The sequence below is a fragment of the Fictibacillus sp. EA-CB0309 genome (genome assembly GCF_055814265.1).
On the sequence record NZ_CP169271.1, the window covers coordinates 1,564,153 to 1,621,823 of the forward strand.

The 57,671-nt window shown below is 38.0% G+C and carries 54 protein-coding genes, 14 pseudogenes and 1 riboswitch (2 of these 69 only partly in view); of the genes and pseudogenes, 51 read left to right on the top strand and 17 right to left on the bottom strand.

The features are described 5' to 3' along the window. From alaS to ACEWFH_RS08670, 12 genes and pseudogenes are all read left to right on the top strand, one after another. Positions 1 to 1,308 (top strand): annotated as a pseudogene (gene alaS / locus ACEWFH_RS08615) (alanine--tRNA ligase); it begins 1,327 nt to the left of the window's first position. A gap of 78 nt (positions 1,309 to 1,386) precedes the next feature. Then, a complete protein-coding gene (locus tag ACEWFH_RS08620) occupies positions 1,387 to 1,662 on the top strand; it encodes an IreB family regulatory phosphoprotein (protein WP_066240205.1) in 276 nt (91 codons plus the stop codon). Next, the gene (gene ruvX, locus ACEWFH_RS08625; protein WP_473726864.1) at positions 1,662 to 2,081 is read left to right on the top strand and encodes a Holliday junction resolvase RuvX; all 420 of its coding nucleotides are present in this window, start codon (positions 1,662 to 1,664) and stop codon (positions 2,079 to 2,081) included. Before ACEWFH_RS08620 ends, ruvX begins: the two co-directional genes overlap by 1 nt. A 22-nt stretch (positions 2,082 to 2,103) precedes the next feature. Further along, positions 2,104 to 2,406 carry a DUF1292 domain-containing protein gene (locus ACEWFH_RS08630; protein ID WP_473726865.1) on the top strand — a complete coding sequence of 101 codons (303 nt, stop codon included), beginning with the start codon at positions 2,104 to 2,106 and terminating at the stop codon, positions 2,404 to 2,406. Between the two features lie 118 nt (positions 2,407 to 2,524). Next, entirely contained in the window at positions 2,525 to 3,256 is a 732-nt protein-coding gene (gene mltG, locus ACEWFH_RS08635; RefSeq protein WP_473726866.1) for an endolytic transglycosylase MltG, read from the top strand. Between the two features lie 55 nt (positions 3,257 to 3,311). Further along, on the top strand, positions 3,312 to 3,659 hold the full coding sequence (gene mltG, locus ACEWFH_RS08640; protein ID WP_473727251.1) for an endolytic transglycosylase MltG: 348 nt from the start codon (positions 3,312 to 3,314) through the stop codon (positions 3,657 to 3,659). Positions 3,660 to 3,864: 205 nt separating this feature from the next. After that, on the top strand, positions 3,865 to 4,509 hold the full coding sequence (locus ACEWFH_RS08645) for an O-methyltransferase (protein WP_473726867.1): 645 nt from the start codon (positions 3,865 to 3,867) through the stop codon (positions 4,507 to 4,509). A gap of 29 nt (positions 4,510 to 4,538) precedes the next feature. Next, positions 4,539 to 5,180 carry a uridine kinase gene (udk, locus tag ACEWFH_RS08650; protein ID WP_473726868.1) on the top strand — a complete coding sequence of 214 codons (642 nt, stop codon included), beginning with the start codon at positions 4,539 to 4,541 and terminating at the stop codon, positions 5,178 to 5,180. A 151-nt stretch (positions 5,181 to 5,331) separates the two neighbouring features. Beyond that, on the top strand, positions 5,332 to 5,808 hold the full coding sequence (gene greA / locus ACEWFH_RS08655) for a transcription elongation factor GreA (protein WP_066291237.1): 477 nt from the start codon (positions 5,332 to 5,334) through the stop codon (positions 5,806 to 5,808). 298 nt (positions 5,809 to 6,106) lie between these two features. Beyond that, positions 6,107 to 6,526, top strand: a complete 420-nt coding sequence (locus tag ACEWFH_RS08660; RefSeq protein WP_473726869.1) for a hypothetical protein — start codon at positions 6,107 to 6,109, stop codon at positions 6,524 to 6,526. A 127-nt stretch (positions 6,527 to 6,653) separates the two neighbouring features. After that, the gene (locus ACEWFH_RS08665; protein WP_473726870.1) at positions 6,654 to 7,676 is read left to right on the top strand and encodes a penicillin-binding transpeptidase domain-containing protein; all 1,023 of its coding nucleotides are present in this window, start codon (positions 6,654 to 6,656) and stop codon (positions 7,674 to 7,676) included. A 78-nt stretch (positions 7,677 to 7,754) separates the two neighbouring features. Beyond that, complete coding sequence (locus ACEWFH_RS08670; RefSeq protein ID WP_473726871.1) at positions 7,755 to 8,354, top strand: YrrS family protein; 600 nt, start codon at positions 7,755 to 7,757, stop codon at positions 8,352 to 8,354. Here the strand turns inward: ACEWFH_RS08670 and ACEWFH_RS08675 are convergent. Beyond that, a complete protein-coding gene (locus tag ACEWFH_RS08675; protein WP_473726872.1) occupies positions 8,281 to 8,532 on the bottom strand; it encodes a hypothetical protein in 252 nt (83 codons plus the stop codon). The genes ACEWFH_RS08670 and ACEWFH_RS08675 overlap by 74 nt on opposite strands. Positions 8,533 to 8,938: 406 nt before the next feature. Between ACEWFH_RS08675 and ACEWFH_RS08680 the strand changes: the two genes are divergently transcribed. From ACEWFH_RS08680 to ACEWFH_RS08715, 8 genes and pseudogenes are all read left to right on the top strand, one after another. Next, positions 8,939 to 9,577 carry a class I SAM-dependent DNA methyltransferase gene (locus ACEWFH_RS08680; RefSeq protein ID WP_473726873.1) on the top strand — a complete coding sequence of 213 codons (639 nt, stop codon included), beginning with the start codon at positions 8,939 to 8,941 and terminating at the stop codon, positions 9,575 to 9,577. 15 nt (positions 9,578 to 9,592) lie between these two features. Beyond that, positions 9,593 to 10,297 carry a 5'-methylthioadenosine/S-adenosylhomocysteine nucleosidase gene (gene mtnN, locus ACEWFH_RS08685; protein ID WP_473726874.1) on the top strand — a complete coding sequence of 235 codons (705 nt, stop codon included), beginning with the start codon at positions 9,593 to 9,595 and terminating at the stop codon, positions 10,295 to 10,297. Beyond that, the gene (locus tag ACEWFH_RS08690) at positions 10,294 to 10,761 is read left to right on the top strand and encodes an S-ribosylhomocysteine lyase (protein ID WP_066237801.1); all 468 of its coding nucleotides are present in this window, start codon (positions 10,294 to 10,296) and stop codon (positions 10,759 to 10,761) included. Before mtnN ends, ACEWFH_RS08690 begins: the two co-directional genes overlap by 4 nt. Before the next feature lie 12 nt (positions 10,762 to 10,773). Continuing rightward, positions 10,774 to 11,697 (top strand): PLP-dependent cysteine synthase family protein, encoded by a 924-nt coding sequence (locus ACEWFH_RS08695; protein WP_473726875.1) that lies wholly within the window; start codon positions 10,774 to 10,776, stop codon positions 11,695 to 11,697. A 1-nt stretch (position 11,698) separates the two neighbouring features. After that, the gene (locus ACEWFH_RS08700; protein WP_473726876.1) at positions 11,699 to 12,832 is read left to right on the top strand and encodes a bifunctional cystathionine gamma-lyase/homocysteine desulfhydrase; all 1,134 of its coding nucleotides are present in this window, start codon (positions 11,699 to 11,701) and stop codon (positions 12,830 to 12,832) included. A gap of 456 nt (positions 12,833 to 13,288) precedes the next feature. Further along, complete coding sequence (locus ACEWFH_RS08705; RefSeq protein WP_473726877.1) at positions 13,289 to 13,525, top strand: YrhC family protein; 237 nt, start codon at positions 13,289 to 13,291, stop codon at positions 13,523 to 13,525. Positions 13,526 to 13,670: 145 nt separating this feature from the next. After that, positions 13,671 to 14,524, top strand: a pseudogene (locus ACEWFH_RS08710) (GRP family sugar transporter). A 15-nt stretch (positions 14,525 to 14,539) separates the two neighbouring features. Further along, positions 14,540 to 15,330: pseudogene (locus ACEWFH_RS08715) on the top strand (glucose-1-dehydrogenase). A 41-nt stretch (positions 15,331 to 15,371) separates the two neighbouring features. Here ACEWFH_RS08715 and menA read toward each other — a convergent pair. Both menA and ACEWFH_RS08725 read right to left on the bottom strand, forming a co-directional pair. Next, positions 15,372 to 16,262, bottom strand: a complete 891-nt coding sequence (gene menA / locus ACEWFH_RS08720; protein ID WP_473726878.1) for a 1,4-dihydroxy-2-naphthoate octaprenyltransferase — start codon at positions 16,260 to 16,262, stop codon at positions 15,372 to 15,374. A 707-nt stretch (positions 16,263 to 16,969) separates the two neighbouring features. Beyond that, on the bottom strand, positions 16,970 to 18,211 hold the full coding sequence (locus ACEWFH_RS08725) for a glutathionylspermidine synthase family protein (protein ID WP_473726879.1): 1,242 nt from the start codon (positions 18,209 to 18,211) through the stop codon (positions 16,970 to 16,972). An 82-nt stretch (positions 18,212 to 18,293) separates the two neighbouring features. Here ACEWFH_RS08725 and ACEWFH_RS08730 point away from each other — a divergent pair, with 82 nt between their 5' ends. Then, on the top strand, positions 18,294 to 18,740 hold the full coding sequence (locus tag ACEWFH_RS08730) for an RNA helicase (protein ID WP_473726880.1): 447 nt from the start codon (positions 18,294 to 18,296) through the stop codon (positions 18,738 to 18,740). A 26-nt stretch (positions 18,741 to 18,766) separates the two neighbouring features. Here ACEWFH_RS08730 and ACEWFH_RS08735 read toward each other — a convergent pair whose 3' ends face one another. Further along, positions 18,767 to 19,165, bottom strand: a complete 399-nt coding sequence (locus ACEWFH_RS08735; RefSeq protein WP_473726881.1) for a DUF350 domain-containing protein — start codon at positions 19,163 to 19,165, stop codon at positions 18,767 to 18,769. 19 nt (positions 19,166 to 19,184) lie between these two features. Then, complete coding sequence (locus tag ACEWFH_RS08740) at positions 19,185 to 19,508, bottom strand: aminotransferase yhxA (protein ID WP_473726882.1); 324 nt, start codon at positions 19,506 to 19,508, stop codon at positions 19,185 to 19,187. 175 nt (positions 19,509 to 19,683) lie between these two features. Between ACEWFH_RS08740 and sigK the strand changes: the two are divergent. The 5 genes and pseudogenes from sigK (at position 19,684) to ACEWFH_RS08765 (ending at position 28,536) form a co-directional block, all read left to right on the top strand. Beyond that, a pseudogene (gene sigK, locus ACEWFH_RS08745) lies at positions 19,684 to 20,389 on the top strand (RNA polymerase sporulation sigma factor SigK). Positions 20,390 to 20,842: 453 nt separating this feature from the next. Further along, on the top strand, positions 20,843 to 25,537 hold the full coding sequence (locus tag ACEWFH_RS08750; RefSeq protein ID WP_473726883.1) for an AAA domain-containing protein: 4,695 nt from the start codon (positions 20,843 to 20,845) through the stop codon (positions 25,535 to 25,537). A gap of 87 nt (positions 25,538 to 25,624) precedes the next feature. Then, positions 25,625 to 25,755: pseudogene (locus ACEWFH_RS08755) on the top strand (sigma factor-like helix-turn-helix DNA-binding protein); the annotation flags it as partial. Positions 25,756 to 25,839: 84 nt separating this feature from the next. After that, complete coding sequence (locus ACEWFH_RS08760; protein ID WP_066237769.1) at positions 25,840 to 26,121, top strand: alpha/beta-type small acid-soluble spore protein; 282 nt, start codon at positions 25,840 to 25,842, stop codon at positions 26,119 to 26,121. A 635-nt stretch (positions 26,122 to 26,756) separates the two neighbouring features. Then, positions 26,757 to 28,536 (top strand): annotated as a pseudogene (locus tag ACEWFH_RS08765) (M3 family oligoendopeptidase). 134 nt (positions 28,537 to 28,670) lie between these two features. On the opposite strand, the gene pssA reads toward ACEWFH_RS08765, so the two are convergent. The 7 genes and pseudogenes from pssA to ACEWFH_RS08800 all read right to left on the bottom strand — a co-directional run bounded on the left by pssA (position 28,671) and on the right by ACEWFH_RS08800 (position 34,679). Next, entirely contained in the window at positions 28,671 to 29,216 is a 546-nt protein-coding gene (pssA, locus tag ACEWFH_RS08770) for a CDP-diacylglycerol--serine O-phosphatidyltransferase (protein WP_473726884.1), read from the bottom strand. Positions 29,217 to 29,387: 171 nt separating this feature from the next. Next, positions 29,388 to 29,741 (bottom strand): monovalent cation/H(+) antiporter subunit G, encoded by a 354-nt coding sequence (mnhG, locus tag ACEWFH_RS08775; RefSeq protein ID WP_473726885.1) that lies wholly within the window; start codon positions 29,739 to 29,741, stop codon positions 29,388 to 29,390. After that, positions 29,713 to 30,003 carry a Na(+)/H(+) antiporter subunit F1 gene (locus ACEWFH_RS08780; protein WP_473726886.1) on the bottom strand — a complete coding sequence of 97 codons (291 nt, stop codon included), beginning with the start codon at positions 30,001 to 30,003 and terminating at the stop codon, positions 29,713 to 29,715. The genes mnhG and ACEWFH_RS08780 overlap by 29 nt, the downstream gene beginning before the upstream one ends. Continuing rightward, entirely contained in the window at positions 30,000 to 30,476 is a 477-nt protein-coding gene (locus ACEWFH_RS08785) for a Na+/H+ antiporter subunit E (protein ID WP_473726887.1), read from the bottom strand. Before ACEWFH_RS08785 ends, ACEWFH_RS08780 begins: the two co-directional genes overlap by 4 nt. Positions 30,477 to 30,480: 4 nt before the next feature. Beyond that, positions 30,481 to 31,956, bottom strand: coding sequence for a Na+/H+ antiporter subunit D (locus ACEWFH_RS08790; protein WP_473727252.1), 1,476 nt, complete (start codon positions 31,954 to 31,956; stop codon positions 30,481 to 30,483). Then, complete coding sequence (locus ACEWFH_RS08795) at positions 31,949 to 32,287, bottom strand: Na(+)/H(+) antiporter subunit C (RefSeq protein WP_379834889.1); 339 nt, start codon at positions 32,285 to 32,287, stop codon at positions 31,949 to 31,951. Before ACEWFH_RS08795 ends, ACEWFH_RS08790 begins: the two co-directional genes overlap by 8 nt. Beyond that, positions 32,287 to 34,679 (bottom strand): annotated as a pseudogene (locus ACEWFH_RS08800) (Na+/H+ antiporter subunit A). The gene ACEWFH_RS08795 and the pseudogene ACEWFH_RS08800 overlap by 1 nt, the downstream one beginning before the upstream one ends. Positions 34,680 to 34,813: 134 nt before the next feature. Here ACEWFH_RS08800 and ACEWFH_RS08805 point away from each other — a divergent pair. After that, entirely contained in the window at positions 34,814 to 35,248 is a 435-nt protein-coding gene (locus ACEWFH_RS08805) for a hypothetical protein (RefSeq protein ID WP_473726888.1), read from the top strand. Here the strand turns inward: ACEWFH_RS08805 and sda are convergent. Further along, positions 35,245 to 35,382 carry a sporulation histidine kinase inhibitor Sda gene (gene sda / locus ACEWFH_RS08810; RefSeq protein ID WP_473727253.1) on the bottom strand — a complete coding sequence of 46 codons (138 nt, stop codon included), beginning with the start codon at positions 35,380 to 35,382 and terminating at the stop codon, positions 35,245 to 35,247. The two genes, ACEWFH_RS08805 and sda, sit on opposite strands and share 4 nt — an antisense overlap. A gap of 331 nt (positions 35,383 to 35,713) precedes the next feature. Next, on the bottom strand, positions 35,714 to 35,839 hold the full coding sequence (locus ACEWFH_RS08815; RefSeq protein WP_473726889.1) for a hypothetical protein: 126 nt from the start codon (positions 35,837 to 35,839) through the stop codon (positions 35,714 to 35,716). Positions 35,840 to 36,128: 289 nt separating this feature from the next. Here ACEWFH_RS08815 and ACEWFH_RS08820 point away from each other — a divergent pair, with 289 nt between their 5' ends. The 15 genes and pseudogenes from ACEWFH_RS08820 (at position 36,129) to ACEWFH_RS08890 (ending at position 49,031) form a co-directional block, all read left to right on the top strand. Beyond that, positions 36,129 to 36,644 carry a YqeG family HAD IIIA-type phosphatase gene (locus tag ACEWFH_RS08820; RefSeq protein WP_473726890.1) on the top strand — a complete coding sequence of 172 codons (516 nt, stop codon included), beginning with the start codon at positions 36,129 to 36,131 and terminating at the stop codon, positions 36,642 to 36,644. Next, a pseudogene (gene yqeH / locus ACEWFH_RS08825) lies at positions 36,641 to 37,743 on the top strand (ribosome biogenesis GTPase YqeH). Before ACEWFH_RS08820 ends, yqeH begins: the two are co-directional and overlap by 4 nt. A 15-nt stretch (positions 37,744 to 37,758) precedes the next feature. Further along, on the top strand, positions 37,759 to 38,079 hold the full coding sequence (locus tag ACEWFH_RS08830) for a shikimate dehydrogenase family protein (RefSeq protein ID WP_473726891.1): 321 nt from the start codon (positions 37,759 to 37,761) through the stop codon (positions 38,077 to 38,079). Positions 38,080 to 38,120: 41 nt separating this feature from the next. After that, on the top strand, positions 38,121 to 38,585 hold the full coding sequence (locus ACEWFH_RS08835) for a shikimate dehydrogenase family protein (protein WP_473726892.1): 465 nt from the start codon (positions 38,121 to 38,123) through the stop codon (positions 38,583 to 38,585). A 2-nt stretch (positions 38,586 to 38,587) separates the two neighbouring features. After that, positions 38,588 to 38,878, top strand: a complete 291-nt coding sequence (gene yhbY, locus ACEWFH_RS08840) for a ribosome assembly RNA-binding protein YhbY (RefSeq protein WP_473726893.1) — start codon at positions 38,588 to 38,590, stop codon at positions 38,876 to 38,878. Between the two features lie 15 nt (positions 38,879 to 38,893). Beyond that, a complete protein-coding gene (locus tag ACEWFH_RS08845; protein WP_473726894.1) occupies positions 38,894 to 39,478 on the top strand; it encodes a nicotinate-nucleotide adenylyltransferase in 585 nt (194 codons plus the stop codon). Beyond that, a pseudogene (gene yqeK / locus ACEWFH_RS08850) lies at positions 39,465 to 40,036 on the top strand (bis(5'-nucleosyl)-tetraphosphatase (symmetrical) YqeK). Before ACEWFH_RS08845 ends, yqeK begins: the two are co-directional and overlap by 14 nt. A 14-nt stretch (positions 40,037 to 40,050) precedes the next feature. Continuing rightward, a complete protein-coding gene (gene rsfS / locus ACEWFH_RS08855; RefSeq protein ID WP_473726895.1) occupies positions 40,051 to 40,419 on the top strand; it encodes a ribosome silencing factor in 369 nt (122 codons plus the stop codon). Beyond that, the gene (locus tag ACEWFH_RS08860; protein WP_473726896.1) at positions 40,420 to 41,160 is read left to right on the top strand and encodes a class I SAM-dependent DNA methyltransferase; all 741 of its coding nucleotides are present in this window, start codon (positions 40,420 to 40,422) and stop codon (positions 41,158 to 41,160) included. A 415-nt stretch (positions 41,161 to 41,575) separates the two neighbouring features. Then, positions 41,576 to 42,615, top strand: a pseudogene (locus tag ACEWFH_RS08865) (sigma 54-interacting transcriptional regulator); the annotation flags it as partial. A gap of 81 nt (positions 42,616 to 42,696) precedes the next feature. Then, the gene (locus ACEWFH_RS08870; RefSeq protein WP_473727254.1) at positions 42,697 to 42,849 is read left to right on the top strand and encodes a helix-turn-helix domain-containing protein; all 153 of its coding nucleotides are present in this window, start codon (positions 42,697 to 42,699) and stop codon (positions 42,847 to 42,849) included. 313 nt (positions 42,850 to 43,162) lie between these two features. Next, positions 43,163 to 44,556 (top strand): annotated as a pseudogene (locus ACEWFH_RS08875) (GntP family permease). 27 nt (positions 44,557 to 44,583) lie between these two features. Then, positions 44,584 to 45,369 carry a 3-hydroxybutyrate dehydrogenase gene (locus tag ACEWFH_RS08880; RefSeq protein ID WP_473726897.1) on the top strand — a complete coding sequence of 262 codons (786 nt, stop codon included), beginning with the start codon at positions 44,584 to 44,586 and terminating at the stop codon, positions 45,367 to 45,369. Positions 45,370 to 45,435: 66 nt separating this feature from the next. Next, positions 45,436 to 45,639, top strand: a riboswitch (cobalamin riboswitch). 126 nt (positions 45,640 to 45,765) lie between these two features. Continuing rightward, positions 45,766 to 47,991: a ribonucleoside-diphosphate reductase subunit alpha gene (locus ACEWFH_RS08885; RefSeq protein ID WP_473726898.1), complete on the top strand. Its 2,226-nt coding sequence runs from the start codon at positions 45,766 to 45,768 to the stop codon at positions 47,989 to 47,991. Next, positions 47,981 to 49,031 (top strand): annotated as a pseudogene (locus ACEWFH_RS08890) (ribonucleotide-diphosphate reductase subunit beta). Before ACEWFH_RS08885 ends, ACEWFH_RS08890 begins: the two are co-directional and overlap by 11 nt. A 58-nt stretch (positions 49,032 to 49,089) precedes the next feature. Here ACEWFH_RS08890 and comER read toward each other — a convergent pair. After that, a complete protein-coding gene (gene comER / locus ACEWFH_RS08895) occupies positions 49,090 to 49,926 on the bottom strand; it encodes a late competence protein ComER (protein ID WP_473726899.1) in 837 nt (278 codons plus the stop codon). Positions 49,927 to 50,019: 93 nt separating this feature from the next. On the opposite strand from comER, the gene ACEWFH_RS08900 reads away from it, so the two are divergent. The 5 genes from ACEWFH_RS08900 (at position 50,020) to ACEWFH_RS08920 (ending at position 53,471) form a co-directional block, all read left to right on the top strand. Beyond that, on the top strand, positions 50,020 to 50,655 hold the full coding sequence (locus ACEWFH_RS08900) for a helix-hairpin-helix domain-containing protein (RefSeq protein ID WP_473726900.1): 636 nt from the start codon (positions 50,020 to 50,022) through the stop codon (positions 50,653 to 50,655). Between the two features lie 71 nt (positions 50,656 to 50,726). Next, complete coding sequence (locus ACEWFH_RS08905; RefSeq protein ID WP_473726901.1) at positions 50,727 to 51,188, top strand: ComE operon protein 2; 462 nt, start codon at positions 50,727 to 50,729, stop codon at positions 51,186 to 51,188. Next, positions 51,185 to 52,186 carry a ComEC/Rec2 family competence protein gene (locus ACEWFH_RS08910; RefSeq protein ID WP_473726902.1) on the top strand — a complete coding sequence of 334 codons (1,002 nt, stop codon included), beginning with the start codon at positions 51,185 to 51,187 and terminating at the stop codon, positions 52,184 to 52,186. The genes ACEWFH_RS08905 and ACEWFH_RS08910 overlap by 4 nt, the downstream gene beginning before the upstream one ends. Further along, positions 52,186 to 52,587 (top strand): ComEC/Rec2 family competence protein, encoded by a 402-nt coding sequence (locus ACEWFH_RS08915; protein WP_473726903.1) that lies wholly within the window; start codon positions 52,186 to 52,188, stop codon positions 52,585 to 52,587. The genes ACEWFH_RS08910 and ACEWFH_RS08915 overlap by 1 nt, the downstream gene beginning before the upstream one ends. Next, the gene (locus ACEWFH_RS08920; RefSeq protein ID WP_473726904.1) at positions 52,530 to 53,471 is read left to right on the top strand and encodes a DNA internalization-related competence protein ComEC/Rec2; all 942 of its coding nucleotides are present in this window, start codon (positions 52,530 to 52,532) and stop codon (positions 53,469 to 53,471) included. Before ACEWFH_RS08915 ends, ACEWFH_RS08920 begins: the two co-directional genes overlap by 58 nt. Before the next feature lie 36 nt (positions 53,472 to 53,507). Here ACEWFH_RS08920 and ACEWFH_RS08925 read toward each other — a convergent pair whose 3' ends face one another. Then, complete coding sequence (locus tag ACEWFH_RS08925) at positions 53,508 to 53,639, bottom strand: YqzM family protein (RefSeq protein WP_473726905.1); 132 nt, start codon at positions 53,637 to 53,639, stop codon at positions 53,508 to 53,510. A gap of 286 nt (positions 53,640 to 53,925) precedes the next feature. On the opposite strand from ACEWFH_RS08925, the pseudogene holA reads away from it, so the two are divergent. After that, positions 53,926 to 54,950, top strand: a pseudogene (gene holA, locus ACEWFH_RS08930) (DNA polymerase III subunit delta). A 448-nt stretch (positions 54,951 to 55,398) separates the two neighbouring features. Here holA and rpsT read toward each other — a convergent pair. Next, a complete protein-coding gene (gene rpsT / locus ACEWFH_RS08935) occupies positions 55,399 to 55,665 on the bottom strand; it encodes a 30S ribosomal protein S20 (RefSeq protein ID WP_066291124.1) in 267 nt (88 codons plus the stop codon). Between the two features lie 158 nt (positions 55,666 to 55,823). On the opposite strand from rpsT, the gene gpr reads away from it, so the two are divergent. From gpr to lepA, 3 genes and pseudogenes are all read left to right on the top strand, one after another. After that, positions 55,824 to 56,933 (top strand): GPR endopeptidase, encoded by a 1,110-nt coding sequence (gpr, locus tag ACEWFH_RS08940; protein ID WP_473726906.1) that lies wholly within the window; start codon positions 55,824 to 55,826, stop codon positions 56,931 to 56,933. A 69-nt stretch (positions 56,934 to 57,002) separates the two neighbouring features. Further along, complete coding sequence (locus ACEWFH_RS08945; RefSeq protein ID WP_473726907.1) at positions 57,003 to 57,350, top strand: DUF3679 domain-containing protein; 348 nt, start codon at positions 57,003 to 57,005, stop codon at positions 57,348 to 57,350. A 163-nt stretch (positions 57,351 to 57,513) separates the two neighbouring features. Then, positions 57,514 to 57,671, top strand: a pseudogene (gene lepA, locus ACEWFH_RS08950) (translation elongation factor 4) (it continues 1,677 nt past the right edge of the window).

Below are 57,671 nucleotides of genomic sequence, written 5' to 3' on the forward strand. Positions count from 1 at the left end.
GCAAGTACAAGGTGGAGTGCTTTCTGACATTACAGTAAAAAGTGAATTCTCAGGTTATGACCACCTATCAGGAGAAGCTAAAATACTTGAAGTTCTTCAAAACGGTGAGCGCGTTGCAATGGTAGCCGCAGGTGAAGAAGCTCAAGTTATCTTGAATGTTACACCTTTTTATGCAGAAAGCGGTGGTCAGATTGCTGACCAAGGTACTATTACAGGTAAAGAGCTGGCACTAAAAGTGAAAGATGTTCAAAAAGCGCCAAACGGACAAAACCTTCACACAGTTGTTGTTGAAAAAGGTGTTCTCGAAAACAATATCGAAGTTTCAGTCGAGGTTGACCCTGAAATTCGTGCAAAAGTAGTGAAGAACCATACTGCTACTCACCTTCTTCATCAAGCATTAAAAGATGTTCTTGGAACGCACGTAAATCAGGCAGGGTCTCTTGTACAAGAAGGTCGTTTGCGTTTTGACTTCACACACTTTGGAAGCATTTCTTCAGAAGAGCTTGAGAAGATCGAGGAGATCGTTAACGAAAAAGTATGGGGCAACATTCCTGTCGAAAAGATGGTTAAGAATATTAACGAAGCAAAAGCAATGGGAGCAATGGCTCTGTTCGGTGAGAAGTACGGTGAAACGGTACGCGTTGTAAAAGTAGGAGATTATAGTCTTGAACTTTGCGGTGGGTGTCATGTAAATAACACTTCAGAGATCGGATTGTTTAAGATCGTTTCAGAATCAGGAATTGGAGCTGGAACTCGCCGTATCGAAGCTGTAACAGGAGAAAATGCATATCGCCTGATGAACGGTCAAGTTCAACTTTTGAAAGACACAGCTTCAAAATTAAAGACGAACCTAAAAGATGTTCCTCAGCGTATTGATGCACTTAACGAACAGATACGTGAACTGCAAAAAGAAAAAGAATCCCTTGCTGCGAAAATCGGGAACATGGAAGCAGGAAGTCTTGTTGATGAAGTTCAGACGATCAATGGTGTTTCTGTTATTGCAAAGAAAGTGAACGGTATGGATATGAACGGCCTTCGCACGATTGTTGATGACTTAAAAAACAAACTTCAAAGCGGAGTTGTTATTTTAGGAGCAGAAAATGCAGGGAAAGTGAACATTGTAGCTGGAGTGACAAAAGATTTAGTATCAAAAGGATACCATGCGGGTAATCTTGTAAAAGAAGTTGCAGTTCGCTGTGGCGGAGGCGGCGGTGGCCGTCCTGATATGGCTCAAGCTGGGGAAAAGATCCTGAAAAGCTGCAAGAAGGAATAGATTCTGCAGTTGAAATGATTAAAACGGTTTCCTAAGCTTTCCTCTTTCATGTACAATAGAGATAGAAACTAATTTGTCCCATAAGGGAGATCTTCAGAAAGAGGTGTTCGCTAGTGAGTTCCATGGACAAAACGATGAAGTTTAACTTCAACGAAGATGATGCTTATAAAACGAATGTTGAAACTGTCCTGTTTTCTGTTTATGACGCCCTGCAGGATAAAGGATACAACCCGATTAATCAAATCGTAGGTTATTTGCTCTCAGGCGATCCGGCTTATATTCCTCGTCATAATGATGCGAGAAGTATGATCAGAAAACTGGAGCGAGACGAGCTTATTGAAGAGCTTGTTAAATCGTATCTCTCAACTCAAAAAGAAGGAAGCCGTTAATGACAAAAACACTTGGATTGGATGTCGGAACGAAGACGATAGGTGTTGCTGTTTCAGATGCTCTGGGATGGACAGCACAAGGAGTCGAAACGATCCGGCGCCGTCCTAATCAACCTGAACAAGATTATGAACGAATTCAAGAGCTGATTAAACTTCATGATATCAGCAAAATCGTGGTCGGCCTTCCTAAAAATATGAATGGTACGATCGGTCCCAGCGGTGAGGCTTGTCAAAACTTTGCCAAAGATATTGAAAATCTTACAGGTCTTTCGGTTATCCTATGGGATGAAAGACTAACAACTATGGCTGCTGAAAGAACTTTGATTTCAGCTGACGTAAGCAGAAAAAAACGAAAACTAGTGATCGATAAGCTGGCTGCTTCGATCATTCTGCAAGGTTATTTGGACAGCCAACAATAAGAAAAGTAGAGGTGAGCCAATCATGGCTAAAGAAGAACGCGAACGCATTATTATTCCTGACGAAAACGGTGACGAAAATCTATTTGAAGTTTTATTCAAATTTGATGTTGATCAAACAGGTAAATCATATATGGTAACAATTCCTGTAGCTGATTCAGAAGATGATGATACAGACGAAGTAGAAGTTTTTCCTTTCCGTTATGAAGAAAAGGGCGAAGAAGAAGATGATCTAGCATTGTTCCCTCTAGAAACTGACGAAGAATGGGACATGATCGAAGAAATGTTAAATACATTTCAAGATGACGAGTTCGAAACTGAAAATTAATGGTTAGAAAATAGGAAGATGGTTATGATACCATCTTCTTTTTTTATTCCATTTTACGGCTATTCTCGACAATTTCTGCTAGCAAACGTATAATTAAACAGGTGGAAGGGGAAATGTAATGTTACATCTCCAGTCATCTGGGAATTACATAAATGAAAATAAAAGTAAAAAACGCACAAAAACCATCATACTATCCATTCTGGTTCTCTTTTTAGCAATCATCATTGCTGCCGCAGCAGGAGCGTATTTTTATTTTAATAAAAATACTAGCCCTCTAGACGCTGATAACAAAAAGAACATGACAGTTGAAATTCCAATCGGCTCATCTTCTGCAGACATTGGTCAAGAACTTGAGGATAAAGGAATCATTAACAGCGGTGATTTTTTCAGGCTCTACACACGAGTTAAAGGAGAAGGCAATTTCCAAGCAGGTATCTATGAACTGTCACCTTCAATGAACCTTTCAGAAATTATTTCAGCTCTTAAAGAAGGAAAGATGTTCAAAAAACCAGAGTTTACTCTAACCATCCCGGAAGGATATAACGTTCCACAGATAGCCGGACTGATCAGCAAGACTACAGGGTACGATCAAGCTGATATACTAAAAAAGATGGCTGATAAAACCTATCTGAAACAGCTGAAGCAAAAATATCCTTTATTACCGGATGATATAACGAAAGAAGGACTTTATTATCCACTTGAAGGCTTCCTTTTCCCTGCAACGTATGATTTTGAAGTTAAAAAACCAGAGATAACAGATATTATTGACAAGATGGTTGAGCAATCATCTATTATCTTAAAAAACATGAAACTGAAATTAAAAATAGCGGTTATTCACTATTTGAAGTGATCACATTGTCCTCCCTTATTGAAGAAGAATCTCAACGTGATGAGGATCGAAAAAAATCGCAGGAGTATTCTATAATCGACTAAGTCAAGATATGAAGCTAGATTCCGATCCAACCGTTAAATATGCAAGAAAAAATTTCGATGTACAAGTTTTATACGAACATCTCGAGTATGATTCTCCTTATAATACTTACAGGTATAAAGGGATTCCAATCGGTCCGATCACATCCCCGGGTGAAAAAGCGATTGAAGCTGCTTTAAAACCAGTTAAAATGGAAGAACTCTTTTTCTATGCAAGGCCGAATGGTGAAGTGATCTACACGAAAACTTTAAGTGAACATAATGCTGTTTATAAAAAATACAGAGATGAATGGAAAGTTTGGCAAGAGAAAGACAAACAATAACTTTTTAGAGAGAACGTTTATACGTACTCTCTTTTTTATGTTTTCTTTTATAAGAGAATGTTTTTTTGGCCTTATTTTATTGCCCTTTGCCAAATCATCTGTAAAGTCCACTCTGCCTAGAAAATATGAAAAAATAATAGGACTCTCGCCTTCAAATAAAGATTATGTTACAATATACCGGTTAGTGTGAAGGAGGCGTGTTACTTTGGTGTCAAATGAAGTAAACCAATACATTGAAAAAATAATTCCAACGCGCTCTGAACAAGTACTAAAAATGGAGCAATACGCCAAAGAGCATAATGTGCCGATCATGGATCTAACAGGGATGGAAACACTTCTTTCATATGTAAGGCTAAAAAAGCCAAAACGTATTCTAGAAGTGGGCACTGCCATTGGGTATTCTGCCATTCGAATGGCCCTTGCTTGTGAAACAGCTGAAATTATTAGTATTGAAAGAGATGAAGAACGGTACAATATAGCAAAAGATAACGTTAAAACTCTTCATCTGGAGAGCAGAATTACCTTGTTATTTGGTGATGCGAATGAATTGCAAAGCCAAGTAGAAGACTATGCCCCATATGACTTTATTTTTATAGATGCAGCTAAAGGACAATATCAAAACTTTTTTGATCACTATTCCTCCATGCTGTCTCCAGACGGCATCATCGTTACAGATAATGTTCTCTTTAGAGGGTATGTCGCGGATGAAAGCGGCCTAGAGAGTAGAAGACTTCGTTCTCTAGTTAAAAAAATTAGAAGTTTTAATGAATACATGATGCAGCATCCTGATTATCAATCTTCAATCTTGCCGGTTGGTGATGGTATGATGGTGAGCATTCGAAATCCTTAAGGGTACAGGAGTTTGGAGGAGTAAAAGCAATGGCACAAAAACCGATTGTAATTGGGGTTGCAGGTGGATCAGGATCAGGTAAAACGACAGTAGCAAAAGAAATTTACAGACAGTTTGCCAATCAATCCATTCTCATTATTGAACAAGATGCTTATTATAGAGACCAATCAGAGAAATCGATGGAAGAGAGATTGAATACTAATTATGATCATCCTCTTGCTTTTGATAATGATCTGTTGATTAAACATATTTCCTCGCTATTAGAGTACGAATCCATTGAAAAACCAGTGTATGACTATACAGCACATACAAGAAGTGATAAAATTATCCCAGTTGATGCTAAAGATGTCATTATATTGGAAGGTATTCTTATTCTAGAAGACGAGCGATTACGTGATTTGATGGACATCAAGTTATTTGTTGACACAGATGCAGATGTGCGAATTATTAGAAGAATGGTTCGTGACATTCGTGATCGTGGCAGAACACTAGAATCTGTAATTGATCAATATACTTCCGTAGTGCGGCCGATGCATAATCAATTTATTGAACCAACGAAAAGATATGCAGATATCATTATTCCAGAAGGCGGTCAAAACCGTGTTGCGATCGACTTAATGGTAACCAAAATAAAGACCATATTGGAAGACAAAGCATTATTGAAAAAATGAGGAACATCATCCTCATTTTTTCGGTATACACGGACAAAACACAGCTCTAAGCTGCTTGGCAATCAACTATTGTCCTATTTTTTATACATACCCTGCCCGAATTATCATATAACGTAACAAGGGTACTGAGATTATTGAAGGAGTGAATATTATGGCAGACGAGAAAAAACACTATATGACCTTAGAGGGTAAGCAGAAGCTAGAAAATGAATTAGAATTTTTAAAAACAGAGCGCAGAAAAGAAGTTGTTGAGCGTATTAAAGTAGCACGCAGCTTCGGAGATCTTTCCGAGAACTCTGAGTATGATGCAGCAAAGGACGAGCAGGCTTTTGTTGAAGCTCGTATCGTTCAATTAGAAAAGATGATTCGTGATTCAGTAATTATTGAAGATAATAAAGACCAATCTGATAACGTTTCCATCGGGAAAACGGTTAAGTTTCAAGAGCTTCCAGATGGAGACGAAGAAACATATGTTATCGTAGGGAGTGCAGAAGCTGATCCGTTTGAAGGGAAAATTTCAAACGATTCTCCAATGGCAAAAAGTTTGTTAGGTAAAAAGCCAGGAGACAAAGTTTCAGTTCAAACGCCAGGCGGAGAAATTAGCGTTGTTATTTTAGAAGTTAAATAAAGTGTAAAGATAAAGAAGGCTTGCAAATTTTTGCGAGTCTTCTTTTTTTGGACATTGATTAAGAACAATAGGAGTCGGTGAAAATGTGGATAAGGTGGTGAAATGTGTATGGTATCTAGAAAAAGAACAATAGGACTAGCTCTTTGTTTTCTTTCACTTATCCTTTTTTAATCTATCGGTTAGCAGATATACAATTGATCTCAACAACATCCTTTTCAAAGAAAAAAGTTAACCTAATACAAGAAAGTGTTAATCAGCGTACACACCGCTTTACAATAAATGATGGCAGGGGTTATTTTTGGATCGAAACGGAGAACTTCTGTCAACAGACGTAAAACCACAAGTAGTCGTTTTTCCTAATCTTTATACAAGAAAATGGCCGTTGGCAACGATTGGAAACATACTCGAGATACCTTCACAAGAAGTTGCGAAAATGATTCATCGACTTAAGAAACCTTCAGCGCTCTCTCTCCAAAAAGAACTCAGTCTGGATCAAATGAATGAGATTAATAAGCTTGAGATATCAGGTCTTTACGCACAGCTCGTTACAAGAAGAAAACCGATTCCGTTTGCAAATCATATCATTGGTGCAGTTGGTCAGGATCCTGATCTAATAAAGAGAAAGTACGGAGATAAATTAAAAAAGGAACGGTTACTACATCCACAAAAACAGGCAAGAACGGGATGCAATATACGTTTGATCCCTTTTAATATCTGAAGGGGAAACACAATATATCTATCACGTTGATCGACAAGGTCATCCTCTCTTAGGTCTTGACGTCAAATATCGTTCTCAAACAAATCCATTGTACCCTCTCTACGTTAAGACGACGATTGATAAAAAGATGCAGGAAACAGTAGAAAAAGCGCTGGATGTTCATGGAATTAAAGATGGCGGTGCTGTTTTGTTGGATATTAAATCAAACGAGCTCTTAGGTATGGCGAGCAGACCATTGTTTACAAGTGAGACGATTTTTAACCACGGAAATAATATGACGTCACAGCAAATTCCGGGGTCTGTCTTTAAGATTGTTACGGCAGCTGCAGCAATTGAAGAGAATAAGGTTCAAAATGATAAAAGATACGATTGTAACCTCAACATATATGGAAAAAAAGATGAGAGACAATTAGGCAATCTTAATGTGGAGGATAGCTTTACACAGAGCTGCAATAAAACGTTCGGTGAACTTGCGAATGAATTAAATGTGACGAATCCTGATTATATAGAGAAGTATGCAGAGAAGATGGGACTTCTTCACTACAATGGCTGGCAAGGAGAAGTGTATCATCTGAATTCCTTTTCACATTTTTATCAAGAGGAAATCGGCCAAATTAAATACAAGAAAAAGAAAAGTACGGACTACCAATCTGCTTTAGCTGTTTCTCAAACAGCGATCGGACAGCTTGATGTGAAAGTCACACCTCTTGCAGTGGCGAATATGATGGCGACGATTGCACGAGGCGGGATGAGGTATGAAGTGAAAGCCGCTAAAAGTGTAAATTTTGCCAACGGAACGGAATTAATTGAATTCGAAGATCATTTAGCAGAAGATCAAAAGCTTTCTTCCTATACGATGATGAGACTTCAATCACTTCTCTTAAACGTCGTGAAAAATGAAAGAGGTACAGGTCATGCTTTGCAAGCACTGCCGTTTCAAGTTGCAGGCAAGTCAGGAACCGCGCAAAAAGGAGAAAGAACTAACTTCAATAACAAATGGTTCGCTGGATATTTTCCATCTGAGCAACCACGTTTTGCTTTAGTAGTCGTTGACCTAAAACACGATAAGACCAACAGAACGATACCTGTTTTTGCGGACATTGCTAATGGAATTATGAACATTGCGAACAGAAGTGAACGTATTAAATAAAAAGAGAGATAGGAAATAGTGTTCGTAGACATCATCCTCGTGGTAAAATAAAAAAGTAATTTTACTGAGGAGGATATTATGAAACGAAACCAACGTTATGAAACAAGACTTGAAAAACGAAAGCAAAATCGTTTTTTAAACATAGCAATCGGATTAGTTGTTTTGCTGATTGTTGTTGTTGCATTTAATCTTTTCTCAGGCGATGATAACGAAACAGCTACAACAAACGAAACGGAACAAACGGCTGATAAAAAAGAATCTAATAATAATTCAATTGAAATGGAAACAGATGATTCTGACAGCAAACAACAAGAAGAAGATTCTGCGAATAAAGAAAATACCGATGAAGAAGCAGAGAAAGAAGAAACAGAATCAGAACAACCTGCTGGCGGAGGCCCAGAAGGTCCATGGGAACCAATCGGAACCTCTCAAACGGAGCCGCACCAAAAATCTTATGACGATGGATCACAAGACTGGAACGAGATGGTTCAAGCCCTTTCTTATGCAACAAATATTCCTCAAGATCAGATGACTATTTTTTGGCTAGGAAATGGTGGAGGTCCAGATCTTTCAAAAGGAACCGTGCAATCCAAAGCTGATGGGACTAAGTATGATGTAATGCTGCAATGGGTTCCTGAAAAAGGATGGCAGCCAACAAGTGTAACACCTGTTCAATAAAATGACAAACAACCTGTTGAAATGGCAGGTTGTTTTTTTTTGGAAAGGGCTGTTGGCTTTGAAAGTTGTTGATTTCCGTTTCAGATGCTCGCTTTCCGCGGGGCAGGCGGTGAGCCACATTCGTACGTTTCACTCTTAAGTGTCTCACCTGCCCGCCTGTCCCGCAGGAGTCTCGCATCTTACACTCCAATCAACTATCATAGAAGACAAAATTTGAGAGTAACAATTTCTTAGGAAAGAGCGTTGTGGTAAAAGCATTGTTGCACTTGTAAGTGGTTGTTTTCCTTTTCAGATTCTCTCTTTTTAAAAGATATTAGGAACGCACCTTACACTCCCATCCATATTCTGAAGAAGGCAACATAAATAAACCGAAAGCAAAAATCTTTTAGCAAAAATATTTTTGGAAATGCAGAACGCCTCTCTTTAACCCTCTTACTATTTCTTCAAAAAATTGTAATATACACCAATCCTCAAAGATATTACATTTGAAAATTTTTAGAAATTGTGCTAATTTGGAACCTGTAAGATTTTAATTCATAGTATATTGATAGGAATTATATAATTTAAAACGTGGAGTGGGAAAAATGGGACGAGAATTTATTGATCTTTTTGATGAGTGGTCTTCTTCTTATGACGAAACAGTTTCAGGAGACGATCAGGAATATAAAGAAGTCTTTCATAAATACGATGAAATATTAGAAACTGTTGTTCAACGATCTGGCAATGTTGTATTAGAATTTGGGGTAGGTACTGGTAACTTGAGCGAGAAACTTCTTAAGAGTGGAAAAACCGTTGTTGGTATTGAGCCTTCAAAAGGAATGCGTGAAAAAGCGATAAAGCGAAATCCAGATCTAACGCTCTACGATGGTGATTTTTTATCTTTTCCGAAACTCAATCAGGGAATTGATACAGTCGTTAGTACTTACGCCTTTCATCATCTAACGGATGATGAAAAAGATACTGCGATCGGACAGTATAGCCAGCTGCTCAAAAAAGATGGTAAAATTGTCTTTGCAGATACCGCTTATCTTCATGAAGACGATAAAAAAGAACGTCATGAAAAAGTTAAATCTCAAGGCTACCTTAACTTATTAAAAGATTTGCAGACAGAATACTATACAACCCTGGGTGTCCTTGAAGATATTTTTAAAAAATATGACTTTGACGTTTCATTTGAAAAGCTGAACGAATATGTCTGGCTGATGGAAGCGGTAAAAAAATAGACATTGGAGAATAACATGAAAAGAATCGGAATTATCGGTGCGATGGAAGAAGAAGTTGTTCTATTACGTGAGCAGCTGACAGAGCTTGAAGAGAAAAAAGTGGCAGGTTGTGAATTTTATAAAGGTTTATTGAACGGTCAAGAAGTGGTCCTTTTAAAATCAGGAATCGGGAAAGTAAATGCGGCAATCGGGACAACGTTATTAATTCAACTGTATAGTCCAGACGTTATCTTAAACACTGGATCTGCCGGCGGATTCCACTCAGATTTAAATGTAGGAGACGTAGTCATCTCAACCGATGTTCGTCATCATGATGTAGATGCTACAATTTTCGGCTATGAGCACGGCCAAGTGCCTCAGATGCCGCCAAACTACCTACCTGATCAAAAGCTTGTAGAGGCGGCTGTAAAGGCTGGTGAGCGTGTACAAAACATCCAAGTTGCAAAAGGTTTGATTGCTTCAGGTGATTCGTTTATGAGTGACCACGCAAGGGTAGAGGACATCAGAGCCAAGTTTCCTGCTCTTTATGCAGCTGAAATGGAAGCTGCTGCGATTGCTCAAACGTGCTATCAATTTTCTGTTCCTTTTGTTATCATCCGTTCTTTATCGGATATTGCCGGAAAAGATGCACGTGTATCTTATGACCAATTCTTAAAAACGGCATCTAAGAACTCAGCAGAACTAGTACAACAAATTGTAGAGGAGCTGAAATCATTATGACAAAGAAAATGAATGTAGAAAGCTTTAACCTTGACCATACAAAAGTTGTGGCACCATATATCCGTTTAGCGGGTACAACGACAGGAGCAAACGGAGATGTGATCCACAAATACGATATCCGATTTTGCCAGCCTAACAAGGACCATATGCCGATGGAAGGACTTCATTCCATCGAACATTTAATGGCAGAAAATATCCGTAACCATCATTCAACAGTCGTTGATATCAGCCCTATGGGTTGTCAGACTGGTTTCTATCTTTCTGTAATCAACCACGATAACTATGATGAGATTTTAGAAGTGCTTGAAAAGACATTGAACGATGTTTTAGAAGCGACAGAAGTACCGGCATGTAATGAAGTACAGTGCGGCTGGGCAGCTAACCATAGTCTTGAAGGTGCGAAAGAAATCGCGCGCAAGATGCTTGCTAAAAAAGATGAGTGGCATATTGTTTTCTCAGAATAGAGGACGATTGAGATGAAATTTTATAAAAACGTGCACGAACTGATCGGCAATACGCCTCTTTTGGAAATCACACAGTTTTCTCTTCCAGAAGGTGTACGTCTATTTGCGAAGTTAGAATTCATGAACCCTGGTGGAAGTGTGAAAGACCGTCTTGGGATGGAACTATTAGATTCTGCTTTAGCAAAAGGACAGCTGGTTAAAGGCGGAACTATTATAGAACCTACAGCAGGGAATACAGGGATTGGTCTTGCCCTTGCTGCGATTAATAAAGGGATTAACGTCACTTTTGTTATTCCAGAAAAATTCAGTATTGAGAAACAAGAGCTTATGAAAGCGTTAGGCGCAAAAATTATTCATACACCTACAGCAGATGGTATAAAAGGTGCAATTAAGAAGACGAAGGAGCTTTTAAGTGAGATTCCAAACTCGTTTTCTCCTTCTCAATTCTCAAATCCCGACAATCCGAACACTTACTATAAAACATTAGGCCCTGAGATTTGGAACGACCTTGATGGAAATGTTGATATTTTTGTGGCAGGTGCGGGTACGGGCGGAACCTTTATGGGAACGGCGCGCTATCTCAAAGAAAAGAATAATAATGTAAAAACCGTTATTGTTGAACCAGAAGGATCGATCCTTAACGGAGGCGAATCTGGTCCGCATAAGACTGAAGGAATAGGGATGGAGTTTCTGCCGGAATATATGGACACAGCCTATTTTAACAGCATTCATACCGTTACAGATGTTGATGCTTTTCAACGGGTAGCAGAACTGGCTAAAAAGGAAGGACTGCTCGTTGGAAGTTCTTCAGGAGCAGCACTCCACGCTGCATTGATCGAAGCACAAACTGCACAGTCAGGGCAAAACATCGTTACGATATTTGCAGACAGTTCAGAGCGTTATTTAAGCAAGAAAATTTATGAAGGGGGCATCTGATATGAAACGTAAAACAAAATTGATCCACGGAGGCATTCCTTCTGATAAAACAACAGGAGCTGTTTCTTTTCCGATCTACCAAGTAAGCACTTATAAACAAGAAGATGTAGGAGTTCACAGCGGTTTTGAGTATTCTCGAACAGGAAATCCTACAAGGCATGCACTTGAAGAGTTGATCAAAGACTTAGAAGGCGGTAAGCGCGGATTTGCGTTTGGCTCAGGTATGGCAGCCATCACTGCTGTCATGATGCTTTTTGATTCTGGTGATCATGTTATTTTAACGGATGATGTTTATGGCGGAACGTATCGTGTGATGTCTAAAGTATTAAATCGTCTCGGCATTGACTCAACTTTTGTAGATACAACCGATATCGATCAGATTGAAGCAGCTCTAAAACCAAATACAAAAGCGGTTTATGTAGAAACGCCGACAAATCCGCTCTTAAAAGTTACAGATATAGAAGCGGTAGCGTTATGGGCGAAATCTAAAAACCTTTTATTCATGGTGGATAACACGTTTAACACGCCATATTGGCAAAATCCAATTGAACTAGGTGCTGATATCGTTCTTCATTCCGCAACGAAGTATATCGGCGGCCACAGTGACGTTGTAGCAGGTTTAGTCGTTGTAAATGACGAGAAGCTAGGGGAAGATCTCCATTTTGTTCAAAATTCTACTGGCGGCGTTTTAGGACCTCAGGATTCATGGCTATTAATACGAGGTATCAAGACACTTGGTCTACGTATGGAAGCTCACGAAAGCAATACAAAGAAAATTGTTGAGTTTTTAAAAGAGCATCCATCTGTTGAGAAGATTTATTACCCAGGACTTGAAGATCATCCGCAGTACAAAATTGCAAAAAAACAAGCTGGCGGATTCGGAGGAATGGTGTCATTTGATGTTGGATCTCTTGAAAATACCAATGCTGTACTGAAAAAAGTAAAGTACTTTACTTTAGCTGAAAGTTTAGGTGCAGTAGAGAGTTTGATCTCAGTTCCTGCTAGAATGACTCACGCGTCTATTCCTGCAGAGCGCAGAGCAGAGCTTGGCATTACAGATGGCTTAATCCGAATCTCTGTAGGTATAGAAGATGCAGACGATTTGATTGAAGATCTTAAAAATGCATTAAGTTAATGACAAATTGGAAGAACAAGTGCCTTAGCAGGTGCTTGTTTTTTATTTGCTTTCTCTAAGAGATTCTTGCTTTCAAATTTTGTCTTCTTTGATGGTTGATTGGAGTGTAAGGTGCGTGCCTACTACTTGAGAATCCTCTCGCAAGGCATGCGACGAGGAAGCCTACTGGGGAAGCATTAACTTGTAGACGCAGGAGCAAGTATAGTTCCTTGAGGGCGGGCAGGTGAGACACTTAAACGTGAAACGTGTAAATGTGGCTCACCGTCTGCCCCGTGGAAAGCGAGCACCTGGAACGGAAAATCAACCACTTCCAATAAATGCTTGCTTTTAAGTCAGATGAATTTCCATGATCACGATTTAGACAAAGTTTCTTCACGTTTTTGTCAAAAAATGCTTGGTAGGTCGCTGTCTTACCTATGTTATCCTTTTAATAGAGGTTAGGAGGTAGAGACTGCTATGAAAAACAAAGCTGAACAATTACAAAAGAAGATGGCTGACTACCAGCGTTTCGGTTTTATTTTGTTGGCTGTTAGCACGTTCTTTTATTTAGGATTAGTACTTCCTGTTGAAGACAAAAACTTTATCCAATCCATCACGTTAGGGATTGCTTCTACCACGTGTTTAGGATTCACTGCACTTATGTACAATGTCGTAAGAAAGTGCAAAACACAATTACAAGAACTGAGCGAATAAACCTTATAATAAATTTCACGTACCGTCCCTTAAAAAGGGGCGGTATTTTTGTTTTTATGGATTAAAAATTAGGGAATGGATACGGAATGGCCTATAAAGGTCATACTAAGACTTAACAATCTATAGAGAGAAAGAAGTGGAGTAATTGGGTATCATTTGGGCACTTATTACAGCAGTTTGCTGGGGAAGCATCGTATTAGTGAGTGAAAAGCTAGGCGGTGACTTTCACAGTCAAACATTTGGGATGACATTAGGAGCCTTATTGTTTTCGATTGTTGCGTTCTTTATCGTACAGCCTGATCTAAACATGTCTGTTATGGCGATAGGAGTCGTTTCAGGTATCTTTTGGGTCATCGGACAGCGTAACCAATTTGCTAGTGTTGATTATTTAGGAGTTTCTAAAATTGTACCTTTATCAACAGGTATGCAGTTATTTGGAACGACTTTGTTTGGCGTCATCGTCTTTCATGAATGGAAAACGACGACGGAAATTATTATTGGGTTAATTGCAATCTCTGCGATTGTGGCAGGAGCTCTGTTAACGTCGAAAAGAAGTGAGCAAGGCGACCAAAAAGACAAACAGAACTTTAAAAAAGGAATCACGTTTCTTTTAATTTCGACAATAGGATACGTTACATATGTGGTCATCATCAGATGGTTTGAAGTGAATGGCTGGCAGGCCATTTTACCACAGGCAGTGGGCATGTTTTTAGGAGCACTTGTCTTATCGCTAAAACATAAACCATTCAATAAATATTCAGTCAGAAATATTCTAACAGGGCTGATTTGGAGCACAGGGAATCTGACACTTCTGCTTTCTCTGCCTCTTATCGGGATCGCCACAAGCTTCTCGCTTTCACAAACCGGTATCATCATCTCAACGCTTGGCGGGATTTTTCTATTAGGCGAAAAAGAAGCAAAAAAGAGATCATATGGGTGATCTCAGGCTGTGTGCTTATCATAGTTGGCGGCGTTATGTTAGGATTCACTAAATCATAGAGGAGCTGAAAAACAATGTATCCAGATTTAAACGGAAAGACGGTTATCATAACGGGAGCGGCCACAGGAATTGGTAAAGCATGTGCGTTGCGATTTGGACAAGAAAAAGCCAACGTCGTTATTAATTATCACTCTGAAAAGCAAGTGAAAGAAACGGATGAAATGATTAGTGAAATTAAGAAAAGCGGCGGAAATGCGATTTCTATTCAAGGTGATGTAACGAAAGAAGAGGATATTCAACAACTCATCAAAAAAGCAACAGAAGAGTTTGGATCCCTTCATGTTATGATCAATAATGCAGGAATAGAGAATGAAGTACCTTCACATGAACTGACATTAGAGGACTGGAATAAAGTGATCTCTACGAATTTGACAGGACAATTTTTAGGGTGCAGAGAAGCCATTGATTACTTTTTGAAAAACAATATTCAAGGTGCTGTTATCAACATGTCAAGTGTTCATGAGATTATCCCTTGGCCGCATTTTGTACATTATGCAGCAAGTAAGGGCGGTATTAAATTAATGACCCAAACCCTGGCACTTGAATATGCTCCTAAAAAATAAGAATTAACAGCATTGCTCCTGGTGCCATTAATACACCGATTAATGCAGAAAAATTTGCTGATCCAAAGCAAAAAGAGGGTGTCCTAAAACTGATTCCGATGGGGTATATTGGCGAACCTGAAGAGATTGCAGCTACGGCTGTATGGCTAGCGTCAAATCAAGCAAGTTATGTAACAGGATTAACATTGATCGCTGACGGCGGTATGACACTATATCCAGGATTCCAAGCAGGAAAAGGTTAAAAAAAGTTGTCCGCCTTTAAAAGGTGGACAACTTTTTTATGTTATAGAAGGATTCCAGTTAGTGTACCAACACATAGGAGAATTCCAAAAGCCATATGAAGCAGTGCGGTTAAACCAAGTGCTTTGTTTAATTCTTTGGCATCCCATGTAGATATCGCGATCTTAAGACCTTTTAACGCAATTGGAAGCGTGATAGCAGCTATAAGACTCCATATTGGTAAAATGTCTATTATAATAAGTGCTGCTAAGCTTACATATGTGCCAAGCATCAAGATATAATACTCAACTCTAGATGCTTTTCTTCCGATTAATCCAGCAACGGTAGTTTTGCCAATCTGTTTATCTGTATCAAAGTCGCGTAAATTGTTAGCATGAAGAATGGCCATTACTAAAAGAGCATTAGGAATTGCAGCTAAGAATATCTCGAGATTTATGTTTAAGGTTTGTGTGTAAAAAGAACCTACAACAGCGAGTATGCCTAACGTGCTTCCAGATGCTATTTCCCCTAAACCGTTATAAGCAAGAGCATATCGAGTAGCTGTATAAAAGTATCCAACCAATAAAGATGGAATACCGATATAAAGAACAACAGGGCCCGTTAAAGCTGTTAAAATAAGTCCAACGATTATGCTGAGACCAAAGAAGATTAGTCCGGTTATATAAACTTGGCGAGGTGTCATCTCTTTCCGATCAATGACGCCTGAAGGACTCAATGAACCTGGTATATCTGCTCCCTTTACATGATCAAAGTAGTCGTTAACAAGGTTTGTTCCACATTGTAAAAATACAGCACCAAGAAGTGTTAATAAAAAAGTAGTCCAATGAATGCTCGTCCATTGCAGCGCTAAAATCGTCCCGAAAATGACGGGTATGACCGAAGCGGTTAGTGAAAAAGGTCGTGTTGAAGCAAAGATGACCTTAGGATGTATCATTTGTGTTTCCCCCTTTACACTACTCATTATAGTAAAAGTATGTGAAAGTGTACACATAAAAATCTTGCACAACAGTTACCTAATTTTACGAAATGGAACATCTTTTTGTAAACTTTTTTCTGTTTCTGCATATCCTTTTAAAGGCTTAAAAATATTTCTTTACAACACTTGGTAATTTGTGTATGATTTGCTAAGTAAAGTAAAAACAAAAAGGAGGTTGAACACAATGATGAAATTGAAAATGATCAATCAACTGAATAGTAGTAAACGTTCGACCGCCCTCTGGAGCATTATGTCTGTTTAATTTTGTTTAAAAGACACCGCGGGTCGAATGCCTGCGGTTTTTTGTGTGCCTATTCAACACCGCAGGATAATTTCCTGCGGTGTTTTTTTATAAATCTAAAGGAGGAGATGGAAATGATAATGGTTGGAATTACACTGCTTACATGGCTTTTAACGGAGAAAGACTCGACCTAAGAAAAAAGATAAATTGAAAATGAGGAGTGAATGAATCATGTTTACACTACATCTGTTTTTTGTAACGATAACCTTTTCTATAAAAGAAACAGCCGATCAAAAGAGCTATACGTTTATGATGAAGAAGTAAAATCTCTATATGATCGAGCCAAAGAAAAGGCTTCCTATAATATATCTTCTTGGCTATAAGATAAATAAAAAAGAGCGCCTGCCATAAAGATGGCATGGCGCTATTCTTTTAAACATGACGGCAAAAAATAAGATAGATTATCTGTTATCGCGTTTCCGATACGATACCCAAAAGCACTTGGCTTTCCGTTAATAATAAATGTGCCAGTCATTCGATGGCCTTCTTGCACACCTTGCTGAGACTCAAATTTCATTTTAGGAAGCGGCACATGCTTTTGATAAATACTTACATAATTGGCGTAAGTCGTATGCTGATCTTGATCAATCAAGCTGCCATTCTCGTCAAATACTCGAACTGTATCTCCCTCGCGCCCAAAAGCCGGTTTTTGCACAAACTTTTCTTTAGTATTTAAGAAAATGTCAGGCTCTAAATAAGTAGGCAGAAAATAATGTCCAATCCATTCATGTTCTTCATTTGTGAAGAATGGTGATTGTTCTTCATGAAGACCCCAGATAACAGCGAGAACAGCTTTGCTTTGTAATAGAAATGCAGAGGGAGGATTAATAATGGCAAGTTTGTTTTGAATAACAAGCTGAGTCAGTTGAATTCCTATTTCTTCATTCGTCTGTTTATCTTTATCTTGAATAAGAATTTCAATTGGAAACGTCTGTCTATATAATACATCGATTTTTTTGCCCTGCTGATCAAACAACCCTATATCCTTTTTAATGACTAATTTATCCAAAGGTACAAATTGTGAAGGAAATCCAGAAAGGTCTTTTAAATAAAGAACAGTCTGTTTGTCTTCTATATTCTCATCATGAGCTGTAAAAACAATGTTAGGTGCATGTGATGTTTTTAACTGCCGATAAGCCGTTAAGATAGCAGAACGAACAGCTTGTTTTAATTGTTTTTCCGTTCCTTTATTCGGGTCTTTGCATCCAAAGTGTTCACTAATTAACCCATTAATTCTAAAACATTCATAGATGAAGGTAGGAGTATCACTGTTGAACTCCATGATCTTATGTCCTGACGGTGTTTCGATAGAATCTATTCTACCGATCACCGTTTTAGGCAACGGTGTATGATAGCGAAGAAAGGGGAAAAGTGATTCAGGAAAGCCTAAAAGTTTTAATGTAGCATCATCAATATTTTCTGATTGTAAAAGTGCAGCTGTCTTAAATAGAATTTGCCCTGCTTTTTCTCCAAGATGTTTTATGGCTTCCGGAACGTCTTCAGAGATTTCATACGGGTTGTATAATGCATATTCTTGTCCGTACATATCCGCCCAGAATTCAGGATACTGCTTATAAAATTTTTTTCTATTTTCTGTGTAACTCATAATGATATATACCTCCGAACATACATTCAAGAACCGTAAACTGGTATTATAAACATAACAAAGAATAAAGAGGATGAGAATAATGGAACTTACTTATTACATAGAAAAACAAGAGAGTTATGAACCTTTCTTAACCTATAAAATACCTGAAAACATGCATAACGATGAAAAGTATGCGAGACAGCTTTGTGAATTTTTTGTTTCAGGACAAAGGGAGTACAAACTGCAATCCAACGAAATGAAGGGCAGCGAAGAGATTTTAATCGTAAAAGAAATCGGTCCTATTAGAGAGTTTTCTGAAGAACCGAATTACAAAGGAAGAGGAATATTTTTAGAATTTAGAAGTTACAATTCATCAGGAGATATGCCACTGCTGCATGTTCAAGCCGTAAACAGCCACTGGGATGTTATCCGCTATTTATTAAAAGATGTCGTTGATATTCCAGGTAAAGGACAGTACCTACGCGATTCCGCTGAAATTGATGAAGACAGAGCTGTTTATGTTATGTACGTAGGAGAAAAAATATAAGCATGCGGCAACTGCCACATGCTTTTTTAATATGTAAGACATTGGGCGATAACCCAGCCAACAGAAACGCTTAGAAACATGACGAGCATTCCTACAGCTTTGTTGTCAGCGTCAATCGCTTTTGAGATACTCGAACGAATGGCTAAGTGTTCTGCAACAAACAATGCTACGATTTGAGCGATAATTCCAACTGATCCCCAGATGAGCAAATCAATAATGCTCAATGAATTTGCAATTGAAGATCCAATCACAAAGGCAAGACCAAAAAGTCTCCCGCCAAGTGATAAAGCAGCCGCACAGTTGCCTTTACTGATTAACTGTAGTTCTTTTGTTTTTGTTGTTAGTTCGAATATGATAAAGCCGACAAATAATAATGCTAGCCCCGTAGCCGCATAAAGGGCAAAATTAAGAAATAAGTTATCCATCTTCACAACTCCTTATGATTTATCCGCCAAATCCCTGGCTTCCTCCGAAGCCAGATCCACCGCCTTTGAAACTTGAACTGTTTTTATAGGACTTATAAGCAGAACTTTTTAATAAACTGCTCTTCCCTTTGTAGTAACTGCCACCATGGTAGTAATGGCCAAAATAGCGAGAATTGGTGTCGTCACATTCATACACCCCGTCGTCTTCATCCCATTCCCAATCTTGGCATTCAGCATCTGTTGGTTCTGGTGGAATCTCTTGTGCTTGGTCGTTACAGCCAGAGAGCATCACAGCAACTGATGCAGAGGATACACCTGCAATAAGCTTTTTTGTTTTATTCACATCTTCACCTCATTCCAAGCTCAATTATAGTATGGTTTATGCTGTTTTAAAACCATTTATTTCTAGTACGTTATAAAAAATAAAAAGGTTCCATGTGATTTTGGATGTACAGACACACCCAAGCCCAGCATCGCATAAAGATAAGGGAGTACAGAATCGTCTTGGAGGTGCTGTTATGTCATTAGTAGGTGTGTTGGCCTATTTTTTTAAAGAAGTCATGCTGTTTGTGTCATACGTTAAGAACAATGCGTTTCCCCAGCCCCTGTCTGAAAATGAAGAGAAGCAGTACTTAAAAGAGATGGCAGAAGGCAATGAACACGCAAGAGCCATGCTGATCGAGCATAACTTACGGCTTGTTGCACATATCGTAAAAAATTCGAAAACACAGGAGAGGACACAGAGGATTTAATATCCATCGGTACCATCGGCCTGATTAAAGCGATCGAGAGCTATTCCAGAGGGAAAGGAACGAAGCTTGCGACCTATGCAGCTCGTTGTATAGAGAATGAAATATTGATGCATCTTCGGGCATTGAAGAAAACAAAAAAGATGTATCACTTCATGACCCAATCGGAACGGATAAAGAAGGAAATGAGATCACATTAATCGATGTATTGAAAGCAGAAACAGAAGATGTCGTGGATGCTATTCAATTAAAAATGCAAAAAAAGAAAATTTACGATTATATTCATGTACTAGATGATCGGGAAAAAGAAGTCATAGTGGGACGTTTTGGATTAGATCTTCAAAAAGAAAAAACACAGCGGGAGATCGCAAAACAGCTTGGTATTTCAAGAAGTTACGTATCAAGGATCGAAAAAAGAGCACTCATGAAGCTGTTTCATGAGTTCTATAGAAGCCGTCAGCAATCAGAACGGTAAAACAAAGTAGGAACTCTTCTTTTTCTTTTAATTAAAATTCTGGTATATGGAAAACGATGCTTTAGCATGAATTCCCAAATACCGAAATCTTATCTTAAGAGTAAGTAAACAGCTCAGTTACTTATCTGAGCTGTTTTCTTTGTTTTATCGGAGGTTCTGATCCAGTAATGAATTGATAAACAGTTCGATTTTTCATCATAATATCGGTTTGGAGGAGTAATTTGAAGAAAGAGTTTGTGTTATACAACACTGTATGCAGCCAACCTAAGGTCATAATGATTAGCTTTTGTGTTGTCAGTTAATAAAATATTGTTCAATTCAGCAACAACATAACGATCTAATAACAAAAATTTTAGCATTTCTCCAATATTATTAAGGGAATATAAAAACTAATATGATAAAATAATGTTTGTTTCCCAATTTATAACAAGTTGGGGAGAGGAGTGATTAGTAATGGATTCATATACACCAAAAGTAAAACAAATATTTGAGTACCTTTTGGCTGTCAAAAAAATGAACGAAAAAATTATACGTTCGGTCAAAGAATATGAAAAAGTATGGTGGCAGTTCGACTTCCCTAATATAGATGGATGCTACTTTAATGGTAATGGTCAGGTAGACAATGCATGGTTAGAAGTCCACAAACAAGTTATACCGCCAACACCAGCATTACCTATTGTCCTACATCAATGGGTTAAAACTTGGAATAATCCTGAGAAGGAGCCACTTGTAGAAGAGAAAATCTTACATAACGAATCAGAAGAAGCATTTGAAGATAATGCTGAACGAGTTGATGTATTTCAAAAGTGGTTAAAAGAAGAATGGAGACCTTGGGCGGCAGAGGCTAAACCAAAAAGGGAAATTCAAAAGATATACATGGACTTATTCACACTTCACCAACGTTTTCAACGTGAGGGTGAAGGGATAGAACTTGTCTGGGGGCATGGAATGCTTTCTTGGAATACCCAGAAGGATTTCATACAGCGTCCCCTTTTAGTGACAAAGCTTGAGTTACAGTTTGATGCTAAACAAGGAATCATAACAATGATTCCAACTAGCAAAGGGACTATTATGGAAACAGATATGTTGAACAACTTAGAAATTCCTAATATTCAACGTATCGAACAAATGGGAAGAGAGTTGTCTGCAACAGATCTCGATATGTGGGATGAAGATTCTATTGCTCCACTTTTAAAGGAATTTGTACATACGATAAGTTCAGAAGGAATCTATAAAGGTGAAGAATTGCCAGATGGAAAGCCGACCAATCCTGTTATTAGTTATTCACCACATATTATTTTAAGAAGTAGTAACGGAAGAATATGGGAAAATGAACTGAAAGATATCCTTGAGAAACTGGATGATGGAATTCCTGTTCCCCAAACGATTAAGCTGTTGACAACGGAAGAACAAGAAATAAAAAAAGATAGCACAAGTGAAAGTTCAGATAGTTCATGGTCCTCTGTGGGAGAAGATCTATTGTTCCCACTACCCTCAAATTTCGAGCAAAAAATGATTGCTCAGAAATTAGCCACAAGTCCAGGTGTAATCGTACAGGGACCGCCAGGCACAGGGAAAAGCCATACTATCGTCAATTTGATAAGTCATCTTTTAGCACATGGAAAAAGAGTTCTTGTTACGAGTGAAAAAGAGAGAGCTCTGCAGGTGCTTCGAGATAAAATTCCCGAAGACATCCGTGCCCTTTGTGTCAGTTTGCTAGGTGGTGATTCAAAATCAGTAAAAGAACTAGAAGACTCTGTAAAATCGATCGCTGAAAACATGGATCGACTGGACCCCAGAGTTTTGAACAAGAAAATCGAATCACGAAAAAATGAACTATATGAAACGAGAAAAGCTATCGCAAAACTGCAGACAGAGATTAATCGAGCCGCTGAAACAGAAAACGAAAGAGTATTAGTTGATGGTGTAGAACAAACACCTTTAGAAATTGGGAAATGGCTTAGTGATAAAATTACCCATAACTGGTTTCCTGATCGGTTATCGTTAGAAAAAGAGTTTCCCATCACTGAAGAAGAATTCAAAATTCTGCTTCTGAAACTTGAAACGTTAGCTAAAGCTGATATCGAACAGTTAGAGTCAGTTAGACCGAAAACTATTGAGATATGGTCTCCTTCTGAACTAGAAGAAATGGTTAAGCAATTTTACCTAACTCAACGTAATGTAAGTGAAAATATTCACTCCATCAAAGATTGGAGTGTTCCTGAAGAATATAAGGATCTTAGCTCACTTACACAACGAATCACAGAAGCCATAAAAAAGCTTGAACAGTTACAGGAACCTTGGCATCAAACAATACTTCAAGAAGTTACCATGAATGAAAATAAGGTTATAGAATGGAATGACTTTATTACAGAATGTAAAGAGAGAACGGAACGGTTAAATCAGCTAGAAAAAGAGCTGATTGAAGTAGAAATTCAGTTTCCTGAAGAATTTAACCTTGTTACCTCAAAAGAAGACTTACAAGAGCTTTTGACAAAACTTCAGAGCAACAAAGGTTTAAACTGGATGTTCAAAAATGTAACGGGAAGAAAGTTTGGATATCTGTTAAATGGAGCTAAGGTTGATGGTTTACCCATCCGTAACAGTAAAGATGTAGAGACATTGTTAAAACATATAGAAATTCAAGAGATTAAAAACAAGTTAACACTCAAATGGAATCGAACGATGCAAGAGATTGATGGTGATACCATTGATCAGAAAATGAACAGATTCTCGCATCAGGTAGTCTCTCAGTTATCTAAAATACAGACTCTTGTGGACTGGAAGACAGATACTGTTCACAGTTTGCAAGAACTTGTAAAATCAATCGGCGTTTCAAATCCATACAAGTGGACGGATTTAGATTGGTTTAATCAAGTATCACTTGGAATAAAGACTCTAGAAGATGTGAAAAAGTTTGAAGAAATACAACAAAAGATAGACCAAACATCATCATTCTTAAATTTTGGAAAAGATGTAAGCAATGCTCATTCATCTTGGCTTCAGTTAAAAGCAGCATGTGATCAAAAAGATGTGGAAAGTTATACCAACCTCTTCTTAGCTTTAAAAAGATTAGAGGGGATGGAAGAAGAATATCAAAATTTTAAAGATACAATCGAGAAACTAGAGGCAGTATCTCCGAAATGGGTCAGTCACCTTCTGGAGCTTGGCGGACATGGAAATCCTGTAATAGTACCTGATGATTGGAAGGATGCATGGAAGTGGAGCCAACTCAACCATTGGTTGGAGATGCATCAAAAGAATACAGATATTGAACAAAAAGAGCGTGACTTAGAACTGGCACGTAAAACAGAATCAAGAAACATTCGGGAATTAGTAGCAGAGTCAACTTGGCTTTCACAAATTGAAAGAACAACCAGAAAACAAAAAGCTAGTTTACATGCATGGCTGAATGCGATTAAGAGGATTGGAAAAGGTACAGGAAAATACGCCAACATGTATCGAAAAGAAGCAAGTGAAGAGATGAATACATGTAGGGGAGCTATTCCTGTTTGGATCATGCCGATTCAAAAGGTGATCGAAAATATACAGTTAAGTGATGATTTATTTGATGTTGTCATAGTGGATGAAAGTAGTCAAAGTAATCTATTTTCACTATCTGCTCTTTTAAGAGGAAAGAAAGTCGTTATTGTGGGAGATGACAACCAGATCAGTCCTGAAAGTGTCGGCCAAGATATCGGAGAAGTCAAGCAACTTATCGATCGATTCTTACACGACATACCGCACAAAAACCGATATGAAATGAAAACAAGCCTTTACGATATCACTTCCCAAGTGTTCGATAGTAAGATTCCATTGAAAGAACATTTCCGATGTGTGCCAGAGATCATCCAATACAGCAATGATTTGATGTATGGCGGACAAATGGATCCATTGCGTTTACCGTTAGGAAATGAAAAAATCACACCACCTGTGAAAGCTGTTCGAGTCGAAGATGGATTCCGAATGGAACACACGACTAAAACAATAAATCGACCAGAAGCAGAATCACTTGTAGAGTATATTTCAGAGCTCTGTATAGATCCTCAATACAATAACAAATCATTTGGTGTAATTTCATTACAAGGGCATGACCAAGCTCGTTTAATCGAGGATCTATTGCGAGAATCAATCGGGGAAGAAGAGATGATTGAGCGAAAGATTGTTTGCGGGGATTCGTACTCCTTCCAAGGAGATGAGCGTGATATCATCTTTTTATCGATGGTGGCAGCTACAAACGTGAGAATTGGACCTCTGATGAAAAGATCTGATATGCAAAGGTTTAATGTCGCGGCGAGTCGTGCAAGAGATCAAATGATTTTATTCCATTCTGTCGATTTAAAAGACTTGAACCCAGGTTGCGTAAGATACAGTTTGCTTCAATATTGTTTAGAACCAAATAGAGTGCAATTGGAGCTTAATGAAGTGGAGCATGAATTCGACTCAGAGTTTGAAAAAGATGTCTTTAAACTTGTTTCTGCACGTGGTTATCGCATAGTACCTCAAGTAAAAGTCGGTACATTAGGGAAAAAGATCGACCTCGTAGTCGAAGGAATGAGAAGCAGGTTAGCGATCGAGTGCGATGGTGACAAGTGGCATGGTCTAGATAAATGGGAAGATGATTTGGAAAGGCAGAGAATCCTTGAAAGAGTAGGTTGGACATTCTGGCGAGTTAGAGGTAGTGCTTTCTATCGCGATCCTGTTGCAGCAATGGAGTCTTTATGGGTGAAACTTGATGAGATGGGGATTAAGCCTGTTGGAGCTACTGAAGAGCAGGAAGAAGAAAAAATAATAAAGTATGATGAGGAAACTGAAAAGTTAGTAACTGTAGAGGTAAGAGAAGAATTGATTTTAAAAGAGACTGATTCCGAACCTTTAAATGATCAAAGTAATAAAACAAGTCATTTATTCCAGCAGTTTTCTATTGAAAACTTAGACAGCCAATTCGAAATCACTTCATTCTTAGTATCAAAAGGTTTACAAATGGTTGATAAAAGGTCTTCTGGAGGGTCACTATGGGTAGTAGGTGGAGAGGAACTTTCTCCTATAATGAAAGATCTATCAGTAAAAGGATACAAATTTACTTTTGCTAAAAATGGTGGAAGAGCAACAAAAAAATCTGCAAGTTGGTATCTAGTAAATAAGTAATATGAGAAGTACAAAAAGAGTAAATAACGTAATACCCATACATTTAATATTGACAAAGCACTGCAAGTTTGCAGTGCTTTGTCTTCAAAAGAAAAAACACAGCGGGAGATCGCAAAACAGCTTGGTATTTTAAGAAGTTACGTATCAAGGATCGAAAAAGAGCACTCATGAAGCTGTTTCATGAGTTCTATAGAAGCCGTCAGCAATCAGAACGGTAAAACAATGGTTATAAAGGCTGGTAACATTTACAGCCTTTTTATTTTGGGCTTCGGGCAAACTAAAGAAAAAAGGAGTTTTTATATATGGCACGCAGAAAAAGACAGCCTATCGTTCCTGAAGCTAGAGAAGGTCTCGATCGGTTAAAAGCGAAAGTGATGAGAGAAGCGGGATATAAAGTGTCTGATCAGTCACCAGATGATGTGAAATATGAAGTCGCAAGAGATATGGGAGTATCGTTAGAAAAAGGATATAACGGTACGATTACGTCTAAAGATGCAGGACGGGTAGGCGGGCAGATTGGTGGAAGAATGGTTAAAGAATTAATACAGCAGGCAAAAGCAAACTTAGGAAAACAAGTGAGGTAAGAAAACACTGTGTTTAAATAAATAAAAGAGGGAATAGAATAGGTAAAAAAACCAGGAGGCGTTTCTATGCAAGAAGCTGTTTTATATGGATCATTCGTCGTCATGTTGGCCTATTTTGTTTATGCTGCAATAGCTGAATAATGTTAGAGAGCTCTCCTTTTTTGGAGAGCTTATTTTTTGTTTGTCTCTTTTCTAAAGGATTGTTGCTTTAAAATTTTTTTGTTTTATTTGCTTCTTTGACAAGTTGGTTGGAGTGTAAGGTGAGAGACTCCTGCGGGACAGGCAGGCAGTTCGAAAAGTGGAAGTGGCTCGTTCAGCCCCGACCAGCAAAAGGTGAATGGACTAGGAAGGCGCATTTTGCCTTCTTGACCATTTAACTTTTGACCTCGAGGGGCTAGTCACTGCAACTAGACAGGTGAGACACTTATACGTGAAACGTAAGAATGTGGCTCACCGCCTGCCCCGCGGAAAGCGAGCACCTGGAACGGAAATCAACTACTTTCAATAGCAACTATGAATAGAAAAACAGCCATATAAAAAAATAAATCAAATAATAAACTTCATGGTCGATTTTTGTTTGAATATTTTTTATAATAAGAAAAGAGTGGAAATATGTACATAATGGGGGAGAAATAATGTTATTACAAGATTTAAGGCAAACATGGGAACTTGATTCCGTTTTTCCTGGTGGTAGTGAATCTAAAGAATTGTTAGCTGAAATAAAGTGGACTGAAGATGAAGCAAAGGAATTAGCTAAAAAAGCAGAAACCTTCACTTTTTCAAACGAAAATTTCTTGAATCTTATTGAAGAACTTCAAAACTTTTCTGAGCGATTATCAACTGCAGGAGCTTTTATTGGTTGTTTAATTGCGCAAGACGTAAAAGATAAGAAGGCGATGGCTCTTCGTGGAAGATTAGAATCGGTTTACGCAGCCTTCTCAAACGTAGGTTCAGTAATCGATCAAAAAATGATGGATATCTCTAAAGATGCATGGAAAGACCTTATGAGTCTTCCTGAGTATGAACATATTGCGTTCTCTTTAAACGAGAGAAGAACGAATGCCAAAGAGAAGCTTGGTATCTCAGAAGAGTCATTAATTAACGATCTAGCAGTTGACGGTTATCATGCTTGGTCTACTCTATACGATCTAGTAGTGGGCAGAATTAACATTAAAGTAGAGATCGATGGCAAAGAAGAAGAACTATCTGTTGGCCAGGCAGAAAACAAATTCTCAAGCCCTGATCGTCAAGTTCGTAAAGATACGTTCGAAAAATTTGTTCAGGCTTGGGATCATGAAGGTGAGTTCTGTGCGGCTTCTCTTAACCACATCGCTGGTTTTAGAAACGAAATTTATAAGCACAGAGGCTGGGAAGAAACGTTAAAAGAACCTCTTGCAATTAATCGTATGAAGAAAGAAACGCTTACAGCAATGTGGGATGCGATTACTTCTAAAAAAGATATTTTTGTAAAGTATCTTGATCGCAAAGCCAAACTGTTAAATCTTGAAAAATTAAGTTGGTATGATGTTGATGCACCCCTATCTTCAGCTAACAGCAAAATGAGCTATGATGAAGCCGCTCAGTTTATTGTTGAACATTTCCGCACATTAGCACCAAAAATGGCAGATTTCTCAGAAAAGGCATTTTTGGATGGCTGAATAGAAGCGGAAGATCGTTCAGGTAAGAGACCTGGCGGATTCTGTACAGGTTTTCCAACGAAAAAGAAACACGTATTTTTATGACATTCTCCGGAACACCTAGCAATGTTTCTACACTTGCACATGAATTAGGTCATGCTTTTCATTCAGATGTATTAAAAGAAATGCCTTACTACGCAACAAATTATGCGATGAATGTAGCAGAAACAGCTTCTACATTCGCTGAGATGATTGTTGCTGATGCAGCAGTTACAAATGCAAAAACGAAAGAGGAAAAAATTGCGCTGCTTGAAGATAAAGCACAAAGATCTGTAGCGTTCTTTATGAACATACATGCACGTTTCTTGTTCGAAACAAGAATGTATGAAGAAAGAAAATCTGGTCAACTGTCAGTCGAGCGATTATGCGAACTAATGGAAGTAGCGCAAAAGAAGCGTTTAATGGTGCGCTTGAAGAATATCACCCATATTTCTGGGCGTCTAAGCTTCATTTCTACATTACAGATGTTCCGTTTTATAACTTCCCATATACGTTCGGATATTTATTCTCTGCTGGTATTTATGCAAAAGCAAAAGAAGAAGGCCCATCGTTCGAAGAAAAATACATCGCGCTTCTTCAAGATACAGGTAAGATGCAAGTGGAGGAGCTCGCACAAAAGCATTTAGGCATTGATGTGACAAAGCAAGATTTCTGGTTAAAAGGAATCGAGTTAGCTGCTGCAGACGTAGAAGAATTTTTGGCGCTAACAGAAGAGTAAAAAATAATAATGGCAGTTCCTTTGAGAGGAGCTGCCGTTTTTTTGTTGTATATAAAAAGGAGACTTGTGGATAAAACAGAATTGAATGAAAAAGCCTGGCATCATGCCAAGCTTTTGATTCTTCCGTATCTTTTTTATCTTTTTTCAATGGAAATGGTACTGATCATGAGAACAGATAATCCGATAGTCAGGAACATATAAAAGAATCCCGGTACTAAATGAACTGTTAGATATCCAGCAGCCATTAAACAGCCGGCTACGGTAATGGGGACACCTACAAAGGAACCGGTAAACTCGGTAATATTGAAGCGGGCAAGACGGATGGCACCGCAAACAATAAAGATGATGGTAAATATCATACCAGGAACGCCAAACTGATGAAGTACAACTTGATAGATTAAAAAGGCTGGTGCAATACCAAATGATATTAAATCACAAAGTGAATCTAATTGTTTTCCAAACTCTGATTCAATATTTAGCATTCTAGCGACCATCCCATCAAATCGGTCGAACAAACCTGCCAAAAAAATTAAGATAAATCCAATTTTTAAGTCTCCTGAAACCATAAATAATAAAGCTAAAGCTCCTAGTGATATATTGATTAACGTTAAGAAATTAGCTGTTTGGCCTTTCACTTTCTTTAACGTTGAATCAATCCTCTCTCTCTCGAGCATGAACATACAATCACTCCTCAAAAGGGTAACGAGCTGGAACGAAAGTGATCAAATTTTAGCGGAGGATGATAAAGTAATTCCTGCAGCCCATTTTACCAACAATGTCCGTTGCTTAAAATTATATACCCAATCCACTCATTATATGTCTGAGAGAAAATGATTCAAAGTTGTACCTGCCTATTGGTCGTTAGACTTATGATTTTTTTCAAGTTCATTGAAGACTGTTTTATCTGATAGTGGAACACCTGTCCGATATGCAGCTCTAGAGATCATGTGACCCGCTACAGGAGCTGTCATAAGTACGAAGAGAATTCCAAGAATTAGTTTTCCGCTAAACAAGTTCATTTCAGCTAACACATAGATAAACGATCCAATTAGTATTCCAGATACACCAAGAGTTGAAGCTTTACTTGCTGCATGAAGTCTTGAATAAACATCTGGAAAACGGAGTACACCAAGTGTTCCTGAAAAAATAAAAAAGGTGCCGATGATAAGGAAAAAGCTAATCACGATCTTGATCAATGATAACACCCTTTTCTAAGAATTTTGCAACAGCGACCGTTGCAATAAACGTCAATATTCCAATCAGCAAGATAATATCGTTAAGCTGAACTGTATCCAATATAATGGCCATAATCCCTGTAATTGCTATTAAGTTAATTCCAATTGTATCAAGTGCTACAACTCGATCTGGATTGGAAGGGCCAGTTACCGCTCTATAAAGAAGAAGCAGAATAGAGATGGTTGTTACGAACAAACAAATGTGGACTACGATCGTGAACCAATCTGTCATCGTGTAACCTCCCTTATTGCTTTTTCAAACGAGTCTTTAATACCTACGATCGTTTCATTAACATCTGGAAGATCGATTGCGTGGATGTATATAAATCGCTGGTCTCTTGAAACGTCTACTGACAGTGTCCCTGGAGTAAGAGTAATCAAGTTAGCAAGCAGTGTAATCTCCCAATTCTTTTTTACATCAATGGGGAGTGCAATTATTCCTGGCTGAAAATCAAGCCTTGGCTTGTATACCCACTTTAAAACTTCTATGTTAGCTAAAATCAGCTCTTTTATAAAAAGAAAGATTAGATACCCAATCGCTCTCACTTGTTTAAAGTAGTATGAATCAGGAATGAATCGGTTTAGTAAAAACAGCAGAGCTGCCCCAATCACAAATCCAACTAAAAAACTTGCAAAAGAGTAGCTCTCAGATAAAAACATCCAAATAACGCCGATCAGCAAATTTAGAATAAGTTGAAATGTCATAGGGTTACTCCTTTAATACATAATCAATATAGATTTGAGGATCAATTAGACTGTCTGCTGCTTCCTGAATATATGGATAAAACCATTCTGCACCAACACCTAAAAGAATGGAGATAGCAATCAGTACAGCAGAAGCCGCAATTCCTGAAGGTTTTACTTTTTGTTTAGGCTCTTCTTTTAGCTCTCCCCAGAAAGCACCTATGAAAATTCGGATTACAGAAAATAAGATCAACAGACTAGATAACAATCCGACGCCAGCAGCAATGTAATGACCTTCGTCCATTGCGCCTCGTAAGAGCAAGTATTTACCTATAAAACCGCTAAAGGGAGGTATTCCTGCCAAAACAAGCGATGCGATAAAGAACATCCAGCCCATAAGTGGTGCAGTTTTAATATATCCGCCCATTTTATGAAGGTTTGAGGTTCCAGCATGCCAAGCCAGTAATCCTACTAAGAAAAATAATGCAGCCTTAATCGCCATGTCATGTACTAAATAATAAATCGTACCTGCAAGCGATTCAGGAGAGAATGTTCCGATTCCTAGAAGCATAAAGCCTATGGCAGGCATAATATTATAGGCGATGATTAGTTTTACATTCGATGTAGACAGTGCTCCAATCACTCCAATCAACATGGTAAGAGTGGCTACCCAGATGAAAAAGGTATGAGTTAGCTCAAGTTTGTGAGAAAAAATGAGTGTAAAGACTCTTAGCATGGAGTAGACTCCGACTTTTGTTAAAAGCGCTCCGAACAGAGCTGAAACGATTGGTGAAGGAACAATGTATGACTTAGGAAGCCAAAAATACAAAGGGAATAATGCGCCTTTCGTTGCAAAAACAATAAATAATAGAATCGCTATGCCTGTCAAGATTCCTTGCTGTTCAACTTCGGCAACCCTTTCTCCCAGTTGTGCCATATTTACTGTGCCAACTACGGAGTATAAAAAAGCGACTGTCGTAACAAATAAGATTGAAGAAAATAAATTTAATAAGATGTATTTGACAGATTCGCGGAATTGATGCTTGGAACCTCCAATAATAATCAATCCATAGGACGCCATTAATAACACTTCAAAGAATACGAATAAGTTGAACAGATCACCTGTTAAGAATGCACCGCTTACTCCTGCGATCAATAAAAGGAATAAAGGATAAAAGTAGTGCTGGATCATCTTATCTGTAACTGATGCTAATGCAAAGATAGCTGCAGATACCGCAATCACATTGACAGCGAGTATCATAATGACCGATAACTTGTCAGCAACAAGAACAATTCCGTATGGTGCTTTCCATCCACCTGTCTCTAGAATAAGAGGGCCATTCGTAAAAACGTAATAACTTAAGAAGATCGATACCCCTAAGTTTAGAAAAACTACAAGAAAAGAAGTATAAATCGTTAGCTTTTGTTTCTTATTAAAGAAAACGAGCAAAGCGCCGAAAAATAATGGTATAAATATTGGCAAAAATACTAAATTACTCATCATCTGTTCCCCTTAGCTGATCCATCATATCCGTCTTATTGCTTTGATAGGTACGGTAAGCTAATACAAGAAGAAAGCTCGTTACCCCAAAACTTATAACAATAGATGTCAGTATTAGCGCTTGAGGAAGAGGATCGGTATAGACTTTGATCCCCTTTTCTAAAATGGGAGGTGCACCTCGGTTCAATTTTCCCATCGTTAAAATAAATAGGTGTGCCCCATGTGATAAAAGCGCTGTGCCTAGTACAATTTTTAAAAGTTGTTTTTGAAGTAAAAGATAAACGCCGGCTGCAAATAAAGTTCCGGCAAGTATAGACATTACAATTTCCATTAGTGATTCATGTCTCCTTTATCCCGGTATTTTATCATGGCGAAAATGCCCAAAGCAGCTAGACCAAGTACTGCTATTTCAAATAAAGTATCCAATCCACGGAAATCAACAAGGATTACGTTTACGATATTATCTCCGCCGCCGAGTTTATAGGAGTTATCAACGAAATATTTTGCAATGCTGTCAAAGTATTGTGAGCTATGTGAAGAAATCGCTACAATCGTAAGCAATGCTCCCGTAGAAGCCGCAATTACAAAATCCACAATTTTTTCAGAACTTTTTTTATCCGACTTTTTTAACTTTGGAAGATGAGCAAAGCATAGCAAGAATAAAGCTACAGTGATTGTTTCGACGATTAGCTGTGTCAAAGCCAGGTCTGGTGCCCGGAAGAATACGAACAGCAAAGAAAGCCCATAGCCAACCACTCCGATTACAATGATCGCAGCAATCCGTTGTGTCATCCAAATGGTTGCAATAGCAGCAACAGCCATTACAAAACCTATTAATACCTCTGGCCACGTAACTGGAGCTAAGTCATCAAACGATATTTTAAATCCGTCTGTAACGAAGATAAATGCTGATGTTGAAATGACCAAAAATACAAGAATGATGGATGTGTATAAACGCAATGAACCTGTCATATAAAATTTCGTAAATTTACTCGAGAAACTCAATAGCTCGTTTACGATAGATTGGTAAATTCGATCTGTTGAGAACTTTCCCGGTACTCTATTGTAGATCGGCTGCCATCTTTTTAGAGTTAGTGCAAGAATGGTTCCAACAGCAACAACAATCAGTGACATATGCAAAGGTGTATTATCAAAACCATGCCAAAATGCTAAGTGAGTTAGAGCAAGGTCACCTGTAACCGATGCAACTGCCGGAGCAAGTAATGGCTCGTTAATTAAGTTTGGCAATAATCCGATCAATACGACAAATCCAATAAGTATGATCGGAGAAATCAGCATGCCAATTGGCGCTTCGTGAGGTTTTTTCTCTAATTGATCTAGCTTGGCTTTACCTGTAAATGCGCCAAATACTAAATACATGGAATAAACAAATGTAAAGATACTCCCAATTACAGCTAATAATGGAACCCACTCAGCAAACATCCCAGCAAAACCGCTTGTTTGCTCTAATTTCAATGAAGAATCAAAGAACATTTCCTTACTCAAGAAACCATTGAAAATCGGAAGCGGAACCCCTGCCATGGAGAAAGCTCCAAAGAATGCTAGAGTGGCGGAGATCGGCATAAACGTATAGAGTCCGCCTAGTCTCCTAATATCTCTTGTTCCAGTCTCATGATCTACAATACCTGCAATCATGAACAGGCTGCCTTTAAAAGTGGCGTGATTAAAGATATGGAAGATCGCTGCAAGCGTTGCTATACCTGTTCCAAATCCGAGCATAGTCATGATCATACCCAACTGGCTGATCGTTGAATAGGCAAGAATTCCTTTTAGATCAGTTTGACGCGATGCAAGAATAGACCCTAAACAGAGGGTAATTAAACCGACGCCTGAAACGATAAGAAAAAATACATCCGTTCCACTGAATATAAGTGAGAATCTGGCGACTAAGTATATTCCTGCTTTAACCATCGTTGCCGAGTGGAGATACGCACTGACAGGTGTTGGTGCTTCCATTGCATCAGGTAGCCAGCTGTGAAACGGAAACTGTGCAGATTTTGTAAAAGCTCCCAACAGTAGCAATAACAATATAGGAATAAAAAGATCACTCTCAATGATAACAGAGCGATTAGCAATCATCTCTCGGATGCTGTTTGTTTCTGCGGTGATAGATAATAGTATGAGAGCACCTAACATGGACAAGCCGCCAAAAACAGTTACGAGCATTGATTTTTGTGCACCATATGTCGAACGTTCACGATAGAACCAAAAGCCGATTAGTAAAAATGATGAAATGCTCGTAAATTCCCAAAAGGTATACAGTACGAATACGTTGTCAGATAGAACGACTCCCAGCATCGATCCCATAAATAAGAGTAAATACACATAAAAATGAACGAGCTGCTCTTTTTTCGATAAGTAAAAAATGGAGTATAAAACAACGAGGGAACCAATCCCCGTAATCAATAAGGAAAAAGCATACTAAGCCCGTCCAAATAAAAACTCAATTGGATATCGAGCGACGGAATCCAATTAGCGACACTTTGAACTATTTTTCCTTCAGCTAATACAGGCAATTTCAAACTAAATAGAATAAACAGCACGGCTGGAACAGGCAAAACAAACCAGCCAGTATGTATCCGGCTTACTTTTTTAGCGGCAAGCCCGATCAACAGTGCTGCTAAAAAGGTACAAGTATGTAAATATGTAACATAAATACCGGCAAACCTCCTTAAAACCCAATAATAATCGTAATAGTCCATTACATTGTAAGCAAAACCTTTCCGTTTTAGCAAATACTTTACTAAGCAGAAACTCTCTCTTTGACATTAGGTTTTTATTAACTCTTGAATATCCTTCCCAAAAAATACCTAACCTATTTGAGAGGTGAATGATAATGAGACTATTTCATATATACGGGTTACTTTTGATTTTGTTTCAATTAACAGGATGTTTAAATGATTCTGTATATAAAAAAGAAGAAGGAAGCCCTGGATTTCAGCCAAGAGAATATTATAGAGAACATATAAGCTTTTCCGATACAGGCGTTTTTAACGCTTCGTCGCTTGCTGAAGAAATGAAAAGGGAAATAACAAAAGACAAACTCATAAAACATGCCATTGTTTTAAAAGATGAGGAAAAGTACGTAGTCGCGATAAAAGTTAGAGCTTATCATCATAAAGAGGCGGAAGCATTGAGTAAGAAGTATAAGCAGTTCTGGGAAGATAAATGGAAGATTCCTGTTGATATTACCTTTACCCCCGGTGATTATAGAAAAGCAGAGAAGCTGTTTGCCACAAAAAATAGAGCGTACGTATACGCTCTACATTAAAACTTGCTGTAATCTAGCATGAAGTGATCTTCTGTCAATCTCTTTTTTATAAGTAAAATAAAATCATTGCTAAGTTTCAGTTCTCTTGCTTTTAAGTAGGATTCAATCAACAGGTCGTCCGAAAGTTTTTCCATAATATAGCCCTTACGAAGCGGCATGGTCACCTCCTGTTTTTTATAAAAAATGGTGAAACAGCTATTCTAAATTCGTATAAAAGTCATAAAATGTTAAGTTGATGTTTTATGTACTTGCTTTATGTACTTTGAAGCTTACCATGTATTGTAAAAAGGAACAACCGTTCGTTTATCCACAGTGTTTGGTGGATAAGTTGTGGGTAAAATGTTAACATCTTAGAGAAAGATAACTGATATCAAGGTGAATAATGTGCATAAGATTATCCACATTGTTTGGTATGGGAACAATTTGTCGAAAACTTTTTTAATTCTTTTAAATAATGCTATTTTCTTAGGGCTGTTTTCGCATACAATGTTGCTTTTGAAAGTAGTTGATTTCCGTTTCAGGTTGCTCCTTTCCACCGCTTCGCGCATTAGGAGTCTGCACCTGACGGCTCGTCCCGTAGGAGTCTCGCAACCTGCGCTTCAATCAACTTTTCAATGAAGAACAAGAAAAAAGAATTTCTTAGAAAAGATCTTTCAGAAGTTGCTCTTGAAAGTAATCCTTTTAGGTGTGGTGTGCCATATACAAAACATTCATCTTGTCCAGGGAGCGAATGAACAAAAATAATGTATTTGAATTCTTACTAATAGCAAACGTCACGAAAATACACTGAAATGACGGGAATTGTAGAAAAATCGTTTGTACTTCCTTTCATTACTGGTAAAATAGAAACGTTCATAAGGAAATGTGAAGAGGTGCTAGAATGTTAAAACATTTTTTACCGGATCAGCATGTTCAAAATATATTGGACATTACACCGGAAATGTTAGTTGAACGAGGAGTTAAGGGGATTATCACAGATTTAGATAATACGCTTGTGGAATGGGATAGACCTGAAGCAACTCCAGAATTGATCGAGTGGTTTACTTCTATTAAAGAAAAAGGTATTTTGATCACAATCGTATCAAACAATACACAACATAGAGTAAAGAGTTTCTCAGACCCTGTTGGTATTCCATTTATCTATAGTGCGAGAAAACCAATGACTAAAGCTTTCAAACGTGCTTTAAAAGATATGAAACTGAAAAATGAGCAAGTTGTTGTAATCGGTGATCAGCTTCTTACAGATGTACTTGGTGGAAACCGATTAGGTTTGCACACTATACTCGTTGTACCAGTGGCTAGCAGTGACGGTACTTGGACAAAGTTCAACAGAAAGATCGAACGCGTTATCTTGTCTTGGATGAAAAGAAAAGGCATGTTGCATTGGGAGGAATAAATTTGGAACAAATCAAATGTGTGGGCTGTGGAGTCTCCATACAAACAGAGGACAAAGAAGCGCTCGGATACGCACCTCTTTCAGCACTAACGAAAGAGCTGCCTATTTGTCAGCGCTGTTTTCGTTTAAAACACTATAATGAGATTCATGACGTTAGTTTAACGGATGATGATTATCGCAAAATTGTCTCTAGTATTGGTGATGAAGATGCGCTTGTTGTAAAGATTGTAGATATCTTTGATTTTAGTGGAAGCTGGCTGCCTGGTTTGCATCGATATGCAGGCAAAAATCCAATACTTCTTGTAGGGAACAAGCTTGATCTGCTGCCAAAATCGGTAAACCCAAACAAAGTCATTCATTGGATGAAGAAAGAAGCAAAAGAACTGGGATTAAAACCGATTGATGTTCAGTTGATTTCAGCAGAAAAAGGGTACGGAATCGAAGAATTAGCAGAAGCCATCGATCATTATCGTAAAGGAAAAGATGTGTATGTTGTAGGTTGTACGAATACAGGGAAATCTACATTTATTAACCGATTGATTAAGCAGTATGGAGAAGATGCAGCTGATTTTATTACAACTTCTCATTTCCGGGTACAACTCTCGATCTTATTGACATTCCTCTTGATGGAAGAAGTCACATGTATGATACTCCAGGAATCATAAACCACCACCAGATGGCACATTATGTTTCTAAAAAAGAACTGAATATCATCATGCCGAAAAAAGAAATAAAGCCGATGGTGTTTCAACTAAACGAAATGCAGACATTGTTCTTTGGCGGCTTAGCGAGAATGGATTATATTAAAGGCGGAAAACAATCCTTTGTCTGTCATTTCTCTAACCATCTAAACATCCATCGAACAAAAACGGAAAAAGCAGACGAGCTTTATGAAAACCACTTGGGTGATATGCTAGCTCCACCAGAAGATGTTACAAACTTTCCTAAGCTTAAACGCTATGAATTCATGATCAAAGAAAGTAAAACTGACGTTGTGATTTCAGGACTCGGTTGGGTTACGTTTCCGGAAGCTGGGGCAAAAGTCGTCATCCATGCTCCTGAAGGTGTAGCGGTCACTGTTCGAAAATCCTTAATATAAGGAGGATCTTTCAAAATGATAAAAGCACTTGTAATCGGGGATCCGATTGAACATTCTTTGTCCCCAGCTATGCACAATGAAGCTTTTAAGCAAACGGGCATCTCTGGGATATATGAAAAGCAAAGAGTGAAGTCAGAGGATTTAGAAGCATTTATCAAAACGTTTAAAGAAAGTAACTACGCTGGATGTAATGTAACCATTCCACACAAAGTATCTATTCTTCCTTTTTTAGATGAAATCGATGAGGAAGCAAGAGAAATTGGTGCTGTTAATACCGTCGTAAATAACGGCGGTAAGTTGATTGGATATAATACGGATGGAATAGGTTTTTACTAAGTTTAAAGGATAAAATCAGTAAACCTCTTTCAGATCTTAACGTGTTATTGATTGGTGCAGGCGGTGCTGCACGTTCAATTTGCTACACACTGAAGAAAGAGAACCCAAAACGTTTAGCAATCGCTAATCGTTCAGAGGACCGGCTTCAATCTTTATTAAAAGATCTAAATGATGAGCGTATAGAAGGTTTGTCTTTAAAACGAGCTGAAGAAGATCTTGCACGTTTTGATGTATTGATCAATACGACTAACGTCGGGATGTATCCTGAGATCCATTCGGTACCTTTAAAGCTAGATCATTTAAAAAAAGATGCAGTCGTATGTGATATCGTTTATAACCCTCTCGTTACAAAATGGTTAGAAGAAGCTGATGATAAAGGTGCCGTTACTGATAATGGCGTTTCAATGCTCGTTATGCAAGGAGCAATGGCTTTTAAAAAATGGACAGGTAAATTTCCTGACACAAATAAAATGAAACAAATTGTTATTGAACAACTTAGGAGGTAACTATGCTTACAGGTAAACAAAAACGCTTTTTGCGATCAAAGGCACATCATATACAACCCATTTTTCAAGTTGGTAAAGGTGGAATAAATTCGAATTTAGTAAAACAAGTTGAAGAAGCATTAGAAGCTAGAGAATTAATTAAAGTAACTGTACTGCAAAACTGTGAAGAAGATAAAGATACAGTAGCGTCAGAACTATCTACTGGCTCTAAGGCGCAATTGGTACAAGTTATCGGCAGTACAATCGTGCTATACAAAGAATCAGTGAATCAGAAACGCATTGAACTCCCATAAGGAGTGAAAGAAAGAATGGAAAAACAGATCGGACTTTTTGGTGGAACGTTTAATCCGCCGCACATCGGACATCTGCTAATTGCCCAAGAAGCAATGAAGCAGTTAAATTTAGATGAAGTGTGGTGGATGCCTTCCTCTAAACCACCACATAAAGAGAAAGACGTTGAAGTTCCAGATGAACAGCGGATTGAAATGGTGAAAAAAGCAATTGGTAACAATAATCAATTTTCCCTTTCTTTACTTGAGTTTGAGAGAAGTGGACCTTCATATACTATTGATACGATACGTCTTCTCACCAAAAAATATCCGCAAATAAAATTCACTTTCATTATGGGTGGAGATATGGTCCATTCATTAAGCAGCTGGCATGAAATTGATGAATTAAAGAAACTTGTTCAATTTGCAGGTGTTGGTCGTGCAGGATATCCCTTTGACCACCATTGGGAAAGGTATCGGGTAAAACTTGTAGAAATACCTACTATCGAGATCTCTTCTTCTTTAATACGTTCAAGGTCAAGAGCTGGGGAAAACATCCGTTATTATGTCTCGGATGAGGTCTGGAAACATATTAAGGAGAACCGCCTTTATGGAACGAATTGAAGCACTGGAAATTGTTAGAAAGAAGCTTACTGACCACCGTTTTATTCATACGTTAGGGGTGGAAGAGACCAGTATACTCCTAGCGAATAAGTATGGCGCAGATCCCAAAAAAGCTGAAACTGCTGCGATTTTTCACGACTATGCTAAATTCCGTCCAAAAGACGAAATGAGAGAAATCGTAAGAAATGAGGGACTTCCTCAAGACCTTCTTTTATATGGCAGTGAAGTATTGCACGCACCAGTAGGAGCGTTTTTAGTTAAAAAGAAGTTGGAATTGCAGATCCGGAAATTTTGAGTGCTATTTACTACCATACAACGGGTAAAGAAAATATGACAATACTTGAAAAAGTGATTTTCCTAGCTGATTATATTGAACCAAACCGTCAATTTCCCGGGGTTGATGCTGTAAGAGAGTTGGCACAGGAAGATTTGGATCAAGCTTGTTTGATGGCAGTTAAAAATACGATTGGTTTTCTCATGAAACAAAATCAAAAAATCTACCCACTCACGTTTGAAACGTATAATGGATTGCTTCAAGAAATCAAACAAAAATTTTAGGAGGAGTGCACTGGATGAACGTAAAAGAGCTTATGGAATTGGTAGTTAGAACCGCAGATGATAAGAGAGCAGAAAACATAACTGTTTTAGATATGGAAGGAATCTCACTTGTCGCGGATTATTTTGTTATTTGTCATGGTAATTCAGAAAAACAAGTTCAGGCCATTTCAAAGGAATTGAAAGATGTTGCTCTAGAAAATGATATTCAAATTCGCCGTATGGAAGGTTACGATCATGCTCGCTGGGTATTAATTGACTTAGCAAATATCGTCGTACATGTATTCCATCGTGATGACCGCAGTTATTATAATCTTGAAAAATTATGGGGAGATGCCAATAAGGTTGATGTAGATGCTATTCTTGCCCCCCAACAGAACTTATAAATGAGTTATCAGCAATTTGCATACCTTTATGATGAGTTAATGGAGGATGCTCCTTATTCAGAATGGCTTTCTTTTGTGAAAACGTCTGTGTCAAAATACCTTAATGATGGAACACGTTTTTTAGATGTGGGCTGCGGAACCGGCTCAATGACAATTCTTTTAGCAAAAGAGGGATTTCATGTAACTGGAGTGGATCTTTCTTCAGACATGTTAATGGTCGCTAAGGAAAAAGCAAAAACAGAAAAAGTTTCGATTTCTCTCTTTCAACAGGATATGAGGGAATTAGAAGGGTTAGGCTCCTTCGATTGTGTCACGATACTATGTGATTCGCTTAACTACATTTTGACAGAAGAAGATGTAAAACGTACCTTTCTTTCAGCAGGAAATCATCTTACAGCTGGAGGACTGCTGCTGTTTGATGTTCATTCTATACATAAGATCAACGAAATCTTTATCGGACAAACCTTTGGCAGCAATGAAGAGAGGCTTTCTTACATATGGCAATGCTACGAAGGTGAACTTGAAAACAGTGTGGAACATGACTTATCCTTTTTTATTCAAAATGGGACCAAATACGATCGGTATGATGAACTCCATACACAGCGAACATTCTCTGTAGAAGACTATACGCAATGGTTAAAGGAATGTGGCTACGACCTATTAAATGTTTCTGCTGATTTTCTACCAGAAGAGCCATCGGATGAAAGTGAACGTATTTTATTCGTTGCAAAGAAAAGATAGGCTGTTTTGAAAAGCTTTGTTGCTCTTGAAAGTGGTTAATTTCCGTTCCAGGATGCTCGCTTTCCAGGGGTGCGATGAGCCGCCTAAGCGCTTTGCACTTTTAGGAGTCTCACCTGTCCCACTAATCCCCCAGGAGTCTCGCATCCTTGCACTACAATCAACTTGTCAATGAAGGTAAATGCCTCAAAAGTAACAATCTTTTAGAAAACTGTTAAAAAGATAAAAGTTTAAGAAGACAGCCTTTGTGCTGTCTTTTATTGTAGGAAACGTTACAATAACAAGTAAAGAGTATTACTTTCTTACAGAATTAGGGAGAATTTATATGTTAGATCAAGATTCGTTGCTTAAAAATAATATTTTAGAGACGATTATTGATAGCGCTTACGAATGGATTGTAGTCGTAGATCATGAAGGTATCGTCCGTTATATGAATAAGACATATTGTAAGTTTTTAGGAGAAGATCCTAAAGAAGTTATCGGAAAGCATGTTACTGATGTTATAGAAAATACAAGGATGCATAAAGCGGTGTTACAAGGAAAGGTGGAAATCGCTGATCTGCAATTCATTAGAGGCAATTATATGATTGCTAACCGTATTCCAATTCTAAATGAAGGGAAAGTAATAGGGGCAGTTGGTACGGTTATATTTAGGGATACAGAACAATGGAAAAAAATGAATTCTCATATTAAAGCTCTGCTTCATGAACTCAATTTTTATAAAAAAGAGTGGGAAGAAATAAATGGTGCTACATATACGCTAAATGATTTTGCTGGAACTTCAGCTGAAGTTGGAAAAATAAAAAAACATGTAAAAAACATTGCTAGTGGTGATTTATCGGTATTGATACGTGGTGAGAGTGGAACGGGTAAGGAATTGCTGGCACATAGCATTCATCAGTTAAGTGAAAGAAGTTCCAAACCGTTTATAAAGCTAAATTGCGGGGCGGTTCCTGAGCATTTATTTGAGTCGGAACTATTTGGCTATTCAGAAGGGGCTTTTACGGGAGCAAAAAAGGCGGGAAATTAGGAAAGTTTCAACTTGCAGATGGAGGGACATTATTTTTAGATGAAATTGGCGATCTCCCTCAAAGTATGCAAATCAAGCTGCTTCGAGTACTTCAAGAGAAAGAGGTAGAGCCTGTTGGTGCGGTACATACTCAGAAGGTAAACGTTAGAGTGATCGCTGCAACAAACCGTCCGCTAGAAAAGTTAATTATGGAAAACAAATTTCGGGAAGACTTGTTCTATCGTATTAATGTACTACAGATTCAGATACCGCCACTTCGTGAGCGCAAAGAAGATATTTGGCCATTGGCAGAAAACTTTATTGTGATGAATGGCAAAGAGACAGGTAAAAGGATCCTCAGCTTTGATGATGATGTTAAAGAAGCTTTTCTAGAATATGACTGGCCCGGAAACGCAAGAGAACTGAAAAATTTCATAGAAGCAGCTATTCAGCTTACACAAAGTGATCGATTGACGTTAGACGCTTTCCCAGATTTTCTAAAAGAAAAATTAGGGGTAAATAAAACAGTAATGACCCTTAAAGAACATGTGCAAGAAACAGAAAGAAACGTAATCTCTTATTATCTAGAGAAGATGAATGGTGACATTATGGCTGTTGCGAAACAACTGGGAATAGGGAAAACAAATTTGTACGATAAAATCAAAAAGTATAATATTCGGTAGTAAATAATACCTTCCGAAAAAACGGAATGCCATTCCGTTTTTTCGGAATTATTCATAATGTTAATTAAATGAGTAGAAAATCAGCTTTATATACATCCTTTATGATAATATCCATACATGAGTGAAGCTCTATCATCTTTATTTTCCGATTTTTCGGAAAAAATATATTTATATGACGCTTACAAAGGATTTTCCTTGTTGGCATGGAACTTGCATTAAATAACAGAGTGTACATTATAGTGAAAGGTGCTGTTGCTATAAAAAATGAAAGCGCTTTACAAAGTATAAGAACGATAGAAATGGGGGAATAGAAATGGACATTATTATTATATTATTGGCATTATTTTTCTTAATGTTTGTAGCGTATAGAGGCTTTAGCGTTATCTTATTCGCGCCGATCGCTGCACTTTTTGCTGTATTGCTAACAGAACCAGGACATGTACTTCCGTTTTTCTCTGGGGTTTTTATGGAGAAAATGGTTGGTTTCATTAAGTTATACTTTCCAGTGTTTTTATTAGGAGCGATATTCGGAAAGGTTATTGAGATGTCAGGGTTTGCAAAATCCATTACGCAGTTTGTTATCAAACTGATTGGACCATCGAGAGCGATGCTTGCTATCGTGCTAGTTGGAGCCATTCTAACATACGGAGGCGTATCGTTATTCGTAGTTGCATTTGCTCTTTACCCGTTTGCAGCAGAACTCTTTAAATTAGCAGATATTCCGAAGAGACTTATACCGGGAACCATCGCATTAGGTGCTTTTACTTTTACGATGGATGCTTTTCCGGGTAGTCCACAAATACAGAATATTATCCCAACATCATTCTTTGGAACGACGACTTGGGCAGCACCATGGCTCGGTTTTATTGGTGGAATGTTTGTTTTCATTATTGGTATGGTCTACTTGGAATGGAGACGAAGACAGGCGGCAGCAAAGGAGAAGGCTATGGAACAGGTCACAGCAACGAGCCTGAAAAACTAGAATCTGAAAACCTGCCTAACGCATTTATTGCGATTCTTCCACTAATTTTGGTAGGAGTGTTCAATAAATGGTTCACGGTTCTTATTCCAAAGTATTACGGAACAACGTTTGACTTTTCTGCCATCGGTATGAAAAATGTACCTGACATTCAGATTCCGACACTTGCTGCTGTTTGGGCAGTTGAAGGTGCTTTGATTATTGGTATCGTTACGGTACTTCTGTTCTCGTTTAAAAGAATTAAAAACAACTTTAATAAAGGAATCAACTTATCGATTGGCGGCGCACTGCTTGCTACTCTAAATACTGCATCAGAATATGGGTTTGGGGGAGTAATTGCAGCACTTCCTGGTTTTACTGCGGTAAATACTGCAATGTCAAATACGATTAAAGATCCGTTAATAAATGAAGCAGTGACGACTACCACTTTAGCTGGTATTACAGGATCAGCGTCAGGCGGTATGAGTATAGCGCTCGCAACAATGAGTGAAACGTATATTGCTCAAGCGAATAAATTAGGCATTGATCCAGAAGTACTTCACCGTGTTGCCTCTATGGCGAGCGGAGGAATGGATACTCTTCCTCACAATGGTGCTGTAATTACTCTATTAGCCGTTACAGGATTAACTCATAAACAGGCTTATATTGATATTTTTGCAATGACAATTATTAAAACGGTAGCTGTATTTGTAATCATCGGACTTTATTATGGGCTTGGTATCGTATAAGAATTTTAAAGAAAGGAGTATACATTCATGAAATCGTTCGTAGAAGAAAAAGTTGTTTTTATCACTGGGGCTGCAAGCGGGATCGGACTGCAGTTAGCTAAAGCTTTTGCCGAACAAGGTGCAAAGGTTGTGATCAGTGACCTTAATGATGAGAAGGCAAAAGAGGCAGCTCAAGTTTTGGTGCAGAATGGCCATGAAGCAACCGGGCTAGGGTGTAATGTTACAAGAGAGGAAGACATAACAAGGGCCTTGGATCGAGCCGTTCAACATTATAATCGGATCGATATCCTGATCAACAACGCTGGATTGCAATACGTGTCTCCTTTAGAAGAGTTCCCGACTGAAAAGTTTCAGCAGTTGATTGATGTAATGCTTACTGCTCCTTTTATTGCGACAAAACATGTGTTTCCGATTATGAAAGAACAAGGGTTCGGACGTATCATCAATATGGCATCAATAAATGGTTTAGTTGGTTTTGCTGGAAAGGCCGCTTATAATAGTGCGAAGCATGGAGTAATCGGTTTAACGAAGGTAGCGGCTTTAGAAGGTGCAGCGCATGGTATTACTGTTAATGCTGTGTGCCCGGGATATGTAGACACACCGCTTGTAAGAGGGCAGCTTGAGGATCTAGCGAAAACTAGAAACGTTGAGCTCGAAAAAGTCTTAGAAGAAGTGATCTACCCGCTTGTTCCTCAAAAACGCTTGCTTGATGTTCAAGAAATTGCCGATTACACGCTGTTTCTTTCTAGTGACAATGCAAAAGGTGTTACAGGGCAGGCTATTGTGATTGATGGCGGTTATGTGGCCCAATAAAAAAATAATATTTTATAGTTTTAATTGACATTAACTATATTTAGTGTCAAAGTAGATGTTACAAACCTATATATGGAGAATTCAGGTGCCGGAGCTTCCGGCTTAAAAGGAATTCGGTGAGAAACCGAAGCTGTCCCCGCAACTGTAATTGTGGACGAAATGGAATAGCCACTGTACAGATTAGCTATATTTTTTATGGCTGCTGTATGGGAAGGCCCAAAGTAGGAAGAAGCAAAAGCCAGTAGACCTGCCTGAAATACTCCGATTTTCTTTTCCTCGGGGATTGGGAGAAAGAACAGTGGCTGTATAAAGGTAATATTTTAGCATTCACACGTTTCTTTCACCCTCTTCCTGATGGAAGAGGGTTTTTATTATGATTTAAGGAGTGTTTGAACGATGAAAATGACAGCTGCAAACTCTTTACTCGGGGAGTGGTTAAGAGAATGTGTAGAGAATTTCCCAGGAATCCAAGCGAACGCATTTTTAGAAAGAGCAGAGAAACTAGAACGTGAATCAAACGATTCTGCATCACTTTTCAGACAATTAGTGATGGAAGCATTGAATGGCTTAACTGTTGAAGAGCCAGATTGGACGTTTGTGGCGGCACAGATTTATTTAAGGCAGCTATATGAAGAAGTATTGAGTAACAAAGGAGAAATAGAGAAACGCCCATATTCAAACTTGTATGGATTAATTCAAAAATTAGTGGACCTGAATATCTATGATTCTACGATTCTTTCTTCTTATAGTAAGCAAGAGATAGAAGAAGCTGAAAAAATGATAGATCCAGCTAAAGATAAGCTTTTTACATACATAGGATTAAAGACACTGGCTGACAGATACTTGGCAAAAGGATTTAATCATGAGATCTATGAATTGCCTCAAGAACGTTGGATGCTCATTGCGTTATTTTTAATGAGGGATGAGGTAAAAACAAACAGGCTCGAGCAAGTGAAAGAAGCCTATTGGGCACTATCTAATTTGTATATGACTGTCGCAACCCCGACACTAGCAAATGCAGGTAAAAGTTACGGCCAGTTAAGCTCATGCTTCATCGATACGATTGATGACAGCCTAAGGGGAATTTTTGATTCAAATACAGATGCTGCAACTGTTTCAAAAGGCGGTGGAGGACTAGGAATCTATCTTGGCAAGATTCGTGCAAGAGGCTCGGATATTAAAGGATTTAAAGGAAACTCATCAGGTGTTATTCCATGGATGAAGCAGTTAAACAATACAGCTGTTTCTGTTGATCAGCTTGGCCAAAGGCAAGGGGCGATTGCCGTTTACCTGGATATATGGCATAAAGATATTTTAGAATTTTTAGATGCTAAGTTAAATAATGGTGATGAGCGAATGAGAACACATGACCTATTTACAGGGGTTTGTCTGCCTGATCTTTTCATGGAACAAGTTGAAAAACGGGAGGATTGGTATTTGTTTGATCCTCATGAAGTACGGAAGATAAAGGGATACTCCTTAGAAGATTTCTTTGACGAAACAAAGGGCACGGGAAGCTTCAGAGAAAAATATGCTGAGTGTCTTGAAGACGAAAGACTTTCCAAAAAATGTGTACCTGCGATTGAAATCATGAAACGAATCATGAAGTCTCAGCTAGAGACGGGAACTCCTTTTATGTTTTATCGAGATACGGTCAACCGTTTAAATCCCAATCCTCATAAAGGAATGATCTATGCTTCTAACCTGTGTACAGAGATTATGCAAAACATGTCCGCAACCGTCGTTACTTCTGAGGAGACTGAAGATGGGGAAATTGTAATTAGAAAAACACCAGGAGATTTTGTTGTATGTAACTTATCGTCTCTTTCTCTCGCTAAAGTAATCCAGGATAATGTGTTAAAAAGAGTAATCGATATACAGATTAGGATGCTTGATAATGTAATCGATCTTAACCGTATTGATGTACCTCAAGCAGAGCTTACTAATAAGAAATATAGAGCGATAGGGGTAGGGACATTCGGATGGCATCACCTTCTAGCTAAAGAGGGAATCAAATGGGAAAGTGATGAAGCAGTATCATATGCAGACCAACTTTATAAAACTATCAATTATTATGTGATCAATGCCAGTTGTGAGCTCGCAAAAGAAAAAGGAGAGTATCCTGCATTTAAAGGATCAGACTGGAACACTGGTGACTATTTTATAAAGCGCGGTTATTCCACTGAAGAGTGGCAGTGCTTAAAAGAAAGAGTCAGCATACACGGCTTAAGGAATGGTTATCTTATTGCCGTTGCACCCAATTCATCCACGTCAATAATTGCAAATTCAACACCTAGTGTCGATCCTATTTTTAAAAAGTTCTACTCAGAAGAAAAGAAGAATTATAAGATTCCTGTAACAGCACCTGAATTGAATGCTGAGACAACGTGGTTCTATAAATCAGCTTTCCTTATTGATCAAACATGGAGTATTGAACAGAATGCTGTAAGACAAAGGCATGTGGATCAATCAATCTCGTTTAATCTTTATGTAAATCATAATATAAAAGCGAAAGAGCTCTTGCATCTGCATATGTTGAGCTTCCAAAAAGGGTTGAAGACCACCTATTATACGAGATCTACTTCAATTGAGCTGGAAGGGTGTGAAAGCTGTGAAAGTTAAGGGTGCAGAAAATTTGCAAGAGAGAAAAATCTATGATGTGGAAGCACCTAACGCTTCTACAGGTATTATCAATGGACGAAGCTCTAATGTGTTGAATTGGGACGATGTAAGGTATAAATGGGCTTATCCGCTATATAAAAATATGCTGTCCAATTTTTGGACACCATTTGAAATCAATATGTCTAGTGACAGCAAACAATATGTGAACCTTACTGAAAAAGAGCAAGATACCTTTAATAAAATTATTGGCTTGTTAGCTTTTTTAGATAGTGTACAAACGGATTATTCAAGCAGAGTGGCTGCTTATTTAACAGATTCCAGTCTAGCAGCTCTCATGGCTACTCTATCTTTTCAAGAAGTAGTTCATAATCAGTCTTATTCATACGTTTTGTCTTCATTGGTTCCGAAGTCTAAGCAAGATGAAATATTTGAGTATTGGAAGACGGACGCTGTTCTAAGAGAACGTAACGATTTTATTGTACAAGGCTATGAGGAGTTTCTTCATAATCCAAATCCTGAAACTTTTTAAAGTCTATTATTTACGATGTGGTTCTTGAAGGATTGAATTTTTATTCTGGATTCAGCTTTTTCTATAATTTAGCTAGAAACCAAAAGATGGTCTCAACTTCAACGATGATTAACTATATTAATAGAGATGAACAACTACACGTTTATTTATTCTGCCAAGTGTTTAAAGCAGTCTTAGATGAATATCCACACCTAAGAAACGAAGAACTTGAGATATTTGCGAAAAATACGTTCAAAAAAGCCGCTGAGCTGGAGATAAAATGGAGCAAGTATATCATAGGGAATTCGTTTGATGGTATTCATGAATCTGATTTAGAATCGTACATCAAGTTTATGGCGAATAAACGATTAAATGAACTCGGGTTTGAAAAACTGTACCGTCAGCACAATAAAAACCCGCTTCCTTGGATCAAAGCATATTCTGATGTGAATGCTGGAAAAAGTGATTTTTTGAGCAGAAATCGAGACAATACACAAAGGTCTCTGATGAAAATGGGTTTGATGAACTATAAAAAGCCGGGAAATTCATTCCGGCTTTTTTCATTTGATTGTTTATAATGACAATAAACCTTATTTTAGTTCTTCCTTCACTTCAAACTGCTGACTTACTTTTTCACATTCCTCATAGTATTTTTCATGTGTCCGCTTAATAACATGGTCAAACACTTCGTCAACCTCGTTGCTTAAAATCTTAATGCCTTCTCCTGTAATGCCGCCCTTTACACACACTTTCTGTATCAATGTAGGCAGTGTATAAATATCTTTTTCAAGCAATTTACCCATACCGATGATCATATCACTAGCTAGCTGTGTTGCTTGAGATTTAGTGATATCTGTTTGATTAACCGCTGAGTTAATAAAACATTGCAGCACGTACCCAATAAATGCAGGACCGCAGCTTGCAATATCAGAAGAGATGCGGGTAATGTTTTCATCAATAACAAGCGGAGTAGAAATGTAGGCCATCAATGAAAGAAGCTTCTCTCTATAGTCGGAGTGACATTTTTTGCCGAATGAGATGAGAGATGACCCGGATAACGCACGGTTATTGATGCTTGGAATGGCTCTAGCAACATTGCATTCTAGCAAGTCTTCCAGCTGTTCACATGAAATAGGGCTTGTAATCGACACGATTAATTGATGTTTAGAAATAGTGTTTTTGTTCGTTGATAATAACGAATAAAATTCGTGAGGTTTTACACAGATAAATACAATGTCAGCAAATCGAAATACTTCTTCTGGTGTATTTCCAATCTTCAATTTCGGATAGGCATGCTGCAGCCTCTCCGCTTTGGACAGGGTGCGGTTAGTAACCATCATCCTAGATGGTGAAACGGCTGAAGATTCGATGAAAGAAGAAGCAAGAACGCTTCCCATGTTTCCGGTTCCGATAATTCCAACCTTCATACCTGAACCTCCTTCCTCTACCTTAAAATCTATGCGCACAATGTTTTGAATATGATTTTTGCGAAGTTCAAGCTTATCTAAGTAGGTGAAATAATGGTGAAAATAAAAGAACACCTGAATTGGATCATTGGCATAGGTATCGTCTTTCTACTTGCATTAAGTTTATCTCTATTCAATTATTTCAAAAGTGAAGAAAATATGCCTATAACATCTCAAATACCCATACAAAATGAAGCGGAAATGAAAATTCCAGATGCGACTGCGCGTGAAAAAAACGTTGAAAATAACGAAGTGCAAGGCTTAATAATGGTCGATGTTCAAGGAAGTGTGAAGAAACCAGGTGTTTATAAGATGAGAGACGGAGATCGCGTTATGCATGCTATTCAAAAGGCTGGCGGTTTTCAAGAAGGAGCAGAGCTTCGTTCGGTAAATCAGGCTTTAAAAATTTCTGATGAGATGATTGTTTATGTTGCTTCAAAAGGGGAGGAATACAAGGTTCAGAGTGTGGAAGAAAACACTAGCTCTCAAACTAGCGGTGTAATAAACATAAATTCAGCTGACGAATCCTTACTACAGACGCTAAACGGCGTCGGTCCTGCCAAAGCTCAAAGTATTATCACCTATCGTGAAGAACATGGTCCATTTACTTCAATGGAGCAATTAATGGAAGTTAGGGGTGTTGGAGAAAAAACGATTGAACAATGGAAAGGTAAAATCAGTTTTGAGTAATGGTTTTTATTGACCCTATAAATAACGGGGTCTACACTAGTGTTATATAAAATAAAAGGAGGCGGTAGGTGTTGCAACGAATATCTTGGAACGAATATTATATGGCACAAAGTCAGTTGCTTGCTCTACGGAGTACGTGTACACGATTAGCTGTAGGAGCAACAATTGTAAGAGATAAACGAATTATCGCTGGTGGATATAACGGATCTATTTCAGGCGGCGTACATTGTATCGACGAAGGCTGTTACGTAATAGATGGTCACTGTGTACGAACGATACATGCAGAAATGAACGCTCTTTTGCAATGTGCAAAGTTCGGAGTACCAACTGAAGGTGCTGAAATGTATGTAACCCATTTTCCTTGTTTGCATTGCTGCAGATTGATCATCCAAAGCGGTATAAAAAAGATTTATTATGGTGAAGACTACAAAAACCACCCATACAGCATTGAACAGTTTAAAGAAGCAGGTGTAATTGTAGAAAAAGTAGAAATGAAATCCCCTCCTTCTGCCATTATCACAAACGAAGTATGAACCCTCGATATGCCGTCTTAAGTGCACTTTTTGCACTTATTGGAATTTGGCTGTCCAAAAGTCACTCGGTAACCGGGATTGCAGGATCTGCATTTCTGGTTATCGTAATGGTTTTACAGATTAAAAGAAAATTCCTTTTCATCCTCTTTATTCTACCGCTCTTCTTTATCTATTCTCATTATGATTTAAAGCACAGCAAGTCTAAAATACCTCAAAGTCAAATAATGTTTCCCGGACAAATAAACACCATCCCAAAAATGGATGGAAAGATGCTCAGTTTTCAATACGAAACGAATAACGAAACAGTGGTTGTTCAACATAAAATGAAAACTTCTACTGAAAAGGAGCAACTTAGAAATCTCGAAATTAATATGAGCTGCATACTAAAAGGGAACCTTAAAGAACCTGAATCACAAAGCCATTTTTACGGAATGAATTATCGTGAGTATTTAAGAAACAAGGATATATATTGGATACTTGAGACTGAAAACTTCGACTTTAAACACTGTGAAATAACGAATCGGTCCAGCGCTCAAGACAGAATAAAAATTTGGAGAAGCCGGGCGATTCAACAATTAGAAAATCAATTTTCAAAAAATACAGCTGGTCTAATGAATGCTCTCCTTTTTGGTTATAGAGATGGGATTGAGGCAAAAACACTTCAAGCGTATCAGAAGCTGGGGTTGACACATCTATTAGCTGTATCAGGGTTTAACGTTGGAATCGTTTCATTTGTTTTATATTTCTTCTTTGTTCGAGTGGGAATTGTGAAAGAAGTAGCCTACATAATCATCATTTTTTTCTTGCCGATTTATATCGTTTTAACCGGAGGAGAGAGTTCTATCGTCCGGGCTGGTTTGATGGGAATTGTTGTGATATTGATCATGATGTTCAGAAGAAAAATTAGTCCAGCAACACTCCTGTCTTGTGTTTGCATAGGGATGCTTGTTTGGAATCCTTCATATAGCTTTGAACTTGGATTTCAGCTTTCTTTTTAATGACCTTCGTACTAATTACTTCAATTTCTTTATTCCAAGGTAAATCCTACACCAGTCTGCTGATCATGACATCGTTTATGTGCTCCTTATATTCTTTTCCTATCGTTCTTTATCATTTTTACGAGTTTTCGATCTGGTCTATTCCTTTTAACATGATTTACATACCTTTTGTTTCTGTTATATTGTTCCCTGTTTCTTTTGTTGCGCTTTTTCTGTCTTTTTGTGTACCAGAATTTATTCCACACGTTGCTTTTGTCATTGAATTCGTGTTTGGCTTTTCAGTAACACTCCTTACTAAAGCTCAATTACTGAAAGGAAGCATCGTTCTTGGCCGGCCGGTTACGTGGTTATTTGTATTATATTTTATATCTATATTTTATTTTTTTATAAATGGGAGGTAAATAAGCGATTTCAATTACAAATAGCTATCCCGTTTTTACTGGTGATCATCATTCATACGTTTATCCCCTATATCAATCCAAAGGCATCCGTTACCTTTATAAACGTCGGTCAAGGAGACAGTATTTTAATAGAGTTGCCATACAGAAAAGCTGTCTATTTAATTGATACAGGCGGAACAATCTCTTTTGATAAAGAGGACTGGGAAAAACGTGAAGAAGAGTATAATGTTACGAAACAAGTAGTGCTGCCACTCTTAAAAGCTAAGGGGATCAGGGAAATAGACGGGATGATCATTAGTCATGGCGATATGGATCATGCTGGCGGGGCGGAGTTTTTACTCGAAAATCTCAGGATTAACACAGTTTATTTACCAAACAAAGAAAAAGATAATGAACTTGAAGAACAGGTTCGAAATACTGCTCAAGTAAAAAATATTGATGTAATAAGGTTAAGTAAAGGTATGAAATGGGGAACCGATCATGCTTTCTTTTATGTGTTACATCCAGGCGCCACTCCTTATTCCTCTAACAATGGCTCAATTGTTCTTTGGGTTAGTCTTTTTGATAAACGATTTTTGTTTACCGGTGATGTTGAAAACGAAGCAGAAGCTGAGATTATTAAAAGTTTTAAACACGTGCAAGCCGACGTACTCAAAATTGGCCATCATGGAAGCGCGACATCCTCTACTGATTCTTTCCTAAAAAAGCTATCACCTCAATATGCGATTATCTCAGCAGGTAAAAACAACACATATGGCCATCCTGCTCGTGAGGTTTTAGAACGATTAAAGAACGAAAAAATCATGATCTACCGCACGGACCAACAGGGTGATATTTCCTTTGAAGTAGGAAAGGAGAGTTTGAAAATAAAAACCGCACAATAAAAAAGAACCGAATGCGATTCGGCCCTTTTTTATGTATTATGCAATTGCTTTTAGAATGACTCCGATGGCGAAAATTACTGTAAAGAATCCAAATGATACAACAAAGCCTATACCGGAATCTATAAGGTCGTTACGCTTGCTCTGTACATCTTTCTCAAAATGGTTCATGTGACAACCCTCCTAATCCATCCTTAGTATACGTTATCATTTTTAAAAAATCCATACTGAAAATGCTTTCTTTTACTGCTTTTATCAAAAACTTACCAGAGATGAGATTCGTTGTCACCAATAATATAAAAATGCATAGGATATCCTATTAAAGCTAACCGTAAACGATATAATCGTTTTGGTGTTAGTGTTTATCATAAATGAAGGAACAGGCATACGCTCTGTTCCTTCTTTTGCTTGCAAATGCCTTTCATTCGCCATAGGATTATAAGGAGAGGTGAAAAAGGTGCTAACAGTTGAATCATTAAAAAAGAAGATAAAGAATAAAGAGTCGTCTCCAATCTATCTCATTTGGGGAACAGAACTTTATTTAGCAGAAGATGCTATAAAAACTATTACAAGCCTCTTGTCTCCTGACGAGAAGGACTTTAACTTGAGCGTTCATAATCTGGATGAAATCTCCATTCAAGAAGTAATTGAAGATGCAGAGACGATGCCTTTCTTAGGAGACCGTCGAGTCGTAGTCATGAAAAACGCTGCATTTTTAACTGCTGCAAAAGAAAAGACAAAAATAGAACACGACTATAAAGTATTTGAACAATACATACAAAATCCAGCGGAATATACGACACTAGTCATTGTGGTACCTTATGAAAAGCTGGATGAACGAAAAAAGATCGTTAAACAATTAAAAACACAAGCGGAAGTCATACAAGTTTCTCAGCTTAGCAACGATACCGCTGAAAAATGGCTTCAACAAGAAGCTGCTGCTTCAGGGGTTACCATTGATAGAGAAGCGGTGGAACTTCTACTTGCTCGATTGGGTACGAAGATGTCAATTTTGGCAAAAGAGATGGAAAAAATGGCTCTCTTTGTTGGGGAGAATGGCGTGATTTCAAAAGAAACGGTGGATTCCTTAGTTGCTAGAACACTAGAAGATGATGTTTTTGGACTTGTGGATCACGTGGTCCATAAAAGGACTGAACAAGCCCTTAGAAGCTTTTATGATCTTATGAAACAGAATCAAGAACCAATCCAGATTCATGCATTGATCACGAGGCAGTTTCGTATCATTACTGGTGTGAAAGAACTTTCAAAAAAGGGTATGGTGAGAAACAGATTGCTTCCTCATTAAAATTACATCCTTATGCAGTGAAATTAGCTTCAAAACACGCAAATCGATTCGATGAAGGTTTTCTAAGGAACTGTCTGAATAACTTTGCTGAAACAGATTATAAATTAAAAACGGGTCAGATGGATAAGACGCTTTTACTGGAGTTGGAGATTGTAAAACTTTCACAAGGTTCATAAGACACTGGAAGCTTTGACTGCAAAAAACTTTATATGATTAAGTTATGGGCCTTGAGCAACTTTTATAGGCCCAAAAATTATTTTATGGGCCCTTAAAAAGTTTTATAATCCTTCAAATTTATTTATAGGCCTTCCACAACTTTTATAGTCCTTCAAAACTTTTTATAGGCTTTTCGACAAACAAAACAACACCACGCACATTCGCGTGCCCAGAATTGCCGATTCAAAAAATAAAAGGCCGGCGTTAACATAATCGCAAATGCCAGCCTATTTCCATATATGAAGACCCCTTTTCAGCAGTTGGAAAGGGGTCTTTTGTATTTTTCTGCCTAGTCAGACAAAAGCCAGCTCATAACAGATTAGACGGCAAGAATTTAAATGATTATAAGAACAAAATAAAAAAACGACCTATTGGTGTAAGGCCGTTTTTCGGGTTTCATCCTTCAATTTATGCGTTAACACCGTTTAAAGCCTTAGCAAGACGAGACTTTTGGCGAGAAGCTGCATTTTTGTGGATAAGTCCTTTGTTCGCTGCTTTGTCAATCTTCTTAGAAGCAGTAACAAAAGCTGCTTGAGCACCTTCTGCATTGTTTGAAGCTGCAAGTGCTTCAAAGTTTTTGATCGCAGTACGCATGCCAGACTTAAGTGAAGCGTTGTGAGCACGACGCTTTTCGTTCGTTTTTACACGTTTAATCGCTGATTTAATATTAGCCAATCCATTCACCTCCCTAAATGAACCATGAGCAACAAAATTACTTTCCGTTGCAAAAAATAGGACACAAAGTATTCTATCAAAATCGCCCTTTAAATGCAATACAAGAATGAAAAGGAAGAGTTGCGGCAAAAATACATAATAAAGGATGGTGGTAGATTATGGGTAAAGATTTGGATCTTCAAGCCTATTCAGTGCGTACGGATCTGGCAATAGAAGCTCACGATATGCTATTAAAAGAAGATGAGGCTGTTAATAAAAGTACTCTTGAGGGTGTCGTTATACATGAAAAAGATAGAGATGGTATCAAGTGTGTGAGAGTTGAAATCGATGAGAAAGGTGCAGAAACAACTGGTAAAAAAGCGGGTGTGTATTTAACCTTTGAAGTACAAGGGATTCGTGAAAAAGATTCTAAACTTCAAGAGAGGGTTCAAGAAGTTTTTGCACATGATTTTAATCAATTTTTAAATGAACAAGGAGTGAAAAAAGAGGATACATGCTTAGTTGTAGGTCTAGGCAACTGGAATGTAACACCTGATTCCCTTGGTCCTCTTGTCGTTGAAAATTTAACGATTACGAAGCACCTTTTCGAGTTAGCACCTGAAAACGTTGAAGAAGGATTCAGACCCGTCTGTGCAATCTCACCGGGTGTAATGGGTATCACAGGAATTGAAACAAGCGATATTATTGATGGCATCGTAAAAAGGGTGAATCCTGATTTTGTAATTGCAATTGATGCTTTAGCATCACGATCTATTGAGAGGGTTAACGCTACGATTCAAGTGTCCAATACTGGAATCCATCCAGGTTCAGGTGTTGGGAACAAACGTAAAGAACTGAGCAAAGAAACATTGGGTATTCCGGTTATATCTATAGGTATCCCTACTGTTGTTGATGCGGCAACGATTACAAGTGATACGATTGATTTTATCTTAAAGCACTTTGGCCGGGAGATGAACGAGAAAGACAAACCGTCCAAATCTCTTTTGCCTGCTGGCATGACGTTTGGAGAAAAGAAAGTACTAACCGAAGATGACATGCCTGAAGAAGGTCACCGTAAATCATTTTTAGGAATAGTGGGTGTGTTGGAGGACGACGAGAAGCTTCGGTTGATTCGTGAAGTTTTAGCTCCTCTTGGACATAACTTAATGGTTACGCCAAAGGAAGTGGATGTGTTTATAGAAGATATGGCGAACGTTCTTGCAAATGGATTAAACACCGCTTTACATGGTGGAATCGATCAAGGAAACACATCGTCATATACACATTAGGTTTTTAGTCATGTTTGGATAAGCTTGTGCATAAATTTAAATTGTATATCCCCACGTGGAGGAAAAATCATGGCAAAATTTATGTTAAAGTGTTTCGGACTGGTAATCATACTTTTATTCGGAGTCTTATTTGGTATTCAAAAAGCACATTTTGAGATGGATGAATTAAAAGGGCCATCTCAAGAGAGTCTTGAATCTTTATCATCAACAACACAAAGTCTATCAAAAACAGAGACGGAGACCGTAACGAGTCATGATATAAAAACAAAACAAGAGACATTAAATAAAATTGATTCTTTTAATGTGTTTTCTGCACTTGGCCAAAAACTTACATCTTGGATCTCTTCAGCTTTTAGTTTCATGATCTCTGTTTTCGGTATCATCATACAGGAGATGTTAGCTGTCTTTTCGCCATAAGAACCATAAAGGATTTCTCCTTTAGAGGTTCTTTTTATTTTACCTTTTATTTAATAATCAACAACTGCTAATCCTATTTTTGAGGTTGTGATTGAAACAGATACCTTGTATTGCTATAATCAAAGCTAGTGACTTTTCCTAAAATTGTAGGAGTGAACGTATAATGAACAGAGAAGAAAAATTAAAAAGACAAGCTAAGATCAGAAACTTTTCCATCATTGCTCATATTGACCATGGAAAATCTACTTTAGCTGACAGAATTTTGGAAGAAACAAGTGCTCTAACACAGCGTGAAATGAAAGAACAGCTGTTAGACTCAAT

Bases quoted from the DNA above. Each gene is read 5' to 3' on its own strand.
- ruvX (WP_473726864.1), top strand. From the start codon at position 1,662: ATGACAAAAACACTTGGATTGGATGTCGGAACGAAGACGATAGGTGTT.
- ACEWFH_RS08630 (WP_473726865.1), top strand. From the start codon at position 2,104: ATGGCTAAAGAAGAACGCGAACGCATTATTATTCCTGACGAAAACGGT.
- mltG (WP_473726866.1), top strand. From the start codon at position 2,525: ATGTTACATCTCCAGTCATCTGGGAATTACATAAATGAAAATAAAAGT.
- udk (WP_473726868.1), top strand. From the start codon at position 4,539: ATGGCACAAAAACCGATTGTAATTGGGGTTGCAGGTGGATCAGGATCA.
- greA (WP_066291237.1), top strand. From the start codon at position 5,332: ATGGCAGACGAGAAAAAACACTATATGACCTTAGAGGGTAAGCAGAAG.
- ACEWFH_RS08665 (WP_473726870.1), top strand. From the start codon at position 6,654: ATGCAGGAAACAGTAGAAAAAGCGCTGGATGTTCATGGAATTAAAGAT.
- ACEWFH_RS08670 (WP_473726871.1), top strand. From the start codon at position 7,755: ATGAAACGAAACCAACGTTATGAAACAAGACTTGAAAAACGAAAGCAA.
- ACEWFH_RS08675 (WP_473726872.1), bottom strand. From the start codon at position 8,532: ATGCGAGACTCCTGCGGGACAGGCGGGCAGGTGAGACACTTAAGAGTG.
- ACEWFH_RS08680 (WP_473726873.1), top strand. From the start codon at position 8,939: ATGGGACGAGAATTTATTGATCTTTTTGATGAGTGGTCTTCTTCTTAT.
- mtnN (WP_473726874.1), top strand. From the start codon at position 9,593: ATGAAAAGAATCGGAATTATCGGTGCGATGGAAGAAGAAGTTGTTCTA.
- ACEWFH_RS08690 (WP_066237801.1), top strand. From the start codon at position 10,294: ATGACAAAGAAAATGAATGTAGAAAGCTTTAACCTTGACCATACAAAA.
- ACEWFH_RS08695 (WP_473726875.1), top strand. From the start codon at position 10,774: ATGAAATTTTATAAAAACGTGCACGAACTGATCGGCAATACGCCTCTT.
- ACEWFH_RS08700 (WP_473726876.1), top strand. From the start codon at position 11,699: ATGAAACGTAAAACAAAATTGATCCACGGAGGCATTCCTTCTGATAAA.
- ACEWFH_RS08705 (WP_473726877.1), top strand. From the start codon at position 13,289: ATGAAAAACAAAGCTGAACAATTACAAAAGAAGATGGCTGACTACCAG.
- menA (WP_473726878.1), bottom strand. From the start codon at position 16,262: ATGATACATCCTAAGGTCATCTTTGCTTCAACACGACCTTTTTCACTA.
- ACEWFH_RS08725 (WP_473726879.1), bottom strand. From the start codon at position 18,211: ATGAGTTACACAGAAAATAGAAAAAAATTTTATAAGCAGTATCCTGAA.
- ACEWFH_RS08730 (WP_473726880.1), top strand. From the start codon at position 18,294: ATGGAACTTACTTATTACATAGAAAAACAAGAGAGTTATGAACCTTTC.
- ACEWFH_RS08735 (WP_473726881.1), bottom strand. From the start codon at position 19,165: ATGGATAACTTATTTCTTAATTTTGCCCTTTATGCGGCTACGGGGCTA.
- ACEWFH_RS08750 (WP_473726883.1), top strand. From the start codon at position 20,843: ATGGATTCATATACACCAAAAGTAAAACAAATATTTGAGTACCTTTTG.
- ACEWFH_RS08760 (WP_066237769.1), top strand. From the start codon at position 25,840: ATGGCACGCAGAAAAAGACAGCCTATCGTTCCTGAAGCTAGAGAAGGT.
- pssA (WP_473726884.1), bottom strand. From the start codon at position 29,216: ATGTTCATGCTCGAGAGAGAGAGGATTGATTCAACGTTAAAGAAAGTG.
- ACEWFH_RS08780 (WP_473726886.1), bottom strand. From the start codon at position 30,003: ATGACAGATTGGTTCACGATCGTAGTCCACATTTGTTTGTTCGTAACA.
- ACEWFH_RS08785 (WP_473726887.1), bottom strand. From the start codon at position 30,476: ATGACATTTCAACTTATTCTAAATTTGCTGATCGGCGTTATTTGGATG.
- ACEWFH_RS08790 (WP_473727252.1), bottom strand. From the start codon at position 31,956: ATGAGTAATTTAGTATTTTTGCCAATATTTATACCATTATTTTTCGGC.
- ACEWFH_RS08795 (WP_379834889.1), bottom strand. From the start codon at position 32,287: ATGGAAATTGTAATGTCTATACTTGCCGGAACTTTATTTGCAGCCGGC.
- ACEWFH_RS08805 (WP_473726888.1), top strand. From the start codon at position 34,814: ATGAGACTATTTCATATATACGGGTTACTTTTGATTTTGTTTCAATTA.
- sda (WP_473727253.1), bottom strand. From the start codon at position 35,382: ATGGAAAAACTTTCGGACGACCTGTTGATTGAATCCTACTTAAAAGCA.
- ACEWFH_RS08820 (WP_473726890.1), top strand. From the start codon at position 36,129: ATGTTAAAACATTTTTTACCGGATCAGCATGTTCAAAATATATTGGAC.
- ACEWFH_RS08830 (WP_473726891.1), top strand. From the start codon at position 37,759: ATGATAAAAGCACTTGTAATCGGGGATCCGATTGAACATTCTTTGTCC.
- yhbY (WP_473726893.1), top strand. From the start codon at position 38,588: ATGCTTACAGGTAAACAAAAACGCTTTTTGCGATCAAAGGCACATCAT.
- ACEWFH_RS08845 (WP_473726894.1), top strand. From the start codon at position 38,894: ATGGAAAAACAGATCGGACTTTTTGGTGGAACGTTTAATCCGCCGCAC.
- rsfS (WP_473726895.1), top strand. From the start codon at position 40,051: ATGAACGTAAAAGAGCTTATGGAATTGGTAGTTAGAACCGCAGATGAT.
- ACEWFH_RS08860 (WP_473726896.1), top strand. From the start codon at position 40,420: ATGAGTTATCAGCAATTTGCATACCTTTATGATGAGTTAATGGAGGAT.
- ACEWFH_RS08870 (WP_473727254.1), top strand. From the start codon at position 42,697: ATGACCCTTAAAGAACATGTGCAAGAAACAGAAAGAAACGTAATCTCT.
- ACEWFH_RS08880 (WP_473726897.1), top strand. From the start codon at position 44,584: ATGAAATCGTTCGTAGAAGAAAAAGTTGTTTTTATCACTGGGGCTGCA.
- ACEWFH_RS08885 (WP_473726898.1), top strand. From the start codon at position 45,766: ATGAAAATGACAGCTGCAAACTCTTTACTCGGGGAGTGGTTAAGAGAA.
- comER (WP_473726899.1), bottom strand. From the start codon at position 49,926: ATGAAGGTTGGAATTATCGGAACCGGAAACATGGGAAGCGTTCTTGCT.
- ACEWFH_RS08900 (WP_473726900.1), top strand. From the start codon at position 50,020: ATGGTGAAAATAAAAGAACACCTGAATTGGATCATTGGCATAGGTATC.
- ACEWFH_RS08910 (WP_473726902.1), top strand. From the start codon at position 51,185: ATGAACCCTCGATATGCCGTCTTAAGTGCACTTTTTGCACTTATTGGA.
- ACEWFH_RS08915 (WP_473726903.1), top strand. From the start codon at position 52,186: ATGACCTTCGTACTAATTACTTCAATTTCTTTATTCCAAGGTAAATCC.
- ACEWFH_RS08925 (WP_473726905.1), bottom strand. From the start codon at position 53,639: ATGAACCATTTTGAGAAAGATGTACAGAGCAAGCGTAACGACCTTATA.
- gpr (WP_473726906.1), top strand. From the start codon at position 55,824: ATGGGTAAAGATTTGGATCTTCAAGCCTATTCAGTGCGTACGGATCTG.
- ACEWFH_RS08945 (WP_473726907.1), top strand. From the start codon at position 57,003: ATGGCAAAATTTATGTTAAAGTGTTTCGGACTGGTAATCATACTTTTA.